The organism is Virgibacillus oceani (assembly GCF_014638995.1).
Classification (GTDB): Bacteria; Bacillota; Bacilli; order Bacillales; family Amphibacillaceae; genus Virgibacillus_E; species Virgibacillus_E oceani.
Window position 1 is genome coordinate 574,565 of sequence record NZ_BMFR01000001.1, and the last position, 57,671, is coordinate 632,235.

The window sequence follows — 57,671 nt, forward strand, 5'->3', positions numbered from 1 at the left end:
ATAAATTCTATATGAATGTAAAGGAGGCAACTTAAGTGCAGACTCCTATTTCAGTACAAGATAAAAAAAGCTTTATCGATTGGTTTTTAAATCATTTTCAATTGAAAAAGAGAGAAAGTGTATGGATATTAAATTATTTAGTAAACCATGATGATCTGTTAACAAATGTCCATTTTATTAGAGAGGCAAGGTTTTGTCCAAGAGCAATTGTGATGAGCAGCCATTGCTCTGAAGAGGTACCTTTTCGTTTTTATAAGAACCAATTAGTGACTACTGATGCAGAAAAGTCATTTCACGATATCCGGTTAAATCAAAAAGAACCATTGTATATACAATTAAATTTTAAAAACGCAAATCAGAACGCTTTATATGTAGCTGTTTTAGAAGATAACCCATTTGTTCCGGAAGGCTTCTTTATTACGAAAAAGGATCAGGAGCTTGCTAAGAAGCTTTTAGATAATTCATTATATAATTATAAAAAGAAAAAACTTCAGGAACAAATTGATCGATCTTTAGATAACAAAGATCAGCAATTGTTTCTTAAATTAGCAGAACAGTTACATAAACTAGATGCAGACTATAGAAATCAGCCTAATTTGCTTAAGCAATAGGTTGATTTTTTTTGCATAAATAAGATAGACTTTATAAATATGATTCATAATTTTTGATAAGATGAACAAGAATAAAGAAAGAGGTTGACTGCAGCATGCAATGGATCAAAGAAGATGTAAAGCAATACATACAGGCCAAAGAATACGTTGATACGGTTATAGTTCCGTTGATTCCCTATCATCTATCGAAAGATTCGGAACTGGAAAAGAATGCATTTCAAAGTGAGGTGCTATCAATATTTGCAAAAGAGATTGAAAAAGAATTATCTGGACGAGTAATGTTATCTCCTAATTATTATTATTTAAAATCCGGCAGTAAGGAGGAAGAATTGAATCGAATTAATTCTTGGTCAGGTGATGCACGTACCCAACCATTTAATAATATATTTTTTGTCACATTTGATTCAGCTTGGAAAAAGGATGAACAAGCCTTGGATGGAACACTGATATGGCTTCCAGGTATACAATCCGGTGATTTAAAATCGAATGAATTGCATTCTTTTATTCACGATCAAGTTGAACAAATTGGTGAATATATAAAAAGCTATTGGTAAGGATAAACTATCATTTGCACAGGTCAATGTATGTTTTTGCGAAACTTTTGTAACAATGATGAATAAATATTGACCCAACAAATACTTTGCGCTATCATGGTAATGTCCTAGTAATCTGATTAAAATATATTTGTCCGTGATAAACGAATAGAGGGGGGAAAATCATGAGCGAAAAAAAGCAACAAGTATCCCGTCGACAATTTCTAAATTATACACTTACAGGAGTAGGTGGATTTATGGCAGCTGGAATGCTTGTTCCTATGTTACGTATGGCAGTTGATCCGGTTCTGCAAGAGTCCGCTGCAGGTGATTTAGTGAATGTAGGCTTGGCAGTAGAAGATATTACCAATGAACCACAGCGTGTCGATTGGAAAATTGATCAAGTAGATGCATGGTATGAATCTAAGGTTGGTAAATCTGCATGGGTTTATAAAAACGACAATGATGAGATTGTAGCACTTTCCCCAATTTGTAAGCACCTTGGTTGTGTTGTTTCTTGGGAAGGCAGTGAACAATTTCCAGACCAATTTTACTGCCCATGTCACGGCGGACGCTATCATAAGGATGGACAAAATATTCCTGGAACACCACCAACAGCTCCGTTAGACGTATATGAATCTAAAGTTGAAAATGGGATGTTATACCTTGGCATGGCACATCCAAGAGGGGAGGCGTAATAATCAATGCTACAAAAATTATATGATTGGATTGATGACCGTATCGATATTACGCCGTTATGGCGCGATATAGCGGATCATGAAGTACCAGAACATGTTAATCCTGCCCACCATTTCTCAGCTTTTGTATATTGTTTTGGGGGCTTAACATTTTTCGTTACAGTAATACAAATCTTATCGGGAATGTTTCTGACAATGTATTATGTTCCTGATATTGAAAATGCATGGAAATCTGTTTATTACTTACAAACAGAAGTTGCTCACGGTCAAATTGTACGAGGTATGCACCACTGGGGCGCAAGTGTTGTTATTGTAATGATATTTTTACATACTTTGCGCGTATTCTTCCAAGGCGCGTATAAAAAACCGCGTGAGCTTAACTGGATGGTAGGGGTATTATTATTTTTTGTAATGCTTGGTCTCGGTTTTACCGGTTACCTATTGCCGTGGGATAACAAAGCCTATTTCGCGACTCAAGTAGGACTGGAAATAGCTGAACAAGTACCATTTATTGGAGAACAAATAAAAATACTGCTTGCCGGTGATGCACATATTGTAGGAGCGCAAACATTAACAAGGTTCTTTGCAATCCACGTATTCTTCTTACCAGCAGCATTGTTTGGATTAATGGCCGTTCACTTTTTATTAATCCGTAAACAAGGTATTTCTGGACCACTATAAATAAAAGGAGGGGAAAGCTGTGCATAAGGGTAAAGGAATGAAATTCGTCGGTGATTCACGTATATCTGCAGAAAAGAAGGCGAATATGCCAAAAGATTATTCTGAATATCCTGGTAGAACAGAAGCTTTTTGGCCTAACTTCTTATTAAAAGAGTGGTTAGTTGGTGCTGTCTTTCTAATTGGATTTCTTTGTGTAACAATTGCGCATCCATCACCTTTGGAAGGGATGGCCGATCCAACAAATGCAAGTTATATACCATTGCCGGACTGGTACTTCTTGTTCTTATATGAACTATTAAAATACAAATTTGCAAGTGGACCATACATTTTATTTGGTATCCTTGTTATACCTGGACTAGCTTTTGGTGCATTATTCTTAGCGCCATTCTTAGATAAGGGACCAGGAAGAAGACCACATCAAAGACCGGTTGCAGTAGGTATGATGTTACTTGCTGTTGCATCAGTAATGTGGCTAACATATGAATCTGCAGAACATGTGGATTGGGAGGCACGTGCTGAAGCAAACAAACCTGTTGCTTCTGTTGAAGTTGATAAGGAAGATCCCGGATATAAAGTTTTTGAAAGCAACTGTATGTCTTGTCATGGTGATTCTTTACAAGGTGGAGCAGCAGCACCTTCATTAATTGGAATTGACCGCTCAGCAGAGGAAATAATGAAGATTGCACAAGAAGGTACTGGTTCTATGCCACCTGGCGTATTTAAAGGTACTGATGAAGAATTGAAGCAGTTAGCTGAATTCATTGTTTCGGTAAACGAACAAGCAAAATAAGAAATATCTTAGACACCTTTGCCATTTCAATTGGTGAAGGTGTCTTTATCTATTCCATGCTTTTTTAAGGGGTGCAACAGAGGGGATATTACTAATGTTTAAATACATCTTACATAATCGAACGTTTATATTTATTTTATTTATCATAAATTTACTTGGGACCATATATGGATATATTTGGTATGGAAGTCAATTAGCAATAACACCACCAGTTTTTCTTATTTTTGTACCCGATAGCCCAACTGCGAGTTTGTTTTTTACAATAGTGTTGTTTTTCTTTTTGTTTAATAAGAATGCCCCCTTTATCGAGGCTTTAGCCGTTATTACATTGTTTAAATATGGTGTATGGGCTGTTGTAATGAACATTTTAACTCTTATCGTCGATGGATCATTAAGCTGGCAAGGATACATGCTAATAGCCTCACATGGCGCAATGGCAATTCAAGGCTTACTGTATGCTCCATTTTATAAAATAAAATTGCGGCATATTATGGTTGCAGCAATATGGACTTTACACAATGATATAATTGATTATGTTTTTGAAATGATGCCAATTTATGGATCGTTAACGAATTATATGAATGAAATTGGGTATTTTACATTTTGGCTAAGCATTACATCCATCTTTATTGCCTATTTCCTAACAATTAACAACCATCAAATAAAGCCATAAGACGCTGTTATATATTTAAAGGAATCCTCATACATTAGTGATAGAACAATGTTATGGGGTGATCTCTATGAAGCAAAATAAAATAAAATTGGTTTCGGTGGCGATTGCAGTAATCATAGGGATTTTAGTTGTACCAATCGCAGCGTCCGCTTTCAATATAGCCGAACCAGTACACGATACGAATGCTAAAGACATGACACCGTTTTATTGGATGGTGGCAATTGTAGGAGGTTTAATCGCGGTTACATTAACTTATGTTAGCTGGAAAAAATATAAAGGTGACGAAAAAAAGCGTACAAATAATGATCCAAATAGTTGACTTAGATCTAGTTTTTGACTAAAATTGACCTTAAGGTAGTATATTTATACCAAACGATGGAGGTATGCAAATGCTAGGAGGACTTGGTGGATATTTAATATATATTGTCCTGTTAATGGCTATCCCAATATGGGCTCAATCAAAAGTAAAAAATACGTATAAAAAATATTCAAAAAAGGCAACTTCTTCTTATATGACAGGTGCGGAGGTTGCACGTAAAATATTAAATGACAATGGCATTTTCGATGTTCAGGTAGAAGAAACAAGAGGTATGCTGTCTGATCACTATGATCCGCGTAAAAAAGTTGTAAGACTTTCAAGCGGTAACTATCATGGACAATCGATGGCATCATCAGCAATCGCCGCCCATGAGGTTGGCCATGCTATCCAAGATGCAGAATCATATGCATTTTTACGTTTTAGACATGCCTTAGTACCGATAGCCAGTTTTGGATCAAATATATCTTTCATATTAATCTTAGCTGGGTTTATATTAGGTATGCTGAATTTAGCTCTAATCGGTATTGTTTTAATGTCCGCTGCAGTGCTGTTCCAGTTAGTTACATTGCCAGTTGAGTTTGATGCGTCCAATAGAGCGATGGCACAACTGGTTTCAACTGGTGTAATTAGAAATAACGAGGAGCGCGAAACCAAGAAAGTATTAAATGCCGCGGCCTTAACATATGTTGCAGCCGCATTAGTAGCTGTTGCAGAATTAGTGAGATTCATTTTAATGTTTGTTGCGGCTAGTGACGATTAATTAATGGTAAAGGGATGACAAAATTGTCATCCCTTTTTGATTTTAATCCTCATGAAGCGGATTTTTATTTTCATCTAATGTAAAGCCTTCGCCAACAACATCATGGACTGAACTTACTGCAACAAAGGCAAGTGGATCGATGTCATTAATTATGTTTTTCAGCCGGACAATCTCATTTCGTCCAACAACACAGTATAGAACATCGCGCGTTTCCCCTGTAAAGCTTCCTCTACCCGCTAAAACCGTAACACCACGATCCATATCAATATTAATTTTATTTGCTATTTTATCACTGTGGCTCGATATTATTGTCGCTCCGCGAGCCGCGTATGCTCCTTCCTGAATGAAATCAATCACTCGTGCGCCAATATAAACTGCCAATAATGTGTACATTCCTTCAACTAATTCTAAGCTAGTAAATACGGACGTTGTGATAACAACAGCATCAAACATAAACATTGTCTTTCCCATGCTCCAGCCAACATATTTGTGAACAAGACGTGCGATAATGTCGACCCCGCCCGTGGTGCCTCCATAGCGAAAAATTATGCCGAGTCCAACTCCGATAAAAACACCTGCAAATAAAGCCACTAATGTCATATCCCCCTGCAGGTTCAATTCAAATGGATTGATTTGAAAAATACTTAAAAATACTGAAACTGCAACTGTTCCTATAAGAGTATAAATAAATGTGTTGCGCCCAAGAAATTTCCAGCCTACAAAAAATACTGGAACGTTTAAAATAATATTTGTAATTGCCGGATCCCATTCCCATAAAAAATAGAATAATAACGTGATTCCAGTAAATCCGCCTTCACCAAGATTGTTTTGCATATTAAAATGAACAATCCCAAAGGAAAATATCGCAGAACCAAGCAGAATAAAAAGGATATTTTTAATTTTTAATCCAAATAACATTCTATACCTCCTGTCCTATGAATTCACACGTTACTTATTATAGTCAATTTACCTTACTTCAACAATCTAAATTTCTTTAAACTAATAATTTGTCAAAATAACCCCTTTTGGCTAACATAAAAGGTGATTAATAAAAAATGAGGGATAGCTAATGACACATGATAAGCCAATTTATAACACTGTTGAGATTCAAAAGCGAGTCGATAGCTATATATCACAATTCAAAGAAGGCTATTTTTCACCATTGAGTCTTATGGCAAGATTAACAGAAGAAATGGGGGAAATGGCTCGCGAAGTAAATCATTATTATGGTGAAAAGCCCAAAAAAACAACAGAGAAGGTAAAAACAATTGATGAAGAGCTAGGGGATATCCTATTTGTGCTTACCTGTTTTGCAAATTCACTTGATATTGATTTATCCGAAGCATTTGATATGTCAATTAACAAAATTGAAACTCGTGATAAAGATAGATGGACTAAAAAAGATTAGGATTATTGGAGGATTTTAAAATGATACGAGTCATAATAGCCGGCCCCCGTGGTAAAATGGGCTCTGAAGCAATACAAATGGTTAACAATACAGATAATCTTGAATTAGTTGCCTGCCTTGATCGTAAACATGATGGCAAAACTTTAAGAGATATTGAATCACTTCCTAATATGGATGTACCAATATATGAGAATATTGAAGAATGTTTTCAGCAAATTAATGCAGATATCTTTGTTGATTTAACCGTTCCTGAAACAGGGTATATTCATACTAAAGCTGCATTGAAATATCATGTTCGGCCTGTAGTTGGTACTTCTGGATTTTCAACGGAACAAATTGAGGAGCTGACTGACATAGCAAATACAGAAAAGATTGGGGGACTGATTGCACCTAATTTTGCTGTAGGGGCAGTACTTATGATGCAATTTGCGAAACAGGCATCAAAATATTTTCCTGACGTGGAAATAATTGAAAAACATCATGATCAAAAGCTGGACGCTCCATCTGGTACAGCGATTAAAACTGCTGAACTAATCTCAGAAGTCAGAGGCAGCAAAAAGCAAGGGCATACAGCAGAAAGAGAAACTGTAACAGGTGCAAGAGGTGCTGATTTTGATGGGATGAAGATACATAGTATTCGTTTGCCTGGTATTGTAGCCCATCAGGAAGTCATTTTCGGTGGTTCCGGTCAAACATTAACCATTAAACATGACTCATTCAATCGTAAATCTTTTATGGCTGGAATAAAGCTGGCAATTGAGGAAGTTATGAAAATAGACGAACTTGTATATGGACTCGATAATATTTTAGAATAGGTGGGATTGGATGAATATCGCGTTAATTGCTCATGACAGGAAAAAACAAGATATTATTGGATTTAGTATTGCTTATCATTATGTTTTAGAAAATCACAACTTATATGCAACGGGCACTACAGGAAAATTAATAGCCGAGGCAACAAGTTTAAATGTACACAAATTTCAATCAGGACCAATAGGCGGAGATCAGCAAATCGGTGCAATGGTCGCTAACAATGAGATGGATGTGGTAATTTTCTTTCGCGATCCACTAACTGCACAACCGCATGAACCTGATGTAAGTGCACTGATGCGTTTATGTGATGTTCATTTGATTCCGTTAGCAACGAATCTTGCTGCAGCAGAAATCGTTATTCGTGCATTGGAACGTGGCGACCTAAGTTTCAGAGAAATTGTTAAACAAAAATTCCAAGAAAAGGAAAATCCAGAATGAAAAAAATTGGTATAACATGCTATCCAACGGTAGGTGGCTCAGGTGTAATTGCTACTGAACTGGGGATCCAGCTTGCGGAACAGGGACACGAAATACACTTCATAACATCGAGTATCCCTTTTCGTCTTAATCATATTTATCCAACCATCTTTTACCATGAAGTAGAATTGAACCATTATCCTGTATTTCAATACCCACCATATGATCTTTCTCTGGCAAGTAAAATGGCAGAAGTGATTGATAGGGAGAAACTGGATATATTGCATGTACATTATGCAATGCCTCATGCAGTATGTGCTATTCTAGCAAAGGAAATCGCCCAGCATGATGTCAAAATAGTAACTACATTACACGGAACCGATATTACGGTTTTGGGAATAGATCGTACGTTCAAAAAAATGATAAAGTATGGCATTGAACAATCTGATGCTGTTACAGCTGTTTCCGAAAGTTTGGTAGAGCAAACAACGGATATGCTTGAAATAAACAAAGAAATGTCCGTAATATATAATTTTGTTAATGAAAAGGAATATCAGAAGAAGGAAACTTTGAATATTAAACAGCAATACGGAATTCAGCAGGATGAAAAGGTAATAATACATATATCCAATTTTCGTAAAGTTAAACGAGTTAATGATGTTATCCATGCCTTTAACTTAATTCAGAGACAAGTAAAATCAAAACTGTTATTAGTGGGAGATGGGCCGGAATATGCCGATGTCTGTCAGCTAGTTGATAGTCTTAGGCTTCAGGATCAGGTGCTCTTTTTAGGAAAACAAAAAAATGTTAGTGATTTATTGTCCATCTCCGATTTAAAATTACTTTTATCAGAAAAAGAAAGCTTCGGATTGGTTTTACTGGAGGCTATGTCTTGTGAGGTTCCATGTATAGGAACGAATGTTGGCGGTATTCCTGAGGTTATCAGACATGGTGAAACAGGTTATATAGTAGAACTTGGTGATATTGAAAAAACTGCTGCTTATGCGGTCCATCTTTTGAATAATCAGGATTTACTTAATAGATTCTCCCTTCAATCATTGGATCGGGCAAGAACACATTTTCATTCAAAGGAAATTGTAAAACAATACCTTGATTTATATGATCAAGTATTATCTAGTTCTAAATAGAGTTGGTGATTGCAATGCAGTTGGATCGATTTGAACAAGCAAAATTTATTTTGGAAAAAATTGAAAAAGATAACCATCAGGCATATTTTGTAGGTGGTTGTGTACGAGATCTATTACTAGAGCGACCAATTGGTGATATTGATATTGCAACATCTGCAACACCTCAGGAAATCCAAACTATTTTTGATAAGGTCATTCCTGTTGGTATTAAACATGGTACGGTTATTGTAAGACATGAGCATCAATCTTATGAAATAACTACTTTTCGTGTTGAGGGAAAGTATAGTGATCACAGACATCCAGACTCAGTTGAATTTATTAAAACAATCGATCAGGATTTAAAGCGAAGAGATTTTACGATAAACGCCCTCGCAATGGATAAAGATGGAGATATTATTGATTTATTTATGGGAGAAGAAGACCTGAAAAAAAAGATGATTAGAACAGTTGGCGATGGCTATGAGCGATTTACTGAAGACCCATTACGGATTATGCGTGCACTTCGCTTTTCAAGTCAATTGGGTTTTATGATAGAACATAAAACATATTCCCAGATGCAGATACTTAAACAGCAAATCGAAACCATAGCTGTTGAACGGCTTAACGCAGAATTCACAAAATTATTTGCTGGTGAATTTGTTGAACGTGGGATAGCGTATTTAAAAAGCACGGAAATATATAATCATTTGCCGATTATGGTAAAATATCCATATATCATAGATTATCTTCCTAAAAAATTAAAGCCATTATCATCGTTTGGCCAGGTTATTGCTTTATTCCATTATATTGAACCAGCAATTGGTATTGCGACGTGGGTAAAGGAATGGAGATGTTCAAACAAAATTAAATTTGAAGCAGTACAGTTAACACAGGCATTAAGAAATTATAAAGCGAATCGAATAGATCGCTGGCTTGTTTATTGTTTAAATGCTGAATATTATCGTGGGTTTGTTAAACTTATCCATATATTTCATGACAATACCCGGGTTTCAATAGAGGACCTAGAGCTGATCGATAAAGCTTTACCTATTAAATCAAAAAAGGATTTAGCACTGGACGGGAATGATTTGCTGTCATTATTTCCTAAAGCTAAAAGAGGCCCGTGGCTACAATCACATTTATATAAACTTGAACAACAAGTTGTATTAGGAAACGTAAAAAATTCTAAAACTGAATTAAAGGAGTGGATAAGATGTCATCCACCCGAAATAAACTAATAAAAATTCTGGAAAAAACGCGAAACGAATATGTTTCGGGGCAGTTTTTGTCAGAGGAACTTAATATTTCCCGCGCTGCAATCTGGAAGCATATGAAAGAACTTGAAAAAGACGGTTATGAGATTGAGGGAAAGTCTAAAAAAGGGTATCGGATTCTTAAGTCACCTGAAAAATTAAGCGAAAACACGGTTCAGTGGGGATTAAATACAAAATGGCTTGGAAAAAAAGTCATACATAAACCAACAACAGCTTCGACTCAGCATATTGCCCATCAGCTTGCACAAGAAAGTGCCCCACACGGTACAATAATAATTGCCGATGAGCAAACTGCGGGTAAAGGCAGAATGAATCGTAAATGGCATTCAACAGCAGGAAAAGGCATCTGGATGAGTATATTGCTTAGACCTGAAATATTACCATATCTTGCACCACAATTAACCCTGTTAACTGCGACAGTTTTGGCTGATGTACTATCAAAAGATACTACGATAGAGCCAAAAATCAAATGGCCAAATGACATTTTAATAAACAGCAAAAAGACTGCAGGGATATTAACAGAAATGCAGGCGGAACAGGACCAAATTCAATATGTAGTCATAGGAATTGGCATAAACGTCAATCAAACAACTAGTGACATTCCTGAAAACATAAATAGTAAAGCTACTTCGCTGCAAATAGAAACAAATAACGCTTTCGATATAACCAATTTAATTCAGCACATTTTACAAACGTTTGAAAATGCCTATGATGCCTACATAAAGAATGGTTTTCCGAATGTAAAAGATAAATGGGAAAGTTATGGGTTTAGAATAGGTGAAACGATACAAATTAAAACAATCAAAAAAAACTGGCATGCAACTTTCTTAGGAATTGCGGAAGATGGAGCATTGTTAACAAAGGCTGAGGATGAGGAAATAAAGAGGTTATACTCAGCGGAAATTGATTGGTACAAGGAAGGGGAAGATAAGCATGTTAACTAGGCTTGATTTGCAAAAAATGAAAGAAGAGAAACAAAAAGTATCAATGCTGACTGCTTACGATTATCCATCTGCAAAAATGGCGGAACAAGCAGGTATTGACATGATTTTAGTCGGGGATTCGCTTGGAATGGTCGTACTCGGTTATGAATCTACCGTAAAGGTTACAGTTGATGACATGATTCATCATGCAAAAGCAGTAAAGCGCGGGGCTCAAAATACATTTATGGTTGTTGATATGCCATTCATGTCTTATCATATTTCGCTTGAAGATTCATTAAAAAATGCCCAAAGGATTTTTCAGGACACCGATGCACAGGCCTTAAAAATTGAAGGCGCATCCGACGAGATCCTTACACTCACAGAACGATTAACAAATGCTGGAATTCCTGTAGTAGCACATATTGGATTAACACCACAAACGGTCAATGTTTTAGGCGGTTATAAAGTCCAGGGCAAGGACAAACATACTGGGGAAAAATTATTGCAAGACGCTAAGCAATTAGAAGCTCATGGTGCAATTGCCATTGTCCTGGAATGTGTTCCAAAAGAATTGGCTAATATTGTAACAGGTTCGCTTTCAGTTCCTGCAATTGGAATTGGCGCAGGTATAGATTGCGATGGGCAAGTGCTGGTATACCACGACATCCTTAAATATGGTGTAGACCGTCTGCCGAAATTTGTTAAGGCATATACTGACTTAAATTCAGAGGTGGAACAAGCAATACAGTCGTACAATGAAGATGTTAAAAACAAGCAATTTCCAACAGATGATTATAGTTTTTTGATCAAAAATAAAGATGCGTTACCTAAAGTAGGCGATTAACATGGAAATAATACGAACAGTTAATGAAATGCAAACTAGATCGTTATCAATATTACAAGACAATAAAACGATAGGATTTGTACCGACTATGGGTTTTTTTCATGAAGGACACCTTTCGTTAATGAAAGAAGCAAAGAAGGAAAACGACTTAGTTGTTACAAGTATATTTGTAAACCCATTACAATTCGGACCGAATGAGGATTATGATAACTATCCGCGAAATGAAAAGATGGATGCGGAACGTGCAAAAGAGGTTGGGGCAGATATTTTATTTATGCCAGGTGTACGTGATATGTACCCTAAAAAAATGATGATTGATATGTCAATTAATGAACGTGTAAATGTTTTATGCGGGCGTTCTCGTCCGGGCCATTTTGAAGGGATATTAACTGTTTTATCAAAATTATTTAATATCATTAAACCAAATAAAACATATTTTGGTATGAAAGATGCCCAGCAGGTTGCTGTCGTTGATGCGTTAGTACAGGATTTGAATTTTCCTATTGAATTAGTTGCATTACCTACTATAAGGGAAGCGGACGGATTAGCAAAAAGCAGCAGAAATGTTAATTTGAGCAAGGCAGAACGGAAAGAAGCAATATGGCTGCACAAAGCATTGAAACATGGGCAACGTTTTGTAGTTGACGGAGAAAAAAATCCTGCTATTATTGAAAAAGAGGTTAAAAAGATTATCGAGAATGAAACAAGTGGTTCGGTAGATTATGTTGAATTATTGAGCTATCCAGAACTTAAAAACGTCTCATTTATAGATCAACAGGTTATTTTAGCAACTGCCGTTTTCTTTGAGCGTGCACGACTAATTGACAATCTAATATTAAATGCGGATGGAAGCCTCGTTAAACAGATAAAGTAGGGGGAAATTTTTATGTTTCGTACCATGATGAGTGCAAAAATTCATCGTGCACGGGTCACAGAAGCAAATCTTAATTATGTCGGAAGTGTTACGATAGATCAGAACATCATTGAACAAGTCGGTATATTACCACATGAAAAGGTGCAAATTGTAAATAACAATAATGGTGCACGATTAGAAACATATGTTATACCAGGCGAAAGTGGCTCCGGAGTCGTTTGTCTAAATGGAGCAGCTGCACGTCTTGTTCAACCAGGAGATACAGTTATTATTGTTACCTATGCAGTGGTTTCTGAAGAAGAGTTAGCAACTTTTAAACCAAAAGTTGCAATTATGAATGAAAAAAACGAAATTCAGCAGCTTATTGAACAAGAGCCACCGTTAACCGTAATATAGGCAAAGGGATGGAGGGTGGTCCGTAAGAAAGGCAATTTTAGGTGATTTAATAGGATGCACAACTCTTATCAATTTTGATAAGAGTTTTCCTTTATGGCATGAAGGCAGGTGGTATTGTGAATAGTAGGTACGTTGTAATAGACCTTGAAACAACGGGGCATTCTCCTTTAAAAAGTGATAAAATAATCGAAGTTGGAATAGTTGTTATTGAGAATAATACAATTAGCAAAGAATATTCAACTTTCTTAAATCCAAATAAAACGATTCCGCCTTTTATTTCTAATTTAACGGGAATTAAGAATGAAGATGTTTCGCATGCACCGACTTTTGAGGAAGAAGCGAATACAATAGTTTCTATGTTTGAAAACAGTTATTTAATTGCACATAATGTACCATTTGACCTTGGCTTTTTAAACGAAGAGCTAGCTGCAATTAATGAAAAAAAGTTAACGAATCCTGTCATCGATACAGTAGAACTTGCACGTATTTTGTATCCGCAGGCACCAAGTTTTAAACTCGGTCAATTAGCGGAGTATATCGGAATTAATCATGATGATCCACATCGTGCATTGTCTGATGCATATGTAACTGCACAATTATTTATAATGTTAATTAAAAAGCTTGAGAAGCTTCCATATGAATCAATTGATCAACTTTTAAAACTGGAGAAAGCTTTAAAATCAGATCTTTATCAATTACTTTATGAACGGCAAGAGAAATTAGCTTTTTCGGTAGAGGAACAAACAAATATTACTTCCTATAAGGGGTTAGCATATAAACAGACGGAAGAAAGTAAAGGTCATAAACAAAATGTTGAATCGTCGTTCGGGGAATATTTAGATTCCATTTATGAAGCAAATGGTACGATGGAACAGTTTATGAAAAGCTATGAAAAAAGAAATGGCCAACGTGAAATGTCTGAGGATATATTTGATGCATTTCAGGCAAAGTCTCATGCATTAATTGAGGCAGAAACTGGAACCGGTAAATCGTTAGCATATTTAATCCCGGCTGTTTATGAGGCAGTAAATTCCGGTAAACGTATTATCATCAGCACATATACAACTCAATTACAGACGCAGTTATTAGATGAAGAAATACCATTAATACAGGAATTGGTTCCTTTTTCATTTAAAATAGCTTTATTAAAAGGAAAACAACATTATATTAGTTTAGAGAAATTTGAGCGGGAGTTAAGCTCTTGGGAGGCTGACAACTATGATATTGCTTTAACTAAAGCGATGATTATAGTATGGTTAACAGAAACTGAAACAGGGGACATTGATGAAATTCAATTGCCCTCGAGCGGCTATTTATTTTTCAAACGAATTTCAACTGATTCGGAGGAATATACAGATCCAACATCTCCTTGGTTTTCCAGGTCTTTTTATCAGAAAGCACGGAAAAGAGCACAGCAAGCGGACATTGTTATTACGAATCATGCATTGTTATGTACAGATATGTTTAACGGATACCAATTTCTGCCGCCTTATGAAAAAATTATAATTGATGAGGCACATCACTTTGAAGAAATCGCTTCTAAACATTATGGATTAAAGCTTGATTATGCAAGTATAAATTACATACTGAATCAAATTGGATTAGCTGCAGATGGAAATTGGCTTGGGAAATTATTGGTGAAATACGCAATAAATAAAGAGGAAACCCTAATGGATAAATGGGACGAGATTTTTGGGTTAACTAAACATGAAATTGATGACTTGTTCCGAATGATATTTCAATATGTAGTTGATCAACAGAAATTCAAAAAGTCGTTTAGTGATATTGGCCGTATTCAATACCGATTTGAAAATGAAAAAGAACCCCCTGGAAATTGGCGTATTATTACAGAAATGGCGGCAAGATTAACATATTATCTTCGGGATCTACTTCATATGCTAACACAATTAAAAGATCATTTAACAAAACAAGATTTGTTTGACAAAAACGATATTGATGAAGTTCAGGCAACAATTCATAGCGTGAAATTGTTTAGTGATACGATTGAAAAGTTATTTATATCTGAAAAAAATAATGATGTAAAATGGATTGAGATTGAAGCGTACGGTGCTAAAAATGCTGTACACTTGTACAGCGAACCTATCGAAATAGCATCATTTTTGACAAATGACTTTTTTAATAAGAAACAAAGTGTTATTTTGACCAGTGCAACTTTGACTATGAAAAACTCGTTTACTTTTATTCAAAACCGACTTGGATTGCATTCCGAAAACACGTTTACAAAAAAGATTAATTCGCCTTTTTCTTATCTTGACCAGGTTCAATTATTAATTCCGGATGATTTTCCGGATATTAAACATGGTGATTTAGATTCGTTTATTTATTCGACCTGTGAGGCAATAATGTCACTTGCTGAAATTACGAATGGAAGAATGCTTGTACTTTTTACATCATACGACATGTTAAAACGTGCACATTCCATACTGAAAGAAGCAATAGACTCAACCAAGTTTGTATTAATTGCCCAAGGGATATCAAGTGGAAGCAGGTCAAGACTTAAAAAGAATTTTGTGAATTTTGATCAGTCGATTTTATTAGGTACAAGTTCTTTTTGGGAAGGTGTTGATATTCCCGGCGAAGACTTATCATGCCTTGTAATCGCCCGTTTACCTTTTCAGCCACCAAATCATCCAGTGTATGAGGCTAAATCCAGCCGTTTGAAAGAAAAAGGAAAAAATGCATTTATGGAACTATCTTTGCCAAATGCTGTTATTAGATTTAAACAAGGATTTGGCCGACTTATTCGTTCTGCCAACGATCGTGGAATTGTTTTTGTATGTGACGCTAGAATTGTCAAAACCAGGTACGGAAAATATTTTACTGATTCAATTCCAAATGTCCCTACAACGTTTAATTCAACCCATGTATTAATGGACAAGGCTGAAGAATGGTTTTAAGTTAATTTTGCCATCTTTTCTTGTGAAAAAAATACTGATGCACACAAGATGCATCAGTAAATATGGTATGGGTTGGAAAAAAATTTGTTAAGATAAATACAAACAAACAAAAGCTTGTTATACTGTATATATGCTACATAATATTTATCTTCAACGATACAATTAGTTTTTACTAAGGTATCTTTCCTATGTGTAACAAAATTTGATAAAACAAGAAGCTTTTTATGGAGGGAAATTAATTGAATAAAATCGAGACATTATCAACTATAAAAATCCAATACGCATCAGATCTATACAAAATTGTCGATTGCTTAAATCGAACACTAAAAAAGGACGATCTAATGTTTGGACTGGCATTAGATGAAAACGATGATAAACAAGCAGTATTCACGATCTATCGTACCTAAATGGTTGAAATGGACTTTTTTAGTTTTGTGTCTTGTGCTAGTATCTTGTTTTATTTATGGCGGTTTTTTGTATCATGATATACAAACAAGCAAAACTACTGGTTTCAGCTATACGAAGAATAAAGTATTGCATGAAACCGAATTGCAGGAAGTCGATAGCATATCGCGTTTTCAGGGGAAAACAGAATATCACGTTGTGCGGGGCAGTACAAAAAAGGGTGAAGATAAATTTGTTTTTGTTCCAATTGATAAAGAGTCTGAAAAGTTAACAATTATTGATGCATCGAAAATGATTAGTAAAAAAAATATCATGGAACAATGGAAACAGCAATGCAATAATTGTGAATTAGTTGAAATTATTCCAGCTATGGTAAAGGATAAACCTTTATGGGAATTAACATACAAGGATAGTTCTGGACGGTATATATTTGATTATTTATCCATTTATGATGGAACACGATATGAACAATTTCGTTTAAAAAGTATGTTTAATTAGGAAAGGTGATAACTGTGGAATTGGCGAATAGAGTAAAGGACTTAACACCATCATCAACACTGGCTATTACTGCGAAGGCAAAAGAATTGAAACAGAATGGTTTTAATGTCATTGGGCTTGGTGCAGGTGAGCCTGATTTCAATACACCGGAATATATTATAGAAGCTGCTGAAAAATCAATGAGAAATGGGTTCACAAAGTATACGCCATCAGGTGGAATAGTGGAACTGAAAAAAGCAATTATCCAAAAATTTCAGAATGACAATTATTTAACTTACAATACGAATGAAATAATTGTTACAACAGGTGCAAAACATGCATTATATACGTTGTTTCAAGCATTAGTAAATCCTGGAGATGAAGTAATAGTTCCTGCACCATATTGGGTAAGCTATCCTGAGCAGATCAAATTAGCAGGAGGTAAGCCAGTTATTATAGCAGCAGAGGAGGATAATGACTTTAAAATTACTCCAAAGCAGCTGGAAGAAGCTATTACAGACAAAACGATGGCCATTATCATTAATTCACCAAGTAATCCAACAGGAATGATGTATAACAAGGATGAACTTAAGAAGCTTGGAGAAATATGTTTGAAACATAATATCACAATAGTTTCTGATGAAATCTATGAGAAATTAATTTATACCAATGATGAACATGTTTCAATTGCACAACTATCACCAGATCTAAAAGAACAAACAGTTGTGATAAATGGGGTATCTAAATCGTATTCTATGACGGGCTGGCGAATTGGCTATGCGGCAGGAAATGAGACCATTATTAAAGCTATGACAAATCTTGCTTCACACTCAACTTCTAATCCAACATCGATTGCACAATACGCCGCACTTAAAGCATATACGTCAGACGAAGATCCAATTACGGAAATGAAATTGGCTTTTAAGGAACGTTTGGATAAATTATATAGCCTTTTAATTGATATACCTGGAATTACTTGCAATAAACCAAAAGGCGCTTTTTATCTATTTCCAAACGTTAAAGAAGCAGCTAAACTAAACGGGTTTAATCATGTTGACGACTGGGTGGCAGCGTTGCTTGAAGAAGAAAAAGTTGCATTGGTACCTGGATCGGGCTTTGGTGCCGATGACAATGCACGATTATCATATGCAACATCAATTGATTTATTAGTCGAAGCAGCTAATCGAATGAAACAATTTGTAATAAATCACCAATCTTAGATTTTGGAGGGAATATTTTTGAAGACAACAATATCTCAGGTATCAAACTATGAAGGACAAACAGTAACAATTGGAGCATGGCTTGCCAACAAACGCTCCAGTGGAAAAATAGCTTTTTTGCAATTGCGCGATGGAACTGGATTTATTCAAGGCGTAGTTGTCAAAAGTGAGGTTAGTGAGGAAGACTTTCAGCTTGCTAAAAACATGACGCAAGAAACATCAGTTTACATAACAGGAACGATTGTTGAAGATAAACGCTCACCGTTTGGTTATGAAATGCAAGTGCAATCAATTGATCTGATTCATGAAGCTGTTGATTTTCCAATAACTCCGAAAGAGCATGGAACAGAATTTTTAATGGATCACCGTCATCTTTGGCTTCGATCTAAACGGCAGCATGCAGTGATGAAAATTCGTAATGAAATCATCCGTGCAACGTATCAATTTTTCAATGATGATGGCTATGTTAAAATAGACCCGCCAATTTTGACAGGATCGTCTGCAGAGGGTACGACAGAATTGTTTCATACAAAATACTTTGATGAGGAAGCATATTTATCACAAAGTGGTCAGTTATATATGGAAGCAGCTGCAATGGCATTCGGAAAGGTATTTTCATTTGGACCGACATTCCGTGCTGAAAAATCAAAAACGAGAAGACATCTTATTGAATTTTGGATGATTGAACCGGAAATGGCATTTGTTGACCATGAAGAAAGCTTGGAGATTCAAGAACAATATGTGAGTTTTATTGTACAAGCCGTTTTAGAGAATTGTAAACTTGAATTAGACATACTGGAACGGGATACAACAAAACTTGAAGCAATTAAAGCACCATTTCCAAGAATCTCTTATGATGACGCTATTGTGCTTCTGAAGGAAAAAGGTTTTACCGATATAGAATGGGGTGAGGATTTTGGAGCTCCGCACGAAACTGCGATTGCAGAGAGCTTTGATAAGCCGGTGTTTATCACAAATTACCCAAAAGATATAAAAGCATTTTATATGAAACCTGATCCAAATCGTAATGATGTTGTTTTATGTGCTGATTTGATTGCGCCGGAAGGGTACGGCGAGATAATTGGGGGATCACAACGCATTGACGATCTGGAATTGATGAAAGAACGGTATGAGGAACACAATCTTACCGGTGAAGCATATAAATGGTATTTAGAGCTTCGTCAATATGGCAGTGTTCCACATTCCGGCTTTGGGCTTGGTTTGGAAAGAACAGTAGCATGGCTTTCTGGTGTGGAGCATGTACGTGAAACGATTCCATTTCCGCGATTATTAAACAGACTATATCCTTAATTTAAAAATTTTATTCTTATGATCCCTTGTTTAATAGCGAGGGATTTTTTATTCGTCACGTATTTTACATGCTATACTATTAATGAGGTGCATAAAAATGACAAAAGGAATTTCATTTCAGCAATTATTATCGAATCAGATACAAATCCCGGCAAAATTGCTGACTTCCTACAAATCATACGGTCTTGATGAGAAGGATGTCATGCTGGTATTGCAAATACATCGTTTTATACTGAATTCAAATGAATTTCCAACTCCTAATGAGCTTTCTTCCTATTTAACAATAGATGAAAAAGAATGCTCCAATCTATTACGAAAACTTATTCAAAAGGGATTTCTATCGATTGAACAAATAGAAAATGGACAACATCAATTAAGTGAAATTTATTCGTTAGACCCACTATGGGAGATGATTTTTTCACTGGACAAGCCTGAAAAAAAGCAGGAGGACGGTACAATTTTTATTCTGTTTGAGCAAGAATTTGGACGGCCATTATCACCATTTGAAATAGAAACAGTCAACGTATGGCTGGATGAAGATAAACTGGCTCCATCATTAATAAAAGCAGCACTTCGAGAATCCGTTTTGATGGGAAAACTTAACTTTAAATATATCGACCGAATTCTAAGGGAATGGAAAAAGAAAGGGATTCGTTCTGTAGAGCAAGCCAGGGAAGTGTCAAAAGCATTTCATAATAAACAAACAAACAACCAATCGAATCCCGCGAAAAAGAGGGATACATCATTTTATTATAATTGGCTAGAGGGAGAATAGGTATGTTAAACAAAATGCAAGTCAGGCACTGTTTAGACATTTTTGGGGATATGTTTCCTAATGCGAAGTGCGAATTAACACATTCCAATCCATTTGAATTGGTAATCGCTGTTCTGTTGTCTGCGCAATGTACAGACGTTCTTGTCAACAAGGTTACAAGAGAGCTTTTTCAAAAATATAAAACCCCTGAAGATTACCTTGCTGTAACGTTAGAAGAGTTACAACAGGATATCAGATCGATTGGCCTTTACCGTAATAAGGCTAAAAATATTCGCAAGCTTTGTCAAATGCTGCTGGATGAATATGGCGGAGAAGTACCCGAAACGAAGGAAGAACTGGTTAAATTGGCCGGAGTTGGCAGGAAAACTGCAAATGTTGTTGCATCAGTAGCATTTGAAGAACCAGCGATTGCTGTAGATACGCATGTTGAACGTGTTGCAAAACGTTTGGCAATTTGCCGTTGGAAGGATTCTGTTCTCGAGGTTGAGCAAACCTTAATGAAAAAGGTGCCTATTGAAGAATGGAGCGTCACACACCATCGGATGATATTTTTTGGCCGTTATCATTGCAAAGCCAAAAACCCCAATTGTCCTGAATGTCCATTGTTAGAACTTTGCAGAGAAGGGCAGAAACGGATGAAAAAAAGAAAGATGTAATAATAAAAGCCGCGGATTATCCGGTGCTCTTATTTACAAATTATCCAGTTTTTAACCCCTCCTTAGTTTCAGTAAAATGCGACATGTATTTTATGTTGAATTAGTACAATTAAATAAAAAGAGGCAAACTCATTGAGTTTGCCTCTTTTTAAATTATTCTCTTCCTTGGTGTCCCGGTCCCTCGCCTGGATGATCATCTTCATTATTTTCTTGATCATCACCATTCGCTTCTTCACCGTTCGGAATGGTAAGCGAAGTGCCTTGTGGTTCCCCGCGAACACCTCTGTTTGCACCATTTTTGCCAATTGGTGTAACGGAGATCATATACGTTTGACCAGGCTGTGCATTGTCAATTTTTATGCCATTTGAGTCAACCGTTTGTTTTTGAGGTGCGCCCCCTTCAGGTGAAACGATTACCTCAAAAGTTGCTGGCGGTCCATTATATTGCCAAGATACGTCTATTGTATTACCGCCTTCGTAGGTAGCGGATAAGCCAGTTACTGGGTTTATATTTCCTTTGTTTTCTTCATTCTCATCCTCGTCTTTTTCTTTATCACCGGGAACTTTTACCTTTGTCGATTTTGCCTCACTAGCATTAGCATCATCTTTGTTGCTAACTGCAACGACTTGAATGGTATATTCGGCACCAGGTTCAACATTTGAAATTTCGATAGATGTATCCTCCGTCGAAGAAAGGTTTTGCATTTGGCCACCGTTTACACTTGCACTAACCTCAAATGAAACATCCGCATCTTCATCATAATCCCATTCAACATTAACGGAATTATTTTCTTTATCGTATTTTGCTTTTAATTTACTTACAGGATCAAGCTTGTCGAATTTTTCACTTGTTTTTGTAGGTTCTGTTCCTTTTACAAAAAGCTCTGTGATAATCTTTGATTCTGGCGTATAGTCACTCGGTAATTTGGCTGGGTTAGATCCCTTTTCAACAGCAACTTCAACTACAGAGTTTGGTTTTTTAAAATCAGCTGTTTCGATATTTTTTGATATCTCCGTCATTGTATTTTTAAACAGTAACTGTGGTGTTACTTTATATTCAGTTGGAATAGGTAATTGCTGTCCCCCATATCCGGTCCAAGCTGTAATCGTATAATTCGTTGTATAGCCACTAAACCATGAATCAGGGCTGCCTGACCCATCTTCTAAGTTTGTAGTACCTGTCTTACCAGCAACCGCAAGCCCCGGTATATTAGCCCTATAACCTGTTCCCTCGGTAATTACTGTTTTCAGCATGTCGGTAATCATGTATGCTGTAGAATCAGACATTGCCGCTTCTGGTTTCGGCTTCAAATCAACCTCTCTGTCATCAGGAAAAACAACTTTAGTAACAGCATAAGGATCATTGTATATGCCTTCATTTCCAAAAGCACGGTAGGCACCAGCCATTTCCATCGGTGTTACATTTAATCCCGCACCGCCAATGGCATCAGTTGTTTGCAGCTCGTCTTTAACATTTATTCCTAATCCTTCCGCAAATTCTTTTGCGTCTTTCTTACCAACTTCCTTAAATGTTTTAAGTGCTGGCACATTTAATGAATCAGACAAAGCCATTCGCATTGATACCCAGCCAGGGTGCTTATTATGCCAGTTGTCAACTGTATTACCGTTACCTAAATCATATGGCTTATCATCGTTAAGTTGATGATAAGTAGACCATTGTTTATTTTCAATAACTGGACCATAGTCAAGGATAGGCTTAATAGCGGAACCAGGCTGTCGTCCATTTCCATCAATTGCATAATTCCAGCCACCTTTTTCTAATCCGCCACGCGCTCCGCCGATTGCTCGGATTGCACCATTATTCGTATCCAATACGACCATACCTGCTTGAAGCTTAACTTCATTACCTTCAGAATCCTTTGTAGATTCCGGATATGGAATTGGATTATCTTCACTGTCTGATAATAAAAATTCTACATGTTCTTGGATATCTGTATCTAATGTCGTATAAACCTTCAATCCATCTGTATAAATATCTGCGCCGTCAACTTTTTTCTCAACTTCTTTTTTTACTCTTTGTATAAATGCTTCATATGAAGAAGTATCCGGTTTTTCATCTGTTAATAATGATGGGATATCAACCTTTTTTGCTTCATTTGCTTGTTTTTCAGTTATTTTCCCATGCATAACCATTAGATGCAATACCGTGTTCATCCGTTTTTTTGTCAAATCAGGGTGATTAAATGGATTATATCCTGATGGACGCTGGGGCAATCCAGCTAAAATAGCTGCTTCAGGCAATGTTAATTCACTTAAATCTGTTTTCCCAAAATAAATTTGAGCAGCTTTAGCCACACCATAAGCACCAGCACCGTAATAAACCTTGTTTAAATACATTTCCAAAATTTCTTCTTTTGAATAATCCTGCTCCAGTTGAAGTGCCAACCATTGCTCCTGTACTTTAAGTTTAAGTTTCTTTTCGTGTGAAAGAAAAGATTTTTCAACTACCTGTTGTGTAATTGTACTGGCACCCTCCGACCCAAAGCCATTTTTAAGATTTGAAATAATAGCACCGCCAATTCGCCAAATATCGATACCAGGGTGCTCAAAAAATCTTGAGTCTTCAGTCGCAATGACTGCATCAATTAGAACCTGTGGTAAATCATCGTAACCTATTTTTGTTCGTTGTTTTTCTCCTAAGTCAGCAATCAGTTCGCCGTCTTTATCATATATTTTCGATGAAAACGGATCAGATAGCTTTGAAGCGTCAATTTCTGGTGCTGTAGCAACATAATAAGTGAATAAGGCACCAACGCCAATTACTAATGCTAAAATGACGATTCCTGTTATAAGCATAATTCGCTTCCATAATGGTTTCTTTTTGGATTTCTTTTGTTTTCTTCTTGCTGTACGAGATTGGCTGTTATCCGCCATAGCTCATTCCTCCGTCTCTAAAAATAAAACTTATCAATTATTGCTAGATAATCAACACGTGCTTGGTATTGGAATGGTATAAGATACCCGTCAAGTTTTATTTTTTCATAAGGTATCGATTTTTTTCCGCCATCTAATTTGTCGTTCCAATAAGAAAAAAGTTTCTCCGCCGGAAAATAATATGTCTCATTGTAAACAGCAAATCGAATGATTAAAAAGCAGATTCCCCCATGATTCACGATAGACTGCATATGTTTAATTTGATGTTCATGAATATTTGCCAAAGGGAACAGTGTTTTATTTTTTGTTTCTTTTGCTTCAAAATCAATATATCTTTCTCGGTATAAGCCATTATAATCAGTTGTCGATGCTTGTTTAAAGTACCCCTCCGTTATAACTGCAGCACTTCTCCTGGGATAGTTCACCTTTACAATCTGTACCGGTGTAGGCTTTTTATGAATAATTGCCTTGTTCATTTCTAAATAATACGTATTGGTTGCATTTATATCATCTTCCAATGTCATGCCGCGATTGCTAAAACTGCTTTTCGTTTGATTATCTGATCCATGAAGTGGGATTGATTTCTTTCTCCCGTTAGGATAATTCATTCATTTTCCCTCCCGCATATTACAGTATGATATCAGAAAAACTGTTTCTTGATAACATAAAGCGTATAAAACAAACAATTTGTGAGGATAGTTAAAAAGAACACGAGAAGAAAGCAGGTATGTCAATGCACCAAAATATAAGCAAACAAGACTATATTCATTATATAATAATGAAGACAAAATCGCACAATGTAGATAATATTACCCGTACAAAAGCATATCAAAACTTTTATATGGAAAACCCAGAAATACAATGGACTTTAGTTGCAAGTCTGGTATCAAGGAATGCCGGATGGAATATGACTGATTTATCCCTTAAGCCATACAAAAAACTTTTGCATCATGACGTCCGCAACCGCTTCTTCATGACGTATGAACGAGCAAACTGGCTAATTTTTTCAGATGCTTATCCGCAACTATTAGTATATAAGCTTTCAAAAAAAGTTAACACTCCATTATTCTTTTTGTTAAAAAACTTTCACGTTTCCAGTTTTATCATTAACGAGTGGTACAAATTTTGGCATAACCATGATAAACAACGATTGCTGGTCGCCCTTATTATAAATGAACAAAATGTAATTCAGTCACCAGTAATCAAGCAACCCTATTTTAAGTATCAGGTATTTTTCAAGCTTCCATACCTCTTACAGGATTTATTATTGATGAATGCGATTGTTTTACCAACCAAAAATCAAACAGTCTATGGGGCATTTGTTCACGATTTTACTAACCTAACAAATCGTATTACGCTAGGTAAACGAGTGTCTGCAATTATCTTTAATCCTCGCATCTATCAAAATGTTTTGGACTTTTTGTTAACGATTGAGCATACGGGTTCAAGATGGGATTATGAGAAATTTTTAGACTTGTCATTTCCAAAGAGTACAATATTACGATTGATGTATCCAGTCGTAACCCATCAAGATATTGTTCGAAATGATTGGTATAAATGGGGGGGCATCAAGTCAAAATGGTTTAAAGAGGTCTCTTATAACAACAATACGGATAGGGATGCTGTCATATCATTTTATAAAAAGAGGAGCATGTTATTTTCCTATTATCATCTAAAAAATAGCTTAACAGCAAAGAAGGATTTGTAGACATTACAATTCCTTCTTTGCTTAATCTTTATGTCGATGGTCTGTCCGGTCCATCTAACTTTTTATTTCCATAACCAGCCTTTTCTTTGTTTTGTTTTTCATCAGGTTTTTGCTTTTTAGCTTTTTTCATCATGTAAGCCTCCTTTTCCTTTAGTTTGTCTAATTTTAATAAATAAATGAGTAATTACACTAGTTTTGCACGATTTATTCTAGTTTTGTCGAACCGGAAGGATAGCCGCCCAATTTAGCGAATTAGTTAATAAATAATATAAAAATGAGGGTGAATCTAATGGCCATACATGCGCATAAACTTGAATATTCCCAGTACGGTGTAGAAAAGAAAGAGTTCGCTGAATCCTTACAACGCATTTCAGATCAACTTAGATGGATTGACCAAAAACTGCAAATGAAGGTAGAGAATAAAATAGCCGATACCTTTTATGAACAACAACACTCGATAAAAAGGGTACAATTAATAAGCAGCAAATTAAAAACCGTGCAATAATTTCGTATACCGTGGTACAGTTATAGGTAGAACATATTAAAGGCGGTTTTTACGATGAAATTGAAGGAACAGACAGAGCAGCTAAAACAGGAGCTTAATTTGTTGAAAGATAGGTATGTAAACAATCAACCTCCTGAAGATAAACGGGATAAGGCGTTTTTTTTATTTGTAAAAGAATATACAGCACCAATATATAAACTTCTAGAGAATTGGGAAGCAGCTGCGTTAAAAACTGTAAAAGAACGAAAGGTTACTGTACATCCGCATCAAGTGACATCTACCAGGGAAAATATGGAACTTATATTGATGCATAGCTTTTATATAGATGTAAAACGAAAACGGTATATGGAATTAAACCATTCCGTTCATTTCATATTTGACCAATTACTGCATGAACTATAAATGATGCAAACGCTTTACATTTATAGTGTTGTCTCGTATAATTACCTTCCACCTAAAGTGAAAGGGGAATGCAAGATGGAACAAGAGAAATTAATTGAGCAAGCTATTAAAATGAGATCAAAGGCATATGTACCATATTCAAAATTTCCTGTCGGAGCTGCACTGCTGACAAGATCCGGGAAATTATATAGTGGCTGTAATATTGAAAATGCCGCGTTTCCAGTAACATGTTGTGCGGAGCGAGTTGCCATATTTAAAGCGATTGCAGATGGCGAAACAGAATTTATTGAAATGGCTGTTGCCGCCGATACAGAAAGACCTGTACCACCATGCGGGTCATGCAGACAAGTAATGAGTGAGTTTTTTAATAGTTCCATGACCATACATTTAACAAATTTAAATAATGATGTAAAAACAGTGAGTATGGAGGAATTGTTACCTTTTTCTTTTCAGCCTGAAGATTTAACGAACACGACAAAATAAATAAGCACTTTGTACCGGAAACTTTGACTTTGTAGCCAATTCGTGTGCAATAAGTCAAAGTTTCTTTTATTTATGGTATACTAGTTAGCAGACATAAATTAATATCTTAAAAATATAATTAAAATTGACATAGGCTTGTTTGTTTGAAAAAATATAGGTGAATTGTGAATAATTATGAGGTGATAATTACAATGGCATTTAATCAAATTCAATTGAGCGGAAAAGATATCTTAGAGAAAAATTTTAAAACAGCGATGCGTGGTTATAATCAGGAAGAAGTAGATGAATTCTTAGATACAATTATACAGGACTATGAAGCTTTTGGGCAGGAAATCGAACGGTTGAGACAAGAAAATGAACGACTGAAAAAACATTCAGACCAAACCAGAACAAGATCGGCAACTCCTAATCATCAAGTTAATTATGATATTTTGAAGCGATTATCTAATCTTGAGAAGGCTGTATTTGGCAAAAAGTATGCTGACGCTGATTCTTAATCGTTTTCTTTTTTACTAATGAATAAACAGTCTAAATATGGTATACTAGTTTAGGTGGAAAGTGAATGCTCATGTAATCGCTGCATACCTATGCAGAGGAAAGTCCATGCTCACACAAACTGCGATGTTTGTAGTGTTCGTGCTTGACGAATTCATAAGTCAAGGTAGCCTTTAATGGCTAACGGCAGGAGAAATTCCTAAGTCATCATGATAGGGAAAACTATCCTTGAAGGTGCCACAGTGACGAAGTCTGGTTGGAAACATTCAGAGTGGAACGAGGTAAACCCCGCGAGTGAGCAACCCAAATAATGGTAGGGGCATCCTTGATTAGGGAAATGAACCGAAAAAGGGACAAGTCACACTTGTAGATAGATGATTACGACCAAACGTACGAGGCTGACCACCACTTGAGTACAATGGTACAGAACATGGCTTATCGAGCATTCATTGGTCAATATAATTATAATGAACAAACCTTTCTGATAGAACTGCTATTAGAAAGGTTTTATTATTGTAATTTTCTTAAATGTTTGGGGTAAAAGGGTATTTTTATCATTCGAAATCAACATAATTTATGCTTAATGTGTAAGAAACAATAATCTTTTAGAAATAATTTGCTTTATCCTTTTTAATTTTCAAATTACAATGATAAACTAAAACTAATTTTAGTAATGGAAACGAGTGAAAATCTAAATGGCACAACATGTTAAACTAATAGCGACAGCTGCGATGGGATTAGAATCGGTAGTTGCAAATGAGGTACGGGACCTAGGATATGAGGTAGAAGTTAATAATGGCAAGGTATTATTTGAAGCACCACTAGCAGCTATTCCACGGTGCAATTTATGGCTCAGGACCGCTGATAGGGTTAAACTGCTGGTTGGTGAGTTTAAGGCAGTGACATTTGACGAACTTTTCGAAAATACTAAAGCGTTACCATGGGAAAACTTCGTAACGGAGGATGGTCAGTTTCCGGTATCCGGGAAATCCGTGAAATCGGCATTATATAGTGTTCCTGACTGTCAGGCAATCGTAAAAAAAGCAATAGCTGAACGACTAAAATTGAAATATGGGCTAGCCACAAAAATGGCGGAAACCGGAGCAATTTATAAGGTTGAGGTAGCCATACATAAAGATATTGCCACATTAACATTGGATACTTCCGGAAGTGGATTGCATAAACGCGGATATCGAGTAGGTCAGGGTGAAGCACCATTAAAAGAAACTATGGCTGCCGCATTAATAAAGCTTACCAATTGGAAACCTGATCACTTGTTGATTGATCCTTTCTGCGGTTCTGGAACGATTCCGATTGAAGCTGCCTTAATAGGTCAGAATATTGCACCTGGATTTAACAGAGAATTTGCTTCGGAAGAATGGGCTATGGTTAAAGGGAAATATTGGGACCTGGCGTTTGAAGAAGCGGAGGATCAGGCAAAATATGATCAAAAACTTTCTATTATTGGTTCAGACATTGATCATAATATGATAAAAATTTCCAAAGATAATGCAAATGAAGCGGGGTTAGGTGATTTAATCGAGTGGAAACAAATGCAGGTAAAGGACTTGTTTATTCGAAAGGAAAATGGTTATATCATTGGAAATCCACCGTATGGTCAACGAATCGGTGATAAAAAATCTGTCGCTGGCATGTATAAAGAACTTGGAGCTATTATGAAAGCACATCCATCATGGAGTGTATATATATTAACTGCGTTTACAGAATTTGAAAAACAATACGGACAAATAGCGACCAAGAAAAGAAAACTGTTTAATGGGTTCATCCAAACAAATTATTATCAGTATTTTGGCAAGAAATAGGGAGGACAAGAACAATGGGAAACACGGCGTTGCTAGAAAAAGATTTTCACAATTTGTTAAAAGAACAAAATGCATACCGTGAAGCAATTATGCTGACAGTATGGGATATGCGGACAAAAATTCCGAAAAAAGGTGTTGAACAACGCTCTTGGGTTGTTGGTTTTTTATCAGAAAAACTTCATCAGCTCGAAACATCCGAGAGAATGAAACACTTTATTGACATGCTAAAAGATTCAGTTGATGATGAAGTAATGAAAAAGACTGTTGAGGAATGTGAAGAGACGTATGAACGAAACCGAAAAATTCCTGCCGAAGAATATAAAGAGTATGTCATGCTGCAATCAAAATCCGAGTCCATTTGGCAGGAGGCTAGGGAGAAAGCTGATTTTTCCTTATTCCAGCCATATTTAGAGGATTTGGTTGAATATAACAAAAAATTTGCAAATTATTGGGGTTATGATGAAAATATTTATGATGCATTGTTGCATGAATATGAACCAGGTGTAACAACAAAAATGTTAGACAAGGTTTTTCCCGAGTTAAGAAATTCTTTAACAACCCTTGTGGAGAAAATCAATCAAAGCAAAACGAAACCGGACCCTGCCATTTTATCAGGGCATTTTCCTAAAAAGAATCAGGAAGCGTTTAGTGTAGAAATTTTAAAACGAATGGGTTATGATTTTGCATCTGGAAGACTAGATGAAACGATACATCCATTTGCCATTGGAATAAATATGAATGATGTACGTGTTACAACACGGTATGATGAAGAAGATTTCCGTATGGCCGTTTTTGGTACTATTCATGAGGGTGGCCATGCACTTTATGAACAAAATATTAGCCAAAAGCTTAGGTCTACACCTTTAGCAACCGGAACCTCAATGGGCATTCATGAATCACAATCATTATTTTGGGAAAATTTTATCGGACGAAACAAATCCTTTTGGGAGTCGCATTATGATTTGTTTAAGTCTTATGCCCCCAACCATTTCGGGCATGTATCGCTTGATAACTTTTATCAGGCAGTAAATGAAGTTAAGGCATCATTTATCAGAATAGAGGCAGACGAATTGACCTATCCACTTCATATAATGGTCCGATATGAGCTGGAAAAGGCATTAATTAACGGAGATATTCATGTTTCTGATTTACCGCATTTATGGAATGAAAAAATGGTTGATTATTTAGGAATTGAACCGCCTTCAGATCGAGAAGGGGTATTGCAGGATATCCATTGGGCAGGTGGCGATTTCGGTTATTTCCCTTCCTACGCACTTGGATACATGTATGCAGCCCAATTCCAGCATACAATGGAAAACGAATTGAATTTAAATGAATGTATCGCCACAGGGAATTTTGATCAAATCCGCCAGTGGTTAACAGCGAATATCCACCAATATGGCAAAATGAAAAAACCATTGGAAATAATAAAGGATGTAACAAATGAACAATTGAATCCCGATTACCTAGTGTCATATTTATCTAAAAAATATACAGATATATATAACTTATAATCTAAAAACAGGGGAGGCTTTGCCTAAAACCCCTGTTTTTTTTCGCATAATATTTTGTAATAAATGCAAACTATGAAAAAAAACACATGGTTCATAAGGAGATTATATGACATATATTTGCTCTGCGGGTGCAGGTATCCCTCCATACGAAATAACGCAACAAGAAATTAAATTATTGGTAAGTGACATATTTACATATACCAAAAAAGAATTAACCAGATTAATGCCCGTCTTTGATCATGCCAAAGTAAACAAACGTCAATTTGTTGTTGATAAACAATGGTTTAAAGAAAGTCATACTTTTGAAGAGAAAAATAATTTATATCAGAAATATGCATGTGAATATTCATTAAAAGCAATTGACGAATGTTTAACTAATGGGGAATTTTTAAAAGAAGATATTCCATATGAAGCGGTTGATATGATTATTTACATTTCATCAACTGGTATTGCAACACCATCAATTGATGCTTATATACTAAATGAGCGGTCCTTCAGGGAAAATGTTAGCCGAATGCCATTATGGGGTCTGGGTTGCGCTGGAGGAGCAATAGGCTTATCCCGCGCATTTGACTGGATATCTTCAAATCCTGATAAAACGGCACTGGTTGTTTGCTGTGAATTATGCGGGCTAACGTTCCAAAAAAGTGATAATAAAAAAAGTAATGTAGTTGGAACTGCGTTATTTGGTGATGGAGTTGCGGCAGTTTTAATTTGTGGCCAAGACTCACCATATTGCACTTATCGTAAAAAGGTATTGCCAAAAATAATGAAGACAAGTTCATTTACAAAAAAGGACAGTCTTTCAATTATGGGATGGGACGTAACAAACAATGGATTAGAAGTAATCTTTTCTAAAAGCATTCCAGCATTGGTACATACTTTATGGAGGGATCATATTCAATCCTTCTTTCATGAAATTTATGTAAATGAAGTTGGTATCCATTCCTTTATTGCACACCCGGGAGGACAAAAGGTTTTAGAGGCGATGAAGGATGTTTTACAATTATCTAGTCAAAAGAAATTAGCTAAATCCTATGAGGTGCTGGAGAACCATGGAAATATGTCCTCTGCAACTGTTATTTATGTATTAAAAGAATGGATGAAAGAAACAGTAGAGGAGAAAGAACTTAGTATTGTATCTGCACTGGGTCCAGGCTTTAGTTCAGAATTATTATTATTGGAGTGGAACCGATGACAACATGGATGTGGATTCTGCTTGGCGTTATTATTTGTCAGCGTCTTGTGGAACTTATAATTGCAAAAAGGAACGAACAATGGATGAAAGATAGAGGCGGTATTGAAAAGGGGGAAAAGCATTATAAATGGTTTGTTATCCTGCATATCATGTTTTTCCTTTCTATAGTGTTTGAAGTACAAACACAAACTGATAGTGATCGGCAATTAAATTACTTTCTATTTAGTATATTTTTGGCAGCGCAACTAGGAAGGGTTTGGTGTATTCAAACATTAGGGAAATTCTGGAACACCAAAATCATTGTACTTCCGGGAGTTTCCATTATAAAAAAAGGACCGTACAAATATATTAAACATCCGAATTATTTAATAGTACTAGTTGAATTGTTTGTGATCCCATTGATCTATGGCGCCTACATTACTGCGGTTCTGTTTCCATTGCTTCACCTTGGATTGTTGAGAATTCGCGTGCCACGTGAGGAAAAAGCTTTAACTAAAGCAACTTTACCAAAGGTGTAAAACGAGGATGGCAATTGCCGTCCTCGTTCTTGTTCAATAAGGTGCGGGCACAAAAAAAGCGGCAATCTCATTTATGATCACCGCTTTTTATATAATGTTTTGATTATAATTTCGTTACATTAGCAGCTTGTGGTCCACGTTCGCCTTCAACAATTTCAAAGGAAACCTCTTGACCTTCTTCTAATGACTTAAAACCTTCTTCTTGAATTGCAGAATAATGTACAAATACATCATTTCCGCCTTCTACTTGGATGAAACCATAGCCCTTTTCAGCGTTAAACCATTTTACTACTCCATTTTCCATGTGAACAATCCTCCTAGAAACTTTCACGCAAAAGCACATTTTAAATTAGCTTTAGAACGTGGTGATATACAAAGCAGAATAATAAAACATCAAAAAGGCAACTTTTATAGAAGCGTAGGATCACTCACCTGCATCTCTTCTATAGAAGCTGCCTGACTTTAATGATTCCATACATCTTCTTTGCTTGTGTCCAATATAGCTTATTTCCTATTAACAGTCAAGAAATTGGCGATAAAAAGTAATTATTTTTTAGGTAAATGTCTATATTTTTTATGAAATAAAAGATATAATGAAAGCGCTTGTAATTATGTGAAAACAAATACATTTATATTATACTAATCTTAAAATGGGAGGGGAGTTTTTTCATGAAAACAGATATTGAAATAGCACAACAAGCTAATCTATTACCAATTAACGAAATTGCTGAAAAACTGAATTTAACCGAAACTGATTGGGAACCATACGGTCATACGAAAGCGAAACTATCCGATAAATTGCTTGAAAAGCTTGAAAATAAACCTAATGGTAAGGTGATTTTAGTAACTTCGATAAATCCGACACCCGCGGGAGAAGGGAAATCAACTGTAACTGTTGGATTAGGACAAGCTTTAAACAGAATCGGTAAAAAAGCCATCATTGCGCTGAGAGAGCCTTCTTTAGGACCTGTTATGGGAATGAAAGGCGGGGCTGCAGGTGGCGGCCACGCACAAGTGCTGCCAATGGAGGATATTAATTTGCACTTTACTGGAGATCTTCATGCTATCACAAGTGCTAATAATGCTTTAGCGGCGTTTATCGATAATCATATTCATCGTGGTAATGAATTAAATATCGATCCAAGAAGAATTGAATGGAAACGAGTTATGGATATGAATGATCGTGCGTTAAGACAAATCGTCGTAGGACTTGGAGGGCCATTGCGTGGTGTTCCCAGAGAAGATGGATTTACGATTACGGTAGCTTCAGAAATTATGGCTATTCTTTGTTTAGCGATAGGACTTGATGATTTAAAGGAGAGACTTGCACGAATAGTTATTGGTTATACATACAAGGAAGAGCCAGTAACTGTCAAAGACTTAAAGGTAGAAGGCGCCTTAACGTTATTGCTAAAAGATGCAATTAAACCTAATTTAGTGCAAACAACGGAAAATACGCCGGCAATAATTCATGGCGGTCCATTTGCCAATATTGCTCATGGCTGCAATAGTATTATGGCAACAAAAACAGCTGCAAAGCTAGGGGAATATGTGGTAACAGAAGCTGGTTTTGGAGCTGATTTGGGTGCTGAAAAATTCCTGGATATAAAAACTAGGGCTGGAAATATTGAAACAGCTGCAGTAGTTATTGTAGCAACAGTCCGGGCATTAAAAATGCATGGCGGTGTAAGTAAGGAAAATTTAACAGAGGAAAATATTGAGGCATTAACGGCTGGTATGGAAAATTTAAAAAAGCATATTGAAACAATAGAAAATTTTGGTTTGCCATTTGTTGTTGCAATCAATAAATTTCCGACTGATACAATTGATGAAACAAATTTTATTGAATCGTGGTGTAAATCCAGGGGAATTGACGTTGCCTTAACAGATGTATGGGCACGTGGTGGTCAAGGTGGTCTTGAATTAGCGGAAATTGTAGTTGAGAAAGCGCAATCTCCTGATAGAAATTTCAAGCATGTTTATGAATTAAATGAAACTTTGGAAACAAAAATACGGAAAATAGCTCAAACCGTTTATGGAGCAAAAACAATTGAATTGTCACCAAAAGCCAAGAAACAACTTAGCTTCTATGAACAGCAAGGCTGGGGAAATCTTCCTATTTGTATGGCAAAGACACAATATTCATTGTCTGATGATCCTGCCTTATTAGGAAGACCAGAAGGGTTTGTTGTTGCAATTAGGGAATTGCGTATTTCTGTTGGAGCCGGCTTTATTGTTGTATTAACAGGGGATATGATGACAATGCCGGGCTTACCAAAGCGGCCAGCTGCGTTAAATATGGATGTAACAACAGACGGCAAAATTCTGGGATTATTTTAATGGAAAAGGAAAAACAATTAAAATCGATTCGTGAGTATGTTAAAAACATATTTCAAGATGATGCTACTGGACATGATTATTTTCATATGAAGCGAGTTGCCAAAGTGGCAAAATTAATCGCCGAAAAAGAAAATGCAGATAGCTTTGTAACTGAAGCGGCTGGTTTGCTCCACGATGTTGGTGATCATAAGCTATTCAATAATCCGTCAGCGGTATTGGACGAAATGTATTTGTTTTTAAAATCAATTCACGTGCAAGACGATGATATAGAAAAAATAAAAATAGCGATGAAAGATGTTTCTTTCTCAAAGGGTAATGTTCCAGTAACTTTAGAAGGGAAAATCGTTCAGGATGCTGACCGAATCGATGCTATTGGCGCTATTGGAATTGCGAGAACCTTTGCTTTCGGAGGGGCTAAAGGTCAATTAATATATCATGATGCCCACAACGAATCAACATCGATACAGCATTTTCATGATAAATTGTTAAAATTGAAAGAGTTAATCCATACAACAACTGCTAAAAAAATGGCCAATGAACGCCATGCATTTATGGAAGCATTTTTAAAGGAGTTTCATAGAGAATGGTAAAAAAATCGAGTAGTGGTTCATCCCATCTACTCGATTTTTTTATTCGCTAACAGGATCATCTTTACGTATTCTTCCACTTTGCAGCAGCCAATTATGCTGAAATATTTCTGTGATTGCAAGCAATGCACCAGTAAGTACGGCACCCCAGAATGTTACTGCAGTATCTGCAAAAAACATTGCACCAAAGTAAACAACGAGGGTCGATGCAGCAAAATCCATAATCGTACTTAACCAATTCGTGTCCTCTCTAAGCATAGCAACTTCCATAAAATAACCAATTACTGCTAAGACTACACCGATAATAATTGGCTGATACCAATATGCAAAATCTACATTAGGAAAGATCCATGATGCAACAATAATTCCAATTGGACAGATAATTAATTTAACAATTAAACCAGTCATTTATTAAATCCCACCTTTTTTTATAGTATTGCTTGTTTAAGGTGAGAATATGACTAATTATATCAGTGGTAATATTTACCATAGCATTTATTGCGTAATCCGCTTCGCCCCTAGATATCGCTGCTGCCAGTAATCATACTCCATTTTTGAAACTTCTACTCCGTTTGATTGACCAGCATGTATAAACTTCCCATCCCCAATATATATACCCATATGCGATGGACCTGGTTTATACGTTTCAAAAAATACTAAATCACCAATCGAGGGACTATTTACAGGAGAGGCAAAATTCCACATATCCGAAACTGTTCGTGGAGTTGTAATATTTTGCGTGGAATAAATGTATTGAATAAATCCGCTGCAATCAAATCCACCTGGCGAATTTCCGCCCCACACATACGGTGTACCGATAAATGAATACGCTGCCTGAATAACTCCAGCATGAATTGTTGCTTTTGTTTCCACCTTTTTTATTTCTTTTTTTGTATCTTTCTTTGTCTGTTTGGCATTCGGCTTTGAAGTTTTTTCGGCATTTTTAGATTTATAAAGCGTTTTAAGTGACTCTTTCGTTACTTCCGTTGTTAATTCGATACCATGTTCCTTTTCAGCGATTTCAAGTGCCTTTTTTGTAAGTGGACCATATATTCCATCAATTTCACCAGTATAATATCCAAAATAATTTAAGGCTTTTTGAACGATTTTTACATCTTCACTTTGCAGCCCAGGATAGATAGAACCAGACAATTCTTCAATCTGTTTAAGATACATTTTCATTTCTATTTCTATTAAAGCGTCTATTGTTTCCTCATCTGCCTGACCAGACATCCTTAAACGGTATTTTGCCTGAAACTTCTTTAATGCATGTTCTGTCAGAATCCCAAAATCACCATCTATTTCGTCATTGTAGTAGGATAACTTATTTAATTTATGCTGTAAGACACGGATAACCTCTCCATGTTCTCCGTATTCTAATTGTTCTGCTTCTAATAATTGCTTATTTTGAAGTTCAGGATATGCATCAACGTAAACAGCAAGCGGCTGACTTAACATGTAGCTGTATAGTACGGAATGCTTAACTACTTGATCTACGGTACTATTTAGCATGCAAAATCCCCTTTCTGCAGATTTAATTCTTCTAAATTACGTTTATGTAGAAAAAGTAAGATTATGAACTAACTGAGTTTACGTTTATGTTACAATAAGGGAAACTTGATTTAGTGGGTATGTGAAATTACAATTGATTCACTGTTTTTAAATAGGAGATATAGCTATTGATAGTGATTGAAAGGAAATGTCAAATATAGATTGATGGAGGAGATTAGATGCCAATAGGTGAACAAGCTTACTTAAATCTGTGTAAACATGTTCTGGAAAGTGGAGCAAAAAAAGAGGATCGAACAAATACTGGTACATATTCCGCGTTTGGACAGCAAATGCGATTTGATTTAAGCAAGGGTTTTCCTCTTTTAACCACTAAAAAGGTTCCATTTCGACTTGTAGCTAGTGAACTGCTTTGGTTTATTAAAGGTGATACAAACATTCGTTTTTTGGTTGAAAACAATAACAATATTTGGAACGAATGGGCGTTTAAAAAATGGGTGGAAAGCGCTGATTATTTTGGTCCGGATATGACTGACTTCGGAAATCGCAGTCAGCAGGATTCATCATTTAATGAAAAATACCAGGAGCAAATGAAGATATTTAAAGCTAAGATTCTCCAAGATAGTACTTTTGCTGAAAAATATGGTGATCTCGGTTCTATTTATGGGAAGCAGTGGCGTGCATGGAAAACGTCAAAAAATGAAACAATTGACCAATTAAAGCAGGTAATTGAATCGATTCGAATAAACCCGGATTCACGAAGGCACATTGTGACTGCGTGGAATCCCGAAGATGTTCCTTCTAACATGGCCCTGCCGCCATGCCATACACTTTTTCAATTTTATGTTGCCGATGGAAAGCTGTCCTGCCAATTGTATCAACGTAGTGCAGATATCTTTCTGGGTGTACCGTTCAATATTGCCAGCTATGCACTGTTAACGCATTTAATTGCATATGAATGTAATTTAGAGGTAGGAGAATTCGTTCACACATTTGGTGATGCACATATTTATACCAATCATGTAAAACAAGTAAACGAACAGCTTAAGAGAGAAATACGTGATTTTCCTATACTTCGTTTAAAGAGAGAAAAAGGTTCTATTTTTGATTTTGAATTAACTGATATTGAACTGTTAAACTACAATCCGCACCCGGCTATAAAAGCACCAATAGCAGTTTGACAAGAAGAAAGTAAGGAGGAATTCCTGATGATTTCATTACTGCTTGCTATGGATCGTAATCGGGTAATTGGATCTGAAAATGATTTGCCATGGCATTTACCAAATGATTTAAAGTTTTTTAAGGAAGTTACCACTGGACACATTATTATTATGGGTAGAAAAACGTATGAATCAATTGGTAAACCATTGCCAAACCGTAAAAACGTTGTCCTGACTAAACGCCATACAAACTACCCGGAAGATATTAAAGTAATGGACGGACTTAAAGCAGTACTTGAATGGAATGAAAAACATCCGAGTGAAGAATTCTTTATAATTGGTGGAGGTTCTATTTTCGAACAAACACTTCCTTATGCTGATCGGATGTATATTACACTAATTGACGAAGCATTTGCTGGTGATACCTATTTTCCAGAATTTGAACAAGATGAATGGAAATTGACAACAAAGAAAAAAGGGGAAAAGAATGTGAAAAATCCTTATGATTATTATTTCTTGCAATACGATCGAAAAGTTGATTAACGTGGAGTGATTAAATCATGAAAAGCTGCGGTGTGATTTTATCAGGCGGTAAATCTTCCAGAATGGGTAAGAATAAATCGTTGTTATCCCTGCACAATAAACCAGTAATTGAGCATATTGCGTTAGTGTTAAACGAATGTACGGATAACATAATCGTAATTGCAAACGAAACTGACAAATATTCATTTCTTGGGCTTCCGGTATATAAAGATCGATATAAAAATAAGGGACCTCTTGGAGGGTTGGAAGCAGCACTTCACTACAGTAAGGCTGATGTATTTTTATTTGCGGCGTGTGATATGCCATTTATCAATCAAGACGTTTATAATTATTTACTTGATCAGCTTAATGACTATGATGCCGTTATCCCAATATATGAAAATAAGATGCATCCTTTAGCAGGTATATATAGAAGGTCAATTCTCCCGAAAATCCAGCAGCAATTAGATATGGATGATCGAAAAGTAAGGAATTTATTTAAATATATGAAGGTAAATTATATTCATCGTTTCGCCCCTTTATCCGAAAACTTATTACAAAGACATTTTTTTAATATGAATTTTCCAGCACAATATGAACAAGCTAAACTATTATAAGTTGTTATATAATGGGGAATTATGTTAAACTAAATACGTTTACAAGCTATTTAATTGACTAATTTTGAACTTTTTGTGATTGTTTACAAATGTATTTTCAAATTAAAACTTTAGCTTTATAATGAAGGCAAGGAAGGTGTTCATATGTTATCTAATATAGGGTTTCCGGGATTGATACTAATTTTGATTATTGCGTTAGTTATATTTGGTCCTAAAAAACTCCCTGAAATAGGAAAAGCTGCTGGCCATACGTTACGTGAGTTTAAAAATTCAGCACGTTCGTTAACAAGCGATGTTACGGATGAAGTAAAAGAAACTAAAGAAATCATTAACGGAAAAGAAACTAAATAAATTCATCGGAGTGATCGTTATATGTTCAGTAATATTGGAATTCCTGGGTTAATATTAATTCTTATTGTTGCGTTAGTTGTTTTTGGCCCTTCCAAGCTCCCTGAAATCGGCAAGGCTTTTGGCAGTTCATTAAAAGAATTTAAAAATGCTACAAAAGATATTGTCTCTGATGATGATGATAATAAAAATAAAAACAAATAATGGATTTAGGTGAAGGTGTGAGGGTGTGAATAACCTTACATCTTCTTTTGTGCTAAAGCAATATGATGGCACCGTCTGGAAGAGAGTGTGTAGCAATGTCTGAAGATCAACAATTCGATAATGAAAAAGAAATGAACGTAACTGGGCATTTATCTGAATTAAGAAATAGGCTTATTGTAACTGCAGTTTTTTTCGTGATTTTTTTCGGATTAGGATTTGCGTATGTAAAACAAATTTACGGTTTTTTGGTTAAAGATTTGGATTTTATGTTAAATTTTACAAGCCCAACGGATATTGTTTCTGTTTATTTTACAATGGCTGGTTTAGTTGCAATAACGGGCACATTGCCAATTCTGTGTATTCAAATTTGGCTGTTTATTAAACCTGGGTTAACATCCAATGAGCGCAAAGCATCATTAGCATATATTCCCGCTGTTTTTCTATTATTTATTGCTGGAATTGTTTTTGGTTATTTAGTTTTTACGAAATTAATTATGCCGTTTCTGTTGCAGCTTAACGATGGATTCGCAAATGAGTTATATACGTTTGGCAACTATTTTAAATTTATGTTTCATGTTACTATTCCATTTGCCGTGTTATTTGAAATTCCAATGATTGCAATGTTTTTAACAACATTAGGCATCATTACACCTGATTTTATGAGGAAAACAAGAAAATATGCTTATTTCATCTTAGTTATTATTGGAGCAATTATTACACCTCCAGACTTTGTTTTACAAATTGTTGTAGCAATTCCCTTAATTATTCTTTATGAAATAAGTATCTATCTTTCAGGAATAGTTTATCGAAAAAAGCTGAAAAAACATAAGGAATTTATGGAGCAGGATAGCTTATAGCTTAATGGGGTGTATAAAGTGCGATCGTTTTATCAGTATATATTGACATATCGAGGGAAACAGCATGACGATAAGAGTCGTCTTGCTGATTGGATATTTTATGATCATGATTTCCCAAAGTATTCAATGGATTACGGGGAAATTAGCAGTTATTTAGAGTGGAATAGCCCATTTCCAAATGCATTAATCATTTTTGATGAGATTTGGGCTTTGTATAAATTAAATGAGTAAAATAAAAGCTTTGGCTGATTAATATGCCAGAGCTTTTATTTTGGTAAATAGTCAGCGAAGAAATCATGTTAAAATATACTTAATGGGGTGATTTAATGAAGATATTACATACAGCTGATTGGCACTTAGGCAAAATTGTAAACAGTGTTCATATGACAGATGAACAAGAATATGTACTCTATCAATTACTGGAAATCATAAAAGCAGAGAAGCCGGATGTCATTATTATTGCGGGAGATTTATACGATCGTGCAATACCTCCCAAAGAAGCCGTGGAGCTGTTGAATAAAGTTTTAACATGCCTAGTAGCAGATTATAAAATACCAGTCCTTGCAATTGCCGGCAACCACGATAGTCCGGACCGGTTAGAATTTGGAAATCAGTTGTTTCGGACTCAGGAGCTGTATATTGAAACAAAGTTACAAGCACAATTAAATCCAATCGTATTCCATGATGAAAATGGGCCAGTGTACTTCCATCTAATACCATACATTGAACCTGCAGAGGCAAGACAATTATTTAATGATGAAGAAATTAATTCACATCATACAGCAATGGAGACCATCATTAATAAGATTAAACAATTAAATGATATGAACGAACGTCATGTTTTTATTGGACATGCTTTTTTAGCAGGTGGAATGGAATCCGAGTCGGAGGAACGTTTATCAATGGTCGGTGGCAGTCCATATATTGATGCCTCATTGTTCCAGGACTTTAATTATACAGCATTCGGTCATTTGCATCAGGCACAACGTGTTACAAGTGAAGTGATTCGGTATAGCGGATCTATTTTAAAATATTCTTTTTCGGAAGCTAATCATAGAAAATCTGTAACAATCGTAGACCTGGATGGAAACGGGAGTTGTAAACTGTCACAAATTCCGTTAATACCGAAACATGATATGCGGATTGTGGAGGGCTATTTCAGTGAATTAATCAGCAATCCAAAAGGCAACACTGAGGATTATTTGCATATTCTGTTACTGGACGAGGGACAAATTATTGATCCTATGAATAAATTGCGTAAAGTTTATCCAAATATATTGAGATTAGAACGTAAAACCTTAGAATCGAAAAACAGTTTACTAGATTTAAAACGCATACGTCAAAAACAATCTAAGTCACATTCAGAGATGTTTGCTTCGTTTTATGAGGAAATTAAAGGTGTACCTATTTCCGATTCTAACCAGAAGCAGGTTGAAAAGGTTGTATCAAAATTATTAAAAAAGGAAAGAGGGGAATAAAGTGCGGGCTCTATTCTTAAGTCTTAAAGCATTTGGTCCATATTGGGAAAGGCAGGAAATAGATTTTGCAGAATTAGGCGGAGAATCAATTTTTCTTATTACAGGTCCAACTGGAGCGGGTAAAACTACAGTATTTGATGCAATATGCTATGCGCTATATGGCCGAGCAAGCGGGTCTGATCGTGACCAGGATTCGTTAAGAAGTCATTTTGCAAAAGTAGATGAACCAACAGAAGTGCAATTCCGATTTTCGTTGAATCGTAAAATATATGAAGTTATCCGTAATCCTAAGCAGCTAAAGAAAAAGGAGCGGGGAGACGGTTATACAGAGGAGCCTGCAAAAGCGATTCTTTACGAAATAACGGATGGCATCAAAACACTAGTCTCTGCCAGAATAAAAGATGTGAATGATGCAATTGAAGCTAAGCTAGGTTTTGACTATGAGCAATTTCGTAAAATGATTTTAATACCCCAAGGAGAATTCCGAAAATTAATCTCTGAAAACAGCAAAGAAAGAGAAGCAATCTTACAGAAAATTTTTCATACTTATTTTTATGAAAAAATAACCGAGGAACTGAAGCTTCAATCGAAGGAACTAAAAGAGGAGATTGAATATATTGAACAAGCTATTCAATATGAAATTACAAAAATACAATGGTCAGACCAGAAAACCGGTGAGGATGACACAATCGAAGTTATTATAGAAAAGTTAGCGCAAGAACTTAAGCGAGCCAATGAAAATTTAGAGGGGTTAAATAGGCAAAGGGCTCAAAAGCAACGTGCAGTAAAAACCGCACAAGATAAATTACTAGCAGGAAAAACTATTGAGGAAAAATATACCGAACAAATAAAATTGCAAAAAGAAAAGGCTGACTTAAACGGGAAATCGAATACGATAACACATGAAAAGGAAAAGCTTCACTTAGCACAAAATGCACAAAAGATTATTCCACTTGAAAATCAAAGTAACGCTCGTAAAAAAGAATGGCATAACCAGTTAACTAAATTAACAAAACAACAAACTAAAGTAGAGTCCCTTGAAAAAAAATATAAATCAATTGAGGCAGCATATAATGAAGAGAAAAGCAAAGAGCCGGAACGTGATATGTTGGCAGAAAAAATCAAACTTGCCTGTTCACAGCTAGATCAGGTTAATAACTATTTGGACTTGCAAAAAAATGCAAAACAAATCAATTTGGAAAAAGAAAAAAAACAGAAACAATTAACATCTGCAGAAACCAGCCTAAAACAAGTAGATAATGAAATAGATAAAATTGAGACAAAACTTAACGATGAACAGGAATTAACGAAAAAATATTATGTGAGTCGTGAGAAACTGGAAAAAGGAATAAATGTAATCAAGCATCTTGAAAATTTGTACGAAGAAAACAGCAATTTACTGGAGCTGCGTAAAAGCTACCAATATTTTCAGCAAAAACATGAGGAGCATCTGCATGTATTAGATAATATACGAAAACAGTATAATTCAAAAGAAGGTGAGCAAAAGAGGCAATATGCAGCTTTAATGGCTCATCATTTAGAAGATGGTGTCCCATGCCCGGTTTGCGGTTCAGCTGAGCACCCCAAAAAAGCAGTTCCCCACGAAGGTACGATTCGAGAAAGTGAATTAGAACAACTAAAAGAAGAACTTCAAATGAAAGAAAAAGAATATTTACAATTCCAGCAGAAATTTGCTGAATGTAAATCAGACGGACAAAGTCAACGCATGACAGTAATGAAGCTATATGAGCAAATAAGCAGTGAACTGCCTGACCTTAATAATAAGGTCATTCTAGACACTAGTCATAAATGGAAGGAGCATGTTTCTTCTTTAAAGCAGGAATGCAGTAGATTGGACCAAGAATTAACGAATTTACAGACACTTCGAAAACTGCGAAAAGAGTACAAAACGAAAAGAGAAAAATTCAAACAAACGTTTGATCAATTATTAACTGAATTTCAAAATATAGCTAATGAATCAATTAAAACATCGACTAAACTAGAAGAATTAACAAAGCAGCTTCCTAAAGACGTAAAAAATGCCGAAAGTTTTAAGAATCAAATTAATGAAATGGAAGAAGCTTTAAATCGTCAGAAAGCAAATTGGGAAAAAATAAGCGAACATTATAAACAATCATATGATCAATTACAAAAAGAAAAAACAATTTTAGATCAACAAAAGAAGTTTGAAGAAAATAATAGAGAAAGTTTTGATGAGCAATATGCAGTTTTTTCACAAGCAGTAACCGCTAGTTCCTTTTCGGGGATTGAAGCATACCAGCAAGCTAAATTATCGATAGAGGATCAACAAGTAATAGATGCTAACGTGAAAAGCTATGAATCTAGGGTCGAACAAATAAAGTTTCGACTTGAAGAGCTAATAAATCAAATTGGCAATAATAAAAGGCCAGATATTCAAGAATTAGAACGGATAGTAGATGCGGAACAGACGGAGCTGCAGAATATTAGTGATGCAATACATTCATTACGAATAAAGATAAGCAATGATCAACAAGTCGATACCAGTATTCGTGAAAGATTAACCAAACAGAATAGCTTGACAGAAGACTATTATACAATTGGAGAATTAGCCAATTTAGCCCATGGGAACAACCAATTGAAATTATCCTTTGAACGTTATGTATTAGCTTCATTTTTAGATGAAATATTAATTCAGGCGAATACTAGGCTAGATCGAATGAGTGAACACCGATATCAGCTTATTCGCAGTGGACAGGTTGCGAAACGAGGAGCACAGAGTGGATTGGATCTTGAAGTACTTGATCATCATACTGGGCAACAGCGTTCTGTCAAGACTCTATCAGGCGGTGAAGGATTCAAAGCTGCACTTAGTTTAGCATTAGGTTTAGCCGATGTCGTACAAGCTCATGCCGGGGGGGTTCAATTGGATACATTATTCATTGATGAAGGGTTTGGTACTTTAGATGAAATTTCTTTGCAGCAAGCTATCGATTGTTTAAAGGATTTACAGGAGAGCAATCGATTATTAGGAATTATTTCCCATGTACCACATTTAAAAAATGAAATTCATGCCAAATTGCAAATAAAGCCTTCACATAAGGGCTCCAGAATAGCTTTTACCTTTGGACAAGAAAACCAATATCAAAAGCAGTTATCTATTTAGTTCGCTTAAATTCGTCAAATATCGCTATGATAACGGGATATATGTAATATCCTGCGGTTGCCCGGGAAATATAAACAAAATATTTCCTTAAACAGAATCTATAATTCGGAATTTCGTCAAAACTATATTGCCTATTCTTTTTATGATTGGTCTATAATTAAAGTATGAACTTACGAAAGAGGGGATACGATGTTTCCGATCATTATGTTGGGATTAATCTTTTCCGGTACAATCGGGTTCATTATCGCATCAGAAGTTTCAGCTTAATAGATTCATAAGAAAGTATAGGTTAACATTTAAAGTCTTTGCCACCCGCGCAGGGACTTTTCTTTTTAAAGAAAATACATCTTCATTAAGGTGAAAGCCTACACTCTTTAAGGTTTGTAACGTACAATAATCTAGATAATTAATTTTGAAAAGAGGGATAAAAATGGTATTCCCAATTCAGCGTCCACCAAATTTCCCTGCAAATCAATTTCAAAGGATGCCAAATCATCCAATGTTTCCTAATCAGGATTTATACGGTCCAGCAAGGGGAAATTCGGGAAATATGATTCAAAATATGTTACAGCGCTTTTTGCCTGCACAAGGAATACAGCAAGGTGCAGGATTACCTGCCCGTGCAGTTGGTGGGTTATCAGGCACAATCAATAATGTACAGCAGGTGTTAAAGGTGGTTCAATCTACTGCTCCAATAGTACAGCAATATGGACCAATGGTGAAAAACCTACCTAAAATGTATCGATTAATGAAGGCACTTAAAGAAGATGACGATGATGAACAAAACATCGACACCGATTCCCAGGTCAATGAAAGCATCGATTTAAACGAAGAGTCTATCCAAATTGATGACCATAAAGTAAATATAAAAAGTGACAAATCCAGACAAGGGTTATCAAAACCAAAGTTATACATCTAAAAATAAGCGCTCTACTTGATTTTTTTTGTTAAAAACGGAAAAATAGGGTTATGATAACTGCACTGGAGGTAATAAAATGACGTCAAATTATGAAATTGCAACTTTTGCTGGGGGATGTTTTTGGTGTATGGTAGAGCCCTATGATAGACGACCAGGCATTATAAGTGTCGTGTCTGGTTATACGGGCGGTACCGTTGAAAATCCTACGTATGAACAGGTATGCTCGAATACTACTGGTCATCTGGAAGCAGTGCAAATTACTTACGACCCATCCATTATGCCATACGAAAGTATTGTTGAAACTTTCTGGAGGCAAATAGATCCAACTGATGCAGGCGGGCAATTTAATGATAGGGGAGAATCCTATCAAACAGCCATTTTTTATCATAATGAACAACAAAAAGAAGCTGCCCAAATTTCGAAACAGCAATTAGAAGATAGCGGGAAATTTTCAAAGCCTATCGTTACCAAGATTCTTCCAGCTAATGTCTTTTATCCTGCTGAAGAAAGGCATCAAAATTATTACAAGACAAATTCCTTCCATTATCGTTTGTATAAAAAAGGTTCTGGAAGAGAGGATTTCATCAAAAAAAATTGGAATAAATCCATTGATAAAGAAACATTAAAGCAGCAATTAACACCAATCCAATACCATGTTACACAAGAAAACGGTACGGAAAGGCCCTTTCAAAATGAATATTGGGACAATGAAAAAGAGGGAATATACGTCGAAATTGTCTCTGGTGAAGTATTATTTTCCTCTAAAGATAAATTTGATGCTGGCTGCGGGTGGCCAAGCTTCACTAAACCGATTGACAGCTATCATGTTCCAGAGAAAACGGATACATCCCACGGAATGATTCGAACCGAAGTCAGGAGCAAGGAAGGGGATTCGCACCTTGGACATGTTTTTAATGACGGTCCGAAAGCGCAAGGCGGCTTACGGTATTGTATGAATTCCGCAGCGATGCGCTTTATTCCGAAAGAGAAAATGGCCGAAGAAGGATATGAAAAATATTTATATTTATTTGATTAGTTAACAATAATAATATTATGTAAACAATTTTGAAAGTGAAGTGACGTAATGATCCATCTAAAATGGGAAGATAGAAAGACGATAAAAACAATCAAATGTGTACATGCAGACGCTAAAAAATTCGTCGTACATAACAAATTAACGCCCGGAAAAATGTACGATGTAAAAAACGAAACGGAAGAATTTTATTTTATTATTGACAACAGTAATCGAATTGGCGGCTTCAGAAAGGATTATTTCAAATAACAAAAAACGAAGTATCATGCCAGAAATGATGTGCTATCTTATACCTAAGCTTTACATGGTACTTTTTCTTGAAATTGCAGCTTATTAGGCTTTTAAAAATATAAGGTAAAACGCTGCATAATATGCATTAAAAAATAACAGGGTGAACTCACCTGTTATTTTTTTGGAATAAAATCAAATTTATTTGTACAACCTGTGATAAAAGTGTTTTCTATTAGTATTATTAATGCTATAATTTATTTATTATTTTAAATTGTTTATAATATTCCTCTTAAAATAGACTGTTAAAACACTATAACTTCAGGAAAGGGACTGAATGATATTGAAAAATATTTTTATGGTACGTCATTGTTCAGCAGAGGGACAGCATAGAGATTCCCCGCTTACTAGCGCAGGAATCAGACAGGCTCGTCTCGTTTCAAAGTTTTTCAATGATCAAAATCTGGCTTTTGACAAAATAATTTCCAGTCCTTATTTACGTGCAATTGAAAGTATCAAACCCTTTGCCCAAAACAACAATTTGCAGATAGAAGTGAACGAGAATTTAAAAGAGAGAATTTTAAGCGAAGAACCAATCGATGACTGGCTTGATGTACTGGAACAATCATTTATCGATTTAGATTTCACATTGCCTGGTGGTGAATCTTCAAACGATGCTATTAATCGGGCATCTATTATACTAGATGAAATTCTTCATAATGATAGTTTATCTAACGTAATTTTAGTCAGTCATGGAAATCTGATTTCATTACTATTAAAACAGTACGACAATTCGTTTGGATTTAATAAATGGAAGAATTTAAGAAATCCAGACATTTACTTGATTCATATGGAAAACAATGAACATACTGTACAATGCTTATGGAATGAATACTAACTACAAATACAAGTTTGCCAGCATAATACCTAAACTTTCTTGATATATTTCCGGATACTGTTCAATTGGTAAAGGGTTCATTCCAATTCCTAACTCAACTGTGAAACTTGGTTTTCGATATTCCTGCAAGTACCAATCTTTATAGCCTGCATAATTATCAACGAACCTCACTGGAAGATATCTGCTAACCCTCTTGTATTCGTCCGCAATTACCGCTGAGATTGCTGGTGCATAGTCCTTAAACCCCCAATAGATTTCCTTTCCCTGTGTATGGAATGCATTTAAACGATCAAATTTTCTAGTCTTTGCTAATTCCGCCATTGCGATTGATTCCGGCTCTGATAACGGTTTAGCACCCGGGAAATCTCTAGGGCTTGGTGCTGTTGGTTTTCGGGCAGCCTCAACCTCCCATAAAGCTGGAAATTGTTTATTAAGATCAACGCCTTTAATGTTTGCTTTCCAATTTGAAAAATCCTCTTGCCAATTATTTATCTTTAGCACTTCTGATTGAAAGTCTCCCGCCGCTAAAGAGCCATTTAACACTAAATTTACGCCATCTGGATTAACCATTGGTACTAATGATAACGTGGTGTCGATATATAAAGGTAGCATATAAACGCCTTCTATTGTCCAAGAATTAGTTAATGCCAAGGCGTATTGATTTAAAAAACGCATAATAACAGGGGTTGTGATCCATTCATTTGCATGAAATGAACCGTTTAGATGAACCAGTTTTTTCCCGTTTCCAACTTTTATTTCTACCAGCTCTTTTCCCATTACTGACTGACCTATAGATTGACTAAATAGAAATGGGTAAATCTTAAGTAATTGCTGGAGATCTTGAAGCATCTTTTCATATGTATACTGTTTAACATCGGTAACAAGTAAATTATTTACTCTTTGTGGAATATAAATTGTTTGGCCGATTTGCAGGCTATACTGATTAACAAACGGATTCACTAATTCCAATGCGTCTAAAGAGATATTATTGTTTATAGCGATTTTCCAAAACGAATCATCTTGTTTTATATCATATTCTTTTAAATTATATCCCGGTATCTGGAGCTGTTCCCCAATAGGTAACTTATTTACGTTTATTTGCGGATTAGAGTTTTCAATCAACAGCAAAGGAATTTCAAAAAGCTGACTTAGGTACCATAATGTGTCATTGTTTCGAATTGTAATTTCCATTAAATTCACCCCACTTAATAATGTATATACTAAACATTATGTAATGATATAAAAAAGATGATTACCAATAGATTGTTTTATTTAGTAGTTAAAATAAGCTATAATAACTAAAGACAATTTTTTTATAATAAATTTAATACAAATTGCTAAAATGACACAAGAGGAGGCGATCTAGTTGGCATTTGTTATTACATCACCATGTAAAGATGAAAAAGCGGGTGAATGTGTTGAGGTATGCCCAGTTGATTGTATAGAGGAAGGCAAAGATATGTTTTATATCGATCCTGATATTTGTATTGATTGCGGGGCATGTGAAGCTGTATGCCCAGTTGAAGCAATCTATATGGAGGATGAAGTACCTGAAGAGGAAAATGAATATATTGCACTAAATCGTAAATTTTACGAAGACCGCTAAACACCAAGTCGCTACTAACATAAAGGTAGCGGCTTTTTATATTAAATAAGCAGGAGGGTGCTGATAAATGAAGAAAATAAATATCACTGAAATAAATGGCTTTTATTTTGGGCATGCTCATGATGTAGATGCTTTAACAGGATGCACCGTCATTATCAGTAAGGATGGGGCAATAGCTGGTGTTGATGTCAGGGGAGGTTCACCCGGAACAAGGGAAACGGATGTATTAAACCCTGTAAACTTGGTGGAGGAAGTCCATGCTGTATTTTTATCAGGTGGAAGTGCATTTGGACTTGATGTTGGTGGTGGAATTATGAAGTATTTGGAAGAACAAGGAATTGGTTTTGATGTACAGGTTACTAAAGTTCCAATTGTCTCTGGTACTATATTGTTTGATTTATTTCCAGGTGATTCATTTACTAGACCCGATAAAAAAATGGGTTACACAGCGTGCCAAAATGCATTTAATAATTGCCCCTTTATAGAAGGCAGTGTAGGCGCGGGTATTGGAGCTACTGTTGGCAAAGGTTTAGGATATGAATATGCAATGCGAGGCGGCATCGGCATTCATGCTGTACAAATTGGGGAATTGCAGATTGGTGCAGTCATTGCGGTAAATGCATTTGGTGATATAGTTGATCTCAATACGAATCAAGTGCTTGCAGGAATGTACGATCGAAAAACAAAGAAATTTATGGACAGCGGGCAGCAAATACAGAAGCAGCTTTATCGTCAATCAACTAATCGTTTTTCAGGTAATACGACAATTGGGGCAGTCGTAACCAATGCTAAATTATCAAAATCACAGGCTAATAAAATAGCATCTATTGCCCATGATGGTTATGCACGAGCCATTCGTCCATCACACACGTTTGTGGATGGTGATACCGTATTTACGCTATCCAGTAATCGTATAGAAGTTGATTTGAATAGCTTAAGTATGTTAGCAGTCGAAGTAGTGGAACAAGCAATATACAATGCTGTTTTAAATGCAAAAACTGTGGCGGGAATACCTAGTTTTGCTGAAGTAAATCATTAATAAAAACTAGTTTATAATGTTTATTTTCATAAATTAAGTCGCTCATTAATGCCATAGTATACGACGTAGCTATTTTACTGCTTTTCTGCCCCGCAGCCGGTGTATACTTCGCCTTCTGGGAGAGAGCGGTATTATGCATCGCCTTTATGTCAACAAATATATTAGAAAACAGTATTTATCAAAATAAATGTGATAATGGTCACATTAAATGTCAAACCTGTTGTTATCCAAATTTATACATGATATGATTTTTAAAATATGCATTATATAAATAATTCCCAAAAATCTGTTATAACTATCTGGAGGTGCGGGGGTATGAGTCAATCATCAAGTCCTTTTTGGAAACGATTATCCTATTTTGGGAAATCTGAAAAGCTCAACGAACAATATGAACGTTCACCGCAAGATCGAAAATCAGAACAATATTATCGCAGCAGATGGCAGCACGACAAAGTAGTTCGAACGACACATGGAGTAAACTGTACAGGATCCTGCAGCTGGAAAGTTCATGTAAAGGACGGAATTATTGCATGGGAGACCCAGCAAACTGATTACCCTTCAACAGGTCCAGACATGCCAGAATACGAACCACGGGGCTGTCCAAGAGGTGCAAGCTTTTCTTGGTACACATATAGTCCGCATCGTGTTCGATATCCATATATTCGATCTGCATTGTTAAAAATTTGGTCGGAAGCCTTACGTGAATATAAAGATCCCGTAAAAGCATGGAAAAATATTATGGATGATCCTGAAAAATCAAAACGTTATAAATCCGCCCGCGGTAAAGGCGGCTTTGTAAGAACAACTTGGGAAGAAATAAATACCTTAATTTCTGCGTCGATAATATATACGATACAATCTGTTGGACCTGACAGGATATTTGGTTTTTCTCCAATACCTGCAATGTCAATGGTAAGCTATGCTGGCGGTGCGAGGTTTCTAAATTTAATTGGTGGATCTCTTTTAAGTTTTTACGATTGGTATGCTGATCTTCCACCTGCTTCACCGCAAATTTGGGGTGAACAAACTGATGTACCTGAAAGCTCGGACTGGTATAATTCCAGTTATTTATTAGTCTGGGGGTCAAATTTGCCTCAAACTCGTACACCGGATTCGCACTTTATGGTTGAGGCAAGATACAAAGGGACAAAGGTTGTTGCGGTTGCTCCTGACTATGCTGAATATGTAAAATTTGCTGATACATGGCTGCCGGTAGAAGCGGGCATGGATGCTGCCTTAGGAATGGCAATGACCCATGTTATTTTGAAAGAATATTACGTCGATAAACAAACACCATATTTTAATGATTATGTTAAAAAATATACAGACCTTCCTTTTTTAATCACGCTAGAAAAGGATGGTGATTCCTATCGTTCAGGGAAGTTTTTACGAGCAGAAGAACTAGGAATGGATATTGAAAAGTCAAAGTGGAAAACAATTGTATATGATCAAAACAAAGAGAAATTCGCTGCACCCGATGGAACGATTGGACATCGCTGGGAGGAAAATAAAACATGGAATCTCCATTTGCGTGATACCGATAACAAGTTGGGTGATATTGACCCACTGCTAACGTTTTTGAATGATTCGGATAATACTGTTGATGTCAGCTTCCCAGAATTTATGGTTGCTGAGAGGAAAATCTACAATCGTCCAGTTCCTGTTAAAGCAGTAACAATTGATGGCAAGGAAAAATATGTAACGACCGTTTTTGATCTTCTGATGGCGAATTGTGGAGTAAATCGCGGGTTGAAAGATGACTATATAGCATCGTATGACGACGAAAACGCACCTTTTACTCCGGCATGGCAGGAAAAACTCACTGGAGTTAAACGTGAAGATTGTGCACAGATTGCAAGAGAGTTCGCACAGAATGCGATTGACTCAAAAGGGCGCTCCATGATTATTATGGGCTCCGGAATAAATCATTGGTACAACTCTGATATTATCTACCGTGCTATATTAAACCTTGTATTATTAACAGGCTGTGAAGGTGTTAATGGCGGTGGATGGGCTCATTATGTAGGACAAGAAAAAGTCAGACCGCTTGAAGGCTGGCAAACAGTTGCTATGGCTCGTGATTGGGGTGGACCGCCACGATTACATGCTGGCACACCATTTTTTTATTTTGCTACAGAGCAATGGCGTTATGAGGATCAAAAAGTAGATAACCTTATTTCGCCTTTAACGAAAAAAAGCCGTTATCAGCATTTAGGTGATTACAATTCACTTGCAGCAAGATTAGGTTGGCTACCATCGTATCCGCAGTTTAATAAAAATTCGACAAAATTAGCTGGCAACAGGTCAAATGAAGAAGTTGTTCAATCTATAATCGATCAATTAAAATCTGGAGAAATGAAATTTGCAGTCGATAATCCAAGTGATCCAGTTAATTTTCCAAAACTATTATTTGTTTGGCGCGCTAATTTAATTGGCAGTTCAGCAAAAGGACATGAATATTTTCTAAAGCATCTATTAGGAACCCATGAAGGTACGTTAAGCGAGCAGGATGAAGAAAAAAACACTAAAGAAATAAAATGGATTGAAGAGGTGCCAGAGGGAAAATTAGATTTATTAATAAATTATGACTTTCGTATGAGCGGTACAGGATTATATTCAGATGTAGTACTTCCTGCAGCTACATGGTATGAAAAATATGACTTATCAAGTACAGATATGCACCCTTTTGTCCATTCATTCAATCCTGCAATTGCCGCACCATGGCAATCAAGGTCAGATTGGGATGCATTTAAATCACTAGCAAAAAAATTCTCTGAAATGGCAGAAACTTATTTGCCAGACCCAGTAAAAGATGTTATTGCATCACCACTATTGCACGATTCAAAGGATGAAATTTCTCAAGCATATGGAACTGTTCCAGATTGGAAATACGGGGATTTCGATCCTGTTCCTGGTGTTAATTTCCCACGTATACAGATTATAGAACGAGATTATCCGCAAGTATATGAAAAATTTGTTACATTAGGAGAAAACGTACGTGATCAGATTGGGGCAAAAGGTATTGGCTGGCACGCGAAAGAAGAATATGACAAGCTGAAAAAACTAGTGGGAACAAATAAACACACAAAACATATTAAAGGTCTGCCAAGCCTTGAAACAGATCGAAAAGCAGCAGAAACAATTCTAACACTTTCAAGTACAACAAATGGCTCTTTGGCTTTAAAAGCATGGAAAGCTCTTGAAGAAAAAACTGGCCAGGATTGCAGTGATTTAGTAATTGAACGAGCCGAGGAACATATTTCATTCAATGATATAACTGCACAGCCTCGTAAAGTATTATCTTCTCCTGTTTTCAGCGGCTCTGAAACCGGAAATAGAAGATACAAGAACTTTACAACAAATATAGAGCGGATGATTCCATTTAGAACACTTACGGGTAGGCAGAGCTTCTATCTTGACCATGATGTCATGCTGGAGTTTGGTGAAGGGCTACCAACATTTAAACCGCCATTACAGCAAATGACATTCTATGAAAATGACAGAAAACCTGAAGCGGTTCCAAATGAAATCACGCTTCGTTACTTAACACCGCATTTTAAATGGTCCTATCACTCAACCTATGGTGATACATTACCAATGCTGACCTTATTCAGAGGTGGTCCGCATGTATGGTTAAATAACGAGGACGCCGCATCTGTTCACATTAATGATAATGACTGGATTGAGATGTATAACCGTAATGGAGTTGTGGTTGCGCGGGCAGTTGTCAGTCATCGAATACCACGCGGAATTGTGTATATGTATCATGTGCAGGATCGTTTAATTAATGTTCCGGGATCAAAAATTACCAAGAACCGAGGAGGTACTTTCAACAGTCCTACTCGAATCCATATAAAACCAACACAGATGATTGGCGGGTATGCACAGCTAAGCTACGGTTTTAACTATTACGGACCAACTGGAAACCAGCGTGATGAACAAGTGATTATCCGAAAAATGGAAAGGGATGAGGTGGATTGGCTTGAAGATTAGAGCACAATTTGGCATGGTGATGAATCTGGATAAATGTATTGGGTGTCATACGTGCAGTGTGACATGCAGCAATACATGGACAAATCGCCCCGGAACCGAGTATATGTATTGGAACAACGTTGAAACGAAGCCTGGTGTTGGTTATCCGAGGGGATGGGAAGACAATGAGGAAAGAAAAGGCGGCTGGCAGGTAAAGAATGGAAAATTAGAATTAAAAGCAGGCGGGAAAGTTAGCAAGCTTTTAAACATTTTCTATAACAAAAACCTTGTACAAATTGATGAATACTATGAACCCTGGACATATGACTATGAAAATTTAGTTAATAGTCCCGAAAAAGACCATCAGCCTGTTGCAAGACCTGTATCCCAATTAACAGGAGAATACATGGACATTACATGGGGTCCTAACTGGGAAGATGATCTGGCAGGTGTATATGAAACAGGTAAAAATGATCCCAATATGAAGGGTTTGGATGAACAGATAAAATTTGAATTTGAAGAAACATTTATGATGTACTTGCCGCGGATATGTGAGCATTGTCAAAATCCTTCTTGTGTTTCATCCTGTCCTTCGGGTGCGATGTATAAGCGGGAGGAAGATGGCATTGTTTTAGTTGATCAGGATACGTGCAGAAGCTGGCGCTATTGTATGACAGGATGTCCATATAAAAAAGTCTATTTTAATTGGAAAACACATAAAGCGGAAAAATGCACTTTTTGCTTTCCTCGAATTGAAAATGGACAGCCAACCATTTGTTCGGAAACCTGTGTTGGCCGTTTAAGATACATTGGTATTGTTTTGTATGATGCAGACAAGGTTTTAAAAGCTGCATCAGTTGAAGATGAAAAGGAATTATATGAAGCACAGCTTGGAACATTTTTAGATCCACATGATCCAGCTATCCAAAAGGAAGCAATCAAACAGGGCATCCCCGAAGATTGGGTAGAGGCAGCCGGGCGTTCCCCGGTATATAAATTTGCTGTTGAACAAAAAATAGCATTGCCATTGCATCCTGAATATCGAACAATGCCAATGGTTTGGTATATCCCGCCATTGAGTCCATTTATGAATGCGCTTGGCGGACAGGTTAACTCGCTAAGTCCAGAAGTTATTTTTCCGACGATCAATCAATTCCGAATTCCGATTGACTATTTAGCAAGTTTATTTACTGCTGGCGATACGGATGTAATTAAAAGGGTATTGAAAAAGCTAGTGGCTATGCGTACGTATATGCGGTTTAAAGAGCTTAATAAAGATTTCGACAGGTCTATTTTAAAGGAAGCAGGAATGACAGAAGAAGTTGCTGAAGAAATGTATCAGCTTTCCGCTATTGCCAAATATGAAGATCGCTATGTTATTCCTAAATCCCATCGTGAAGATGCTGGTGATATGTATGCCAGGCAAGGGTCTGCTGGTTTTGAATTCATGGAAGCGTGCAGAAGCTGTATGGGCGGAAGTCAAGGTGAGGCAGATCCATTAGAATACTATGAGAGCGGATTTTGGAGGGAATTAGATGAAGGCTCACCAAAAGGTATTTAAAATCATATCCACCTTTTTACAGTACCCAGATCGTGCATGGTTTTCTAACCTGCCCGAGTTAAAGGAAACGATTGACACAATAGAAAACTCTACAGTAAAAACGTATTTAAATACGTTTATGGATTATTTGCAAACAACTCCATTTAATCAGCTTTGCGAGAAGTATGTGAAAACATTCGATTTCCATGGTATTTCGACGCTTAACCTTACCTATAATGTGTTCAAGGATTCACGTGAACGTGGAGCGGCTTTAGTAAAACTGCGACAAATATTTGCTGAATCAGAATTAGCAATGGAAACAGAGGAATTGCCTGATTATTTACCAATGATATTAGAATTTCTTGCTGTTGCGGACGAAAAGCTTATCCAACGAATATTGAAGCTGCACCTTAATTCGATAAAAAAATTAGAAAGCGATTTAGCAGAAAATGACAGCGATTATCACGTTCTGCTTCAAGCAGCAATTGAAATATCTGCTGAAACGCTTAGGGATGTTAAAGTATCTTAATTGAAAGGGTTGTTGCTTTGTGTCAAACCTTGATATTTTCCTTTGGGTTGTATTTCCTTATATTGCGATAACTATTTTTATTTTAGGGCATATCTATCGGTACAACACAGATCAATTTGGCTGGACCGCAAAATCCAGTCAATTCTTGGAACAAAAACGATTGCGATTTGGCAGCACTGTGTTTCATTGGGGAATAATATTTGTGTTTTTTGGGCATGTAGCTGGTTTGTTAATCCCTAAGGCATGGTATACATTGTTTGGTATATCTGATCACATGTACCATTTTGGGGCGATTTGGTTTGGCGGATTGGCAGGACTTGCTGTAGTAGTGGGCGGATTTTTCCTATTTTTAAGGCGCGTATCTGTGAAACGTGTTGTTAAAAACAGCTCTGTAAGTGACTACGTTGCACTTATTATGCTTGGCATAGTAGTTCTTGTTGGTTTTACAAATACTGCTGGCTACTCAGCTTCCGGGGGGACCTTTGACTACCGTGTAACAATTGGTCCCTGGTTGAGAGAAATCATAACATTACAACCTACCCAAGGAATGATTGCAGCAATGTCTGAAGCCCCGATTGGATTCAAATTGCATGTATTGCTTGCTTTCCTGCTATTTGCTATTTGGCCGTTTACTAGACTTGTGCATGTATTTAGCTTACCGTTAAAATATTTAAGAAGAAATTATGTTGTATACCG

61 protein-coding genes and 1 other RNA gene (1 of these 62 cut by a window edge) are annotated in these 57,671 nt (G+C 36.2%); 55 read left to right on the forward strand and 7 right to left on the reverse strand.

The annotated features are described in order from the left end of the window. Nucleotides 1-35: 35 nt before the first annotated feature. From IEV74_RS03120 to IEV74_RS03155, 8 genes are all read left to right on the forward strand, one after another. Nucleotides 36-611: a ReoY family proteolytic degradation factor gene (locus IEV74_RS03120; RefSeq protein ID WP_188453869.1), complete on the forward strand. Its 576-nt coding sequence runs from the start codon at nucleotides 36-38 to the stop codon at nucleotides 609-611. Between the two features lie 95 nt (nucleotides 612-706). Then, nucleotides 707-1,165, forward strand: a complete 459-nt coding sequence (locus IEV74_RS03125) for a YpiF family protein (protein WP_188453870.1) — start codon at nucleotides 707-709, stop codon at nucleotides 1,163-1,165. 164 nt (nucleotides 1,166-1,329) lie between these two features. After that, nucleotides 1,330-1,842, forward strand: coding sequence for a QcrA and Rieske domain-containing protein (locus tag IEV74_RS03130; RefSeq protein WP_188453871.1), 513 nt, complete (start codon nucleotides 1,330-1,332; stop codon nucleotides 1,840-1,842). Nucleotides 1,843-1,848: 6 nt separating this feature from the next. After that, on the forward strand, nucleotides 1,849-2,523 hold the full coding sequence (gene qcrB / locus IEV74_RS03135) for a menaquinol-cytochrome c reductase cytochrome b subunit (protein WP_188453872.1): 675 nt from the start codon (nucleotides 1,849-1,851) through the stop codon (nucleotides 2,521-2,523). A 19-nt stretch (nucleotides 2,524-2,542) separates the two neighbouring features. Continuing rightward, on the forward strand, nucleotides 2,543-3,313 hold the full coding sequence (locus IEV74_RS03140) for a menaquinol-cytochrome c reductase cytochrome b/c subunit (RefSeq protein ID WP_188453873.1): 771 nt from the start codon (nucleotides 2,543-2,545) through the stop codon (nucleotides 3,311-3,313). A gap of 94 nt (nucleotides 3,314-3,407) precedes the next feature. Beyond that, on the forward strand, nucleotides 3,408-3,986 hold the full coding sequence (gene lhaT, locus IEV74_RS03145) for a lipoprotein heptaprenylglyceryl N-acetyltransferase LhaT (protein WP_188453874.1): 579 nt from the start codon (nucleotides 3,408-3,410) through the stop codon (nucleotides 3,984-3,986). 67 nt (nucleotides 3,987-4,053) lie between these two features. Next, complete coding sequence (locus IEV74_RS03150) at nucleotides 4,054-4,305, forward strand: sporulation protein YpjB (protein ID WP_188453875.1); 252 nt, start codon at nucleotides 4,054-4,056, stop codon at nucleotides 4,303-4,305. Between the two features lie 70 nt (nucleotides 4,306-4,375). Continuing rightward, entirely contained in the window at nucleotides 4,376-5,065 is a 690-nt protein-coding gene (locus IEV74_RS03155) for a zinc metallopeptidase (protein ID WP_188453876.1), read from the forward strand. A 42-nt stretch (nucleotides 5,066-5,107) separates the two neighbouring features. On the opposite strand, the gene IEV74_RS03160 is transcribed toward IEV74_RS03155, so the two are convergent. Then, a complete protein-coding gene (locus IEV74_RS03160; protein ID WP_188453877.1) occupies nucleotides 5,108-5,983 on the reverse strand; it encodes a YitT family protein in 876 nt (291 codons plus the stop codon). Between the two features lie 151 nt (nucleotides 5,984-6,134). Here IEV74_RS03160 and IEV74_RS03165 point away from each other — a divergent pair, with 151 nt between their 5' ends. The 16 genes from IEV74_RS03165 (at nucleotide 6,135) to nth (ending at nucleotide 20,903) form a co-directional block, all read left to right on the forward strand. Continuing rightward, nucleotides 6,135-6,473 carry a nucleotide pyrophosphohydrolase gene (locus tag IEV74_RS03165; protein WP_188453878.1) on the forward strand — a complete coding sequence of 113 codons (339 nt, stop codon included), beginning with the start codon at nucleotides 6,135-6,137 and terminating at the stop codon, nucleotides 6,471-6,473. A 20-nt stretch (nucleotides 6,474-6,493) separates the two neighbouring features. Beyond that, complete coding sequence (dapB, locus tag IEV74_RS03170; RefSeq protein WP_188453879.1) at nucleotides 6,494-7,288, forward strand: 4-hydroxy-tetrahydrodipicolinate reductase; 795 nt, start codon at nucleotides 6,494-6,496, stop codon at nucleotides 7,286-7,288. A 10-nt stretch (nucleotides 7,289-7,298) separates the two neighbouring features. Beyond that, nucleotides 7,299-7,724, forward strand: a complete 426-nt coding sequence (mgsA, locus tag IEV74_RS03175) for a methylglyoxal synthase (protein WP_188453880.1) — start codon at nucleotides 7,299-7,301, stop codon at nucleotides 7,722-7,724. After that, nucleotides 7,721-8,851, forward strand: coding sequence for an N-acetyl-alpha-D-glucosaminyl L-malate synthase BshA (gene bshA, locus IEV74_RS03180; protein ID WP_188453881.1), 1,131 nt, complete (start codon nucleotides 7,721-7,723; stop codon nucleotides 8,849-8,851). The genes mgsA and bshA overlap by 4 nt, the downstream gene beginning before the upstream one ends. Nucleotides 8,852-8,865: 14 nt before the next feature. After that, nucleotides 8,866-10,068 (forward strand): CCA tRNA nucleotidyltransferase, encoded by a 1,203-nt coding sequence (locus IEV74_RS03185; RefSeq protein ID WP_188453882.1) that lies wholly within the window; start codon nucleotides 8,866-8,868, stop codon nucleotides 10,066-10,068. Next, nucleotides 10,044-11,048 (forward strand): biotin--[acetyl-CoA-carboxylase] ligase, encoded by a 1,005-nt coding sequence (locus IEV74_RS03190; protein WP_188453883.1) that lies wholly within the window; start codon nucleotides 10,044-10,046, stop codon nucleotides 11,046-11,048. Before IEV74_RS03185 ends, IEV74_RS03190 begins: the two co-directional genes overlap by 25 nt. After that, nucleotides 11,038-11,871: a 3-methyl-2-oxobutanoate hydroxymethyltransferase gene (gene panB, locus IEV74_RS03195; RefSeq protein WP_188453884.1), complete on the forward strand. Its 834-nt coding sequence runs from the start codon at nucleotides 11,038-11,040 to the stop codon at nucleotides 11,869-11,871. The genes IEV74_RS03190 and panB overlap by 11 nt, the downstream gene beginning before the upstream one ends. A 1-nt stretch (nucleotide 11,872) precedes the next feature. Continuing rightward, nucleotides 11,873-12,745: a pantoate--beta-alanine ligase gene (gene panC, locus IEV74_RS03200; RefSeq protein WP_188453885.1), complete on the forward strand. Its 873-nt coding sequence runs from the start codon at nucleotides 11,873-11,875 to the stop codon at nucleotides 12,743-12,745. A gap of 12 nt (nucleotides 12,746-12,757) precedes the next feature. Beyond that, complete coding sequence (gene panD / locus IEV74_RS03205; protein ID WP_188453886.1) at nucleotides 12,758-13,141, forward strand: aspartate 1-decarboxylase; 384 nt, start codon at nucleotides 12,758-12,760, stop codon at nucleotides 13,139-13,141. 116 nt (nucleotides 13,142-13,257) lie between these two features. Continuing rightward, complete coding sequence (dinG, locus tag IEV74_RS03210; protein ID WP_229683042.1) at nucleotides 13,258-16,059, forward strand: ATP-dependent DNA helicase DinG; 2,802 nt, start codon at nucleotides 13,258-13,260, stop codon at nucleotides 16,057-16,059. A gap of 239 nt (nucleotides 16,060-16,298) precedes the next feature. Further along, complete coding sequence (locus tag IEV74_RS03215) at nucleotides 16,299-16,466, forward strand: YpmA family protein (protein ID WP_188453887.1); 168 nt, start codon at nucleotides 16,299-16,301, stop codon at nucleotides 16,464-16,466. A gap of 34 nt (nucleotides 16,467-16,500) precedes the next feature. Then, on the forward strand, nucleotides 16,501-16,962 hold the full coding sequence (locus IEV74_RS03220) for a cell wall elongation regulator TseB-like domain-containing protein (RefSeq protein WP_188453888.1): 462 nt from the start codon (nucleotides 16,501-16,503) through the stop codon (nucleotides 16,960-16,962). Nucleotides 16,963-16,976: 14 nt separating this feature from the next. Beyond that, nucleotides 16,977-18,161 (forward strand): pyridoxal phosphate-dependent aminotransferase, encoded by a 1,185-nt coding sequence (locus tag IEV74_RS03225; protein WP_188453889.1) that lies wholly within the window; start codon nucleotides 16,977-16,979, stop codon nucleotides 18,159-18,161. An 18-nt stretch (nucleotides 18,162-18,179) separates the two neighbouring features. Further along, complete coding sequence (gene asnS / locus IEV74_RS03230) at nucleotides 18,180-19,472, forward strand: asparagine--tRNA ligase (RefSeq protein WP_188453890.1); 1,293 nt, start codon at nucleotides 18,180-18,182, stop codon at nucleotides 19,470-19,472. Between the two features lie 97 nt (nucleotides 19,473-19,569). Further along, nucleotides 19,570-20,247, forward strand: a complete 678-nt coding sequence (locus tag IEV74_RS03235) for a DnaD domain-containing protein (protein ID WP_188453891.1) — start codon at nucleotides 19,570-19,572, stop codon at nucleotides 20,245-20,247. 2 nt (nucleotides 20,248-20,249) lie between these two features. After that, nucleotides 20,250-20,903 (forward strand): endonuclease III, encoded by a 654-nt coding sequence (gene nth / locus IEV74_RS03240; RefSeq protein ID WP_188453892.1) that lies wholly within the window; start codon nucleotides 20,250-20,252, stop codon nucleotides 20,901-20,903. A gap of 153 nt (nucleotides 20,904-21,056) precedes the next feature. On the opposite strand, the gene IEV74_RS03245 is transcribed toward nth, so the two are convergent. Both IEV74_RS03245 and recU read right to left on the reverse strand, forming a co-directional pair. Then, nucleotides 21,057-23,798, reverse strand: coding sequence for a PBP1A family penicillin-binding protein (locus IEV74_RS03245; protein WP_188453893.1), 2,742 nt, complete (start codon nucleotides 23,796-23,798; stop codon nucleotides 21,057-21,059). A 17-nt stretch (nucleotides 23,799-23,815) separates the two neighbouring features. Then, nucleotides 23,816-24,406, reverse strand: a complete 591-nt coding sequence (gene recU, locus IEV74_RS03250; RefSeq protein WP_188453894.1) for a Holliday junction resolvase RecU — start codon at nucleotides 24,404-24,406, stop codon at nucleotides 23,816-23,818. Nucleotides 24,407-24,531: 125 nt separating this feature from the next. Here recU and IEV74_RS03255 point away from each other — a divergent pair, with 125 nt between their 5' ends. The 10 genes from IEV74_RS03255 to IEV74_RS03300 all read left to right on the forward strand — a co-directional run bounded on the left by IEV74_RS03255 (nucleotide 24,532) and on the right by IEV74_RS03300 (nucleotide 32,444). Next, on the forward strand, nucleotides 24,532-25,506 hold the full coding sequence (locus IEV74_RS03255; RefSeq protein WP_188453895.1) for a DUF2515 family protein: 975 nt from the start codon (nucleotides 24,532-24,534) through the stop codon (nucleotides 25,504-25,506). Between the two features lie 289 nt (nucleotides 25,507-25,795). Next, complete coding sequence (locus tag IEV74_RS03260) at nucleotides 25,796-26,011, forward strand: hypothetical protein (RefSeq protein ID WP_188453896.1); 216 nt, start codon at nucleotides 25,796-25,798, stop codon at nucleotides 26,009-26,011. Between the two features lie 54 nt (nucleotides 26,012-26,065). Beyond that, on the forward strand, nucleotides 26,066-26,413 hold the full coding sequence (locus IEV74_RS03265) for a DUF1798 family protein (RefSeq protein ID WP_188453897.1): 348 nt from the start codon (nucleotides 26,066-26,068) through the stop codon (nucleotides 26,411-26,413). Between the two features lie 75 nt (nucleotides 26,414-26,488). Next, the gene (locus tag IEV74_RS03270; protein ID WP_188453898.1) at nucleotides 26,489-26,896 is read left to right on the forward strand and encodes a cytidine deaminase; all 408 of its coding nucleotides are present in this window, start codon (nucleotides 26,489-26,491) and stop codon (nucleotides 26,894-26,896) included. A gap of 191 nt (nucleotides 26,897-27,087) precedes the next feature. Next, the gene (gene gpsB / locus IEV74_RS03275) at nucleotides 27,088-27,393 is read left to right on the forward strand and encodes a cell division regulator GpsB (RefSeq protein WP_188453899.1); all 306 of its coding nucleotides are present in this window, start codon (nucleotides 27,088-27,090) and stop codon (nucleotides 27,391-27,393) included. A gap of 65 nt (nucleotides 27,394-27,458) precedes the next feature. Beyond that, an RNA gene (rnpB, locus tag IEV74_RS03280) (RNase P RNA component class B) lies at nucleotides 27,459-27,834 on the forward strand. Nucleotides 27,835-28,086: 252 nt separating this feature from the next. Beyond that, nucleotides 28,087-29,214 carry a THUMP domain-containing class I SAM-dependent RNA methyltransferase gene (locus tag IEV74_RS03285; protein WP_188453900.1) on the forward strand — a complete coding sequence of 376 codons (1,128 nt, stop codon included), beginning with the start codon at nucleotides 28,087-28,089 and terminating at the stop codon, nucleotides 29,212-29,214. A 14-nt stretch (nucleotides 29,215-29,228) separates the two neighbouring features. Continuing rightward, on the forward strand, nucleotides 29,229-30,728 hold the full coding sequence (locus IEV74_RS03290; RefSeq protein WP_188453901.1) for a carboxypeptidase M32: 1,500 nt from the start codon (nucleotides 29,229-29,231) through the stop codon (nucleotides 30,726-30,728). A gap of 106 nt (nucleotides 30,729-30,834) precedes the next feature. Next, the gene (locus tag IEV74_RS03295) at nucleotides 30,835-31,926 is read left to right on the forward strand and encodes a type III polyketide synthase (RefSeq protein ID WP_188453902.1); all 1,092 of its coding nucleotides are present in this window, start codon (nucleotides 30,835-30,837) and stop codon (nucleotides 31,924-31,926) included. Continuing rightward, complete coding sequence (locus IEV74_RS03300; RefSeq protein ID WP_188453903.1) at nucleotides 31,923-32,444, forward strand: isoprenylcysteine carboxyl methyltransferase family protein; 522 nt, start codon at nucleotides 31,923-31,925, stop codon at nucleotides 32,442-32,444. The genes IEV74_RS03295 and IEV74_RS03300 overlap by 4 nt, the downstream gene beginning before the upstream one ends. Nucleotides 32,445-32,547: 103 nt before the next feature. On the opposite strand, the gene IEV74_RS03305 is transcribed toward IEV74_RS03300, so the two are convergent. After that, nucleotides 32,548-32,748 (reverse strand): cold-shock protein, encoded by a 201-nt coding sequence (locus tag IEV74_RS03305; protein ID WP_099158313.1) that lies wholly within the window; start codon nucleotides 32,746-32,748, stop codon nucleotides 32,548-32,550. A 365-nt stretch (nucleotides 32,749-33,113) separates the two neighbouring features. Between IEV74_RS03305 and IEV74_RS03310 the strand changes: the two genes are divergently transcribed. Beyond that, nucleotides 33,114-34,784, forward strand: coding sequence for a formate--tetrahydrofolate ligase (locus IEV74_RS03310; RefSeq protein ID WP_188453904.1), 1,671 nt, complete (start codon nucleotides 33,114-33,116; stop codon nucleotides 34,782-34,784). Then, a complete protein-coding gene (locus IEV74_RS03315) occupies nucleotides 34,784-35,374 on the forward strand; it encodes an HD domain-containing protein (protein ID WP_188453905.1) in 591 nt (196 codons plus the stop codon). The genes IEV74_RS03310 and IEV74_RS03315 overlap by 1 nt, the downstream gene beginning before the upstream one ends. Nucleotides 35,375-35,413: 39 nt before the next feature. Here the strand turns inward: IEV74_RS03315 and IEV74_RS03320 are convergent, their stop codons facing one another. Next, nucleotides 35,414-35,779: a DUF2512 family protein gene (locus IEV74_RS03320; protein ID WP_188453906.1), complete on the reverse strand. Its 366-nt coding sequence runs from the start codon at nucleotides 35,777-35,779 to the stop codon at nucleotides 35,414-35,416. An 87-nt stretch (nucleotides 35,780-35,866) separates the two neighbouring features. Further along, nucleotides 35,867-36,883: a C40 family peptidase gene (locus IEV74_RS03325; protein WP_188453907.1), complete on the reverse strand. Its 1,017-nt coding sequence runs from the start codon at nucleotides 36,881-36,883 to the stop codon at nucleotides 35,867-35,869. 218 nt (nucleotides 36,884-37,101) lie between these two features. Between IEV74_RS03325 and IEV74_RS03330 the strand changes: the two genes are divergently transcribed. The 13 genes from IEV74_RS03330 to IEV74_RS03390 all read left to right on the forward strand — a co-directional run bounded on the left by IEV74_RS03330 (nucleotide 37,102) and on the right by IEV74_RS03390 (nucleotide 48,289). Then, nucleotides 37,102-38,061 carry a thymidylate synthase gene (locus tag IEV74_RS03330; RefSeq protein WP_188453908.1) on the forward strand — a complete coding sequence of 320 codons (960 nt, stop codon included), beginning with the start codon at nucleotides 37,102-37,104 and terminating at the stop codon, nucleotides 38,059-38,061. A gap of 27 nt (nucleotides 38,062-38,088) precedes the next feature. Then, nucleotides 38,089-38,583: a dihydrofolate reductase gene (locus tag IEV74_RS03335; RefSeq protein WP_188453909.1), complete on the forward strand. Its 495-nt coding sequence runs from the start codon at nucleotides 38,089-38,091 to the stop codon at nucleotides 38,581-38,583. A 17-nt stretch (nucleotides 38,584-38,600) separates the two neighbouring features. Beyond that, nucleotides 38,601-39,179 (forward strand): molybdenum cofactor guanylyltransferase, encoded by a 579-nt coding sequence (mobA, locus tag IEV74_RS03340; protein ID WP_188453910.1) that lies wholly within the window; start codon nucleotides 38,601-38,603, stop codon nucleotides 39,177-39,179. A 144-nt stretch (nucleotides 39,180-39,323) separates the two neighbouring features. Continuing rightward, nucleotides 39,324-39,530, forward strand: a complete 207-nt coding sequence (locus tag IEV74_RS03345; protein ID WP_188453911.1) for a twin-arginine translocase TatA/TatE family subunit — start codon at nucleotides 39,324-39,326, stop codon at nucleotides 39,528-39,530. Nucleotides 39,531-39,551: 21 nt separating this feature from the next. Continuing rightward, nucleotides 39,552-39,731: a twin-arginine translocase TatA/TatE family subunit gene (locus IEV74_RS03350; protein WP_188453912.1), complete on the forward strand. Its 180-nt coding sequence runs from the start codon at nucleotides 39,552-39,554 to the stop codon at nucleotides 39,729-39,731. A gap of 95 nt (nucleotides 39,732-39,826) precedes the next feature. Next, nucleotides 39,827-40,588: a twin-arginine translocase subunit TatC gene (gene tatC / locus IEV74_RS03355; protein ID WP_188453913.1), complete on the forward strand. Its 762-nt coding sequence runs from the start codon at nucleotides 39,827-39,829 to the stop codon at nucleotides 40,586-40,588. A gap of 18 nt (nucleotides 40,589-40,606) precedes the next feature. Further along, nucleotides 40,607-40,819, forward strand: coding sequence for a YozE family protein (locus IEV74_RS03360; protein ID WP_188453914.1), 213 nt, complete (start codon nucleotides 40,607-40,609; stop codon nucleotides 40,817-40,819). 95 nt (nucleotides 40,820-40,914) lie between these two features. Beyond that, nucleotides 40,915-42,066, forward strand: coding sequence for an exonuclease SbcCD subunit D (locus IEV74_RS03365; RefSeq protein ID WP_188453915.1), 1,152 nt, complete (start codon nucleotides 40,915-40,917; stop codon nucleotides 42,064-42,066). 1 nt (nucleotide 42,067) lies between these two features. Then, a complete protein-coding gene (locus tag IEV74_RS03370; RefSeq protein ID WP_188453916.1) occupies nucleotides 42,068-45,211 on the forward strand; it encodes an AAA family ATPase in 3,144 nt (1,047 codons plus the stop codon). A 430-nt stretch (nucleotides 45,212-45,641) separates the two neighbouring features. Next, nucleotides 45,642-46,130 (forward strand): VrrA/YqfQ family protein, encoded by a 489-nt coding sequence (gene vrrA, locus IEV74_RS03375; protein ID WP_188453917.1) that lies wholly within the window; start codon nucleotides 45,642-45,644, stop codon nucleotides 46,128-46,130. A gap of 76 nt (nucleotides 46,131-46,206) precedes the next feature. Continuing rightward, nucleotides 46,207-47,166 (forward strand): peptide-methionine (R)-S-oxide reductase MsrB, encoded by a 960-nt coding sequence (gene msrB, locus IEV74_RS03380; protein ID WP_188453918.1) that lies wholly within the window; start codon nucleotides 46,207-46,209, stop codon nucleotides 47,164-47,166. A gap of 48 nt (nucleotides 47,167-47,214) precedes the next feature. Further along, nucleotides 47,215-47,412, forward strand: a complete 198-nt coding sequence (locus tag IEV74_RS03385) for a DUF6501 family protein (RefSeq protein ID WP_188453919.1) — start codon at nucleotides 47,215-47,217, stop codon at nucleotides 47,410-47,412. A gap of 337 nt (nucleotides 47,413-47,749) precedes the next feature. Next, nucleotides 47,750-48,289 (forward strand): histidine phosphatase family protein, encoded by a 540-nt coding sequence (locus tag IEV74_RS03390; RefSeq protein ID WP_229683043.1) that lies wholly within the window; start codon nucleotides 47,750-47,752, stop codon nucleotides 48,287-48,289. On the opposite strand, the gene IEV74_RS03395 is transcribed toward IEV74_RS03390, so the two are convergent. Next, complete coding sequence (locus IEV74_RS03395) at nucleotides 48,290-49,480, reverse strand: M14 family metallopeptidase (protein ID WP_188453920.1); 1,191 nt, start codon at nucleotides 49,478-49,480, stop codon at nucleotides 48,290-48,292. 175 nt (nucleotides 49,481-49,655) lie between these two features. Between IEV74_RS03395 and IEV74_RS03400 the strand changes: the two genes are divergently transcribed. From IEV74_RS03400 to narI, 6 genes are all read left to right on the forward strand, one after another. Beyond that, a complete protein-coding gene (locus IEV74_RS03400) occupies nucleotides 49,656-49,895 on the forward strand; it encodes a DUF362 domain-containing protein (protein WP_188453921.1) in 240 nt (79 codons plus the stop codon). 67 nt (nucleotides 49,896-49,962) lie between these two features. After that, nucleotides 49,963-50,934 (forward strand): P1 family peptidase, encoded by a 972-nt coding sequence (locus tag IEV74_RS03405; protein ID WP_188453922.1) that lies wholly within the window; start codon nucleotides 49,963-49,965, stop codon nucleotides 50,932-50,934. A gap of 315 nt (nucleotides 50,935-51,249) precedes the next feature. Then, a complete protein-coding gene (locus tag IEV74_RS03410) occupies nucleotides 51,250-54,927 on the forward strand; it encodes a nitrate reductase subunit alpha (RefSeq protein ID WP_188453923.1) in 3,678 nt (1,225 codons plus the stop codon). Then, the gene (gene narH, locus IEV74_RS03415) at nucleotides 54,917-56,467 is read left to right on the forward strand and encodes a nitrate reductase subunit beta (RefSeq protein ID WP_188453924.1); all 1,551 of its coding nucleotides are present in this window, start codon (nucleotides 54,917-54,919) and stop codon (nucleotides 56,465-56,467) included. The genes IEV74_RS03410 and narH overlap by 11 nt, the downstream gene beginning before the upstream one ends. Then, nucleotides 56,442-56,975, forward strand: coding sequence for a nitrate reductase molybdenum cofactor assembly chaperone (gene narJ / locus IEV74_RS03420; protein ID WP_188453925.1), 534 nt, complete (start codon nucleotides 56,442-56,444; stop codon nucleotides 56,973-56,975). Before narH ends, narJ begins: the two co-directional genes overlap by 26 nt. A gap of 19 nt (nucleotides 56,976-56,994) precedes the next feature. Further along, nucleotides 56,995-57,671, forward strand: the 5' portion of a protein-coding gene (gene narI, locus IEV74_RS03425; protein ID WP_188453926.1) for a respiratory nitrate reductase subunit gamma. The gene runs 52 nt beyond the window's last position; the window shows 677 of its 729 coding nt (coding positions 1-677); the start codon lies at nucleotides 56,995-56,997; the stop codon falls past the right edge of the window.

What these genes read in the sequence shown, in the direction of transcription:
- IEV74_RS03125 (WP_188453870.1), top strand. Translation starts at nt 707, where the DNA reads ATGCAATGGATCAAAGAAGATGTAAAGCAATACATACAGGCCAAAGAA.
- IEV74_RS03130 (WP_188453871.1), top strand. Translation starts at nt 1,330, where the DNA reads ATGAGCGAAAAAAAGCAACAAGTATCCCGTCGACAATTTCTAAATTAT.
- qcrB (WP_188453872.1), top strand. Translation starts at nt 1,849, where the DNA reads ATGCTACAAAAATTATATGATTGGATTGATGACCGTATCGATATTACG.
- lhaT (WP_188453874.1), top strand. Translation starts at nt 3,408, where the DNA reads ATGTTTAAATACATCTTACATAATCGAACGTTTATATTTATTTTATTT.
- IEV74_RS03150 (WP_188453875.1), top strand. Translation starts at nt 4,054, where the DNA reads ATGAAGCAAAATAAAATAAAATTGGTTTCGGTGGCGATTGCAGTAATC.
- IEV74_RS03155 (WP_188453876.1), top strand. Translation starts at nt 4,376, where the DNA reads ATGCTAGGAGGACTTGGTGGATATTTAATATATATTGTCCTGTTAATG.
- IEV74_RS03160 (WP_188453877.1), bottom strand. Translation starts at nt 5,983, where the DNA reads ATGTTATTTGGATTAAAAATTAAAAATATCCTTTTTATTCTGCTTGGT.
- IEV74_RS03165 (WP_188453878.1), top strand. Translation starts at nt 6,135, where the DNA reads ATGACACATGATAAGCCAATTTATAACACTGTTGAGATTCAAAAGCGA.
- dapB (WP_188453879.1), top strand. Translation starts at nt 6,494, where the DNA reads ATGATACGAGTCATAATAGCCGGCCCCCGTGGTAAAATGGGCTCTGAA.
- mgsA (WP_188453880.1), top strand. Translation starts at nt 7,299, where the DNA reads ATGAATATCGCGTTAATTGCTCATGACAGGAAAAAACAAGATATTATT.
- bshA (WP_188453881.1), top strand. Translation starts at nt 7,721, where the DNA reads ATGAAAAAAATTGGTATAACATGCTATCCAACGGTAGGTGGCTCAGGT.
- IEV74_RS03185 (WP_188453882.1), top strand. Translation starts at nt 8,866, where the DNA reads ATGCAGTTGGATCGATTTGAACAAGCAAAATTTATTTTGGAAAAAATT.
- IEV74_RS03190 (WP_188453883.1), top strand. Translation starts at nt 10,044, where the DNA reads ATGTCATCCACCCGAAATAAACTAATAAAAATTCTGGAAAAAACGCGA.
- panB (WP_188453884.1), top strand. Translation starts at nt 11,038, where the DNA reads ATGTTAACTAGGCTTGATTTGCAAAAAATGAAAGAAGAGAAACAAAAA.
- panC (WP_188453885.1), top strand. Translation starts at nt 11,873, where the DNA reads ATGGAAATAATACGAACAGTTAATGAAATGCAAACTAGATCGTTATCA.
- panD (WP_188453886.1), top strand. Translation starts at nt 12,758, where the DNA reads ATGTTTCGTACCATGATGAGTGCAAAAATTCATCGTGCACGGGTCACA.
- IEV74_RS03235 (WP_188453891.1), top strand. Translation starts at nt 19,570, where the DNA reads ATGACAAAAGGAATTTCATTTCAGCAATTATTATCGAATCAGATACAA.
- nth (WP_188453892.1), top strand. Translation starts at nt 20,250, where the DNA reads ATGTTAAACAAAATGCAAGTCAGGCACTGTTTAGACATTTTTGGGGAT.
- IEV74_RS03245 (WP_188453893.1), bottom strand. Translation starts at nt 23,798, where the DNA reads ATGGCGGATAACAGCCAATCTCGTACAGCAAGAAGAAAACAAAAGAAA.
- recU (WP_188453894.1), bottom strand. Translation starts at nt 24,406, where the DNA reads ATGAATTATCCTAACGGGAGAAAGAAATCAATCCCACTTCATGGATCA.
- IEV74_RS03255 (WP_188453895.1), top strand. Translation starts at nt 24,532, where the DNA reads ATGCACCAAAATATAAGCAAACAAGACTATATTCATTATATAATAATG.
- IEV74_RS03260 (WP_188453896.1), top strand. Translation starts at nt 25,796, where the DNA reads ATGGCCATACATGCGCATAAACTTGAATATTCCCAGTACGGTGTAGAA.
- IEV74_RS03265 (WP_188453897.1), top strand. Translation starts at nt 26,066, where the DNA reads ATGAAATTGAAGGAACAGACAGAGCAGCTAAAACAGGAGCTTAATTTG.
- IEV74_RS03270 (WP_188453898.1), top strand. Translation starts at nt 26,489, where the DNA reads ATGGAACAAGAGAAATTAATTGAGCAAGCTATTAAAATGAGATCAAAG.
- gpsB (WP_188453899.1), top strand. Translation starts at nt 27,088, where the DNA reads ATGGCATTTAATCAAATTCAATTGAGCGGAAAAGATATCTTAGAGAAA.
- IEV74_RS03285 (WP_188453900.1), top strand. Translation starts at nt 28,087, where the DNA reads ATGGCACAACATGTTAAACTAATAGCGACAGCTGCGATGGGATTAGAA.
- IEV74_RS03290 (WP_188453901.1), top strand. Translation starts at nt 29,229, where the DNA reads ATGGGAAACACGGCGTTGCTAGAAAAAGATTTTCACAATTTGTTAAAA.
- IEV74_RS03295 (WP_188453902.1), top strand. Translation starts at nt 30,835, where the DNA reads ATGACATATATTTGCTCTGCGGGTGCAGGTATCCCTCCATACGAAATA.
- IEV74_RS03300 (WP_188453903.1), top strand. Translation starts at nt 31,923, where the DNA reads ATGACAACATGGATGTGGATTCTGCTTGGCGTTATTATTTGTCAGCGT.
- IEV74_RS03305 (WP_099158313.1), bottom strand. Translation starts at nt 32,748, where the DNA reads ATGGAAAATGGAGTAGTAAAATGGTTTAACGCTGAAAAGGGCTATGGT.
- IEV74_RS03310 (WP_188453904.1), top strand. Translation starts at nt 33,114, where the DNA reads ATGAAAACAGATATTGAAATAGCACAACAAGCTAATCTATTACCAATT.
- IEV74_RS03315 (WP_188453905.1), top strand. Translation starts at nt 34,784, where the DNA reads ATGGAAAAGGAAAAACAATTAAAATCGATTCGTGAGTATGTTAAAAAC.
- IEV74_RS03320 (WP_188453906.1), bottom strand. Translation starts at nt 35,779, where the DNA reads ATGACTGGTTTAATTGTTAAATTAATTATCTGTCCAATTGGAATTATT.
- IEV74_RS03325 (WP_188453907.1), bottom strand. Translation starts at nt 36,883, where the DNA reads ATGCTAAATAGTACCGTAGATCAAGTAGTTAAGCATTCCGTACTATAC.
- IEV74_RS03330 (WP_188453908.1), top strand. Translation starts at nt 37,102, where the DNA reads ATGCCAATAGGTGAACAAGCTTACTTAAATCTGTGTAAACATGTTCTG.
- IEV74_RS03335 (WP_188453909.1), top strand. Translation starts at nt 38,089, where the DNA reads ATGATTTCATTACTGCTTGCTATGGATCGTAATCGGGTAATTGGATCT.
- mobA (WP_188453910.1), top strand. Translation starts at nt 38,601, where the DNA reads ATGAAAAGCTGCGGTGTGATTTTATCAGGCGGTAAATCTTCCAGAATG.
- IEV74_RS03345 (WP_188453911.1), top strand. Translation starts at nt 39,324, where the DNA reads ATGTTATCTAATATAGGGTTTCCGGGATTGATACTAATTTTGATTATT.
- IEV74_RS03350 (WP_188453912.1), top strand. Translation starts at nt 39,552, where the DNA reads ATGTTCAGTAATATTGGAATTCCTGGGTTAATATTAATTCTTATTGTT.
- tatC (WP_188453913.1), top strand. Translation starts at nt 39,827, where the DNA reads ATGTCTGAAGATCAACAATTCGATAATGAAAAAGAAATGAACGTAACT.
- IEV74_RS03365 (WP_188453915.1), top strand. Translation starts at nt 40,915, where the DNA reads ATGAAGATATTACATACAGCTGATTGGCACTTAGGCAAAATTGTAAAC.
- vrrA (WP_188453917.1), top strand. Translation starts at nt 45,642, where the DNA reads ATGGTATTCCCAATTCAGCGTCCACCAAATTTCCCTGCAAATCAATTT.
- msrB (WP_188453918.1), top strand. Translation starts at nt 46,207, where the DNA reads ATGACGTCAAATTATGAAATTGCAACTTTTGCTGGGGGATGTTTTTGG.
- IEV74_RS03385 (WP_188453919.1), top strand. Translation starts at nt 47,215, where the DNA reads ATGATCCATCTAAAATGGGAAGATAGAAAGACGATAAAAACAATCAAA.
- IEV74_RS03390 (WP_229683043.1), top strand. Translation starts at nt 47,750, where the DNA reads ATGGTACGTCATTGTTCAGCAGAGGGACAGCATAGAGATTCCCCGCTT.
- IEV74_RS03395 (WP_188453920.1), bottom strand. Translation starts at nt 49,480, where the DNA reads ATGGAAATTACAATTCGAAACAATGACACATTATGGTACCTAAGTCAG.
- IEV74_RS03405 (WP_188453922.1), top strand. Translation starts at nt 49,963, where the DNA reads ATGAAGAAAATAAATATCACTGAAATAAATGGCTTTTATTTTGGGCAT.
- IEV74_RS03410 (WP_188453923.1), top strand. Translation starts at nt 51,250, where the DNA reads ATGAGTCAATCATCAAGTCCTTTTTGGAAACGATTATCCTATTTTGGG.
- narJ (WP_188453925.1), top strand. Translation starts at nt 56,442, where the DNA reads ATGAAGGCTCACCAAAAGGTATTTAAAATCATATCCACCTTTTTACAG.